The organism is Streptomyces sp. NPDC050732, assembly GCF_040654255.1.
Taxonomy (GTDB): Bacteria; Actinomycetota; Actinomycetes; order Streptomycetales; family Streptomycetaceae; genus Streptomyces.
This window is the reverse complement of the sequence record NZ_JBFAHP010000006.1, coordinates 114,053-171,074: the sequence shown is the minus strand read 5'-3', so window position 1 is coordinate 171,074 and position 57,022 is coordinate 114,053. Positions and strand designations below refer to the sequence as shown.

At 72.4% G+C, this 57,022-nt stretch carries 49 protein-coding genes and 2 pseudogenes (1 of these 51 only partly in view); 23 read left to right on the top strand and 28 right to left on the bottom strand.

Annotated elements, in window-relative coordinates:
• The first annotated feature begins 18 nt into the window (after positions 1 to 18).
• Complete coding sequence (locus AB0H82_RS07715; RefSeq protein WP_362989917.1) at positions 19 to 1,680, top strand: FAD-dependent oxidoreductase; 1,662 nt, start codon at positions 19 to 21, stop codon at positions 1,678 to 1,680.
• A 34-nt stretch (positions 1,681 to 1,714) separates the two neighbouring features.
• Here AB0H82_RS07715 and AB0H82_RS07710 read toward each other — a convergent pair whose 3' ends face one another.
• The gene (locus AB0H82_RS07710; RefSeq protein WP_362989915.1) at positions 1,715 to 2,443 is read right to left on the bottom strand and encodes a hypothetical protein; all 729 of its coding nucleotides are present in this window, start codon (positions 2,441 to 2,443) and stop codon (positions 1,715 to 1,717) included.
• Positions 2,444 to 2,761: 318 nt separating this feature from the next.
• On the opposite strand from AB0H82_RS07710, the gene AB0H82_RS07705 reads away from it, so the two are divergent.
• The gene (locus AB0H82_RS07705; protein ID WP_362990062.1) at positions 2,762 to 3,691 is read left to right on the top strand and encodes a DUF5829 family protein; all 930 of its coding nucleotides are present in this window, start codon (positions 2,762 to 2,764) and stop codon (positions 3,689 to 3,691) included.
• Between the two features lie 38 nt (positions 3,692 to 3,729).
• Here the strand turns inward: AB0H82_RS07705 and AB0H82_RS07700 are convergent, their stop codons facing one another.
• From AB0H82_RS07700 to AB0H82_RS07685, 4 genes are all read right to left on the bottom strand, one after another.
• Positions 3,730 to 5,133, bottom strand: a complete 1,404-nt coding sequence (locus tag AB0H82_RS07700) for an aminopeptidase P family protein (protein WP_362989913.1) — start codon at positions 5,131 to 5,133, stop codon at positions 3,730 to 3,732.
• A gap of 144 nt (positions 5,134 to 5,277) precedes the next feature.
• The gene (locus AB0H82_RS07695) at positions 5,278 to 5,958 is read right to left on the bottom strand and encodes a HisA/HisF-related TIM barrel protein (RefSeq protein ID WP_362989911.1); all 681 of its coding nucleotides are present in this window, start codon (positions 5,956 to 5,958) and stop codon (positions 5,278 to 5,280) included.
• Positions 5,959 to 5,998: 40 nt separating this feature from the next.
• Positions 5,999 to 6,973 carry a 4-hydroxythreonine-4-phosphate dehydrogenase PdxA gene (pdxA, locus tag AB0H82_RS07690; protein ID WP_362989909.1) on the bottom strand — a complete coding sequence of 325 codons (975 nt, stop codon included), beginning with the start codon at positions 6,971 to 6,973 and terminating at the stop codon, positions 5,999 to 6,001.
• Entirely contained in the window at positions 6,970 to 8,178 is a 1,209-nt protein-coding gene (locus tag AB0H82_RS07685; RefSeq protein ID WP_362989907.1) for a four-carbon acid sugar kinase family protein, read from the bottom strand. The genes pdxA and AB0H82_RS07685 overlap by 4 nt, the downstream gene beginning before the upstream one ends.
• 109 nt (positions 8,179 to 8,287) lie before the next feature.
• Here AB0H82_RS07685 and AB0H82_RS07680 point away from each other — a divergent pair, with 109 nt between their 5' ends.
• Positions 8,288 to 9,196 (top strand): LysR family transcriptional regulator, encoded by a 909-nt coding sequence (locus AB0H82_RS07680; RefSeq protein ID WP_362989905.1) that lies wholly within the window; start codon positions 8,288 to 8,290, stop codon positions 9,194 to 9,196.
• Here AB0H82_RS07680 and AB0H82_RS07675 read toward each other — a convergent pair.
• The 6 genes from AB0H82_RS07675 to AB0H82_RS07650 all read right to left on the bottom strand — a co-directional run bounded on the left by AB0H82_RS07675 (position 9,184) and on the right by AB0H82_RS07650 (position 13,976).
• A complete protein-coding gene (locus tag AB0H82_RS07675; RefSeq protein ID WP_362989903.1) occupies positions 9,184 to 9,558 on the bottom strand; it encodes a VOC family protein in 375 nt (124 codons plus the stop codon). The genes AB0H82_RS07680 and AB0H82_RS07675 overlap by 13 nt on opposite strands.
• A gap of 75 nt (positions 9,559 to 9,633) precedes the next feature.
• A complete protein-coding gene (locus AB0H82_RS07670) occupies positions 9,634 to 10,152 on the bottom strand; it encodes a hypothetical protein (protein ID WP_362989901.1) in 519 nt (172 codons plus the stop codon).
• A gap of 23 nt (positions 10,153 to 10,175) precedes the next feature.
• Positions 10,176 to 11,393: a hypothetical protein gene (locus tag AB0H82_RS07665; protein WP_362989899.1), complete on the bottom strand. Its 1,218-nt coding sequence runs from the start codon at positions 11,391 to 11,393 to the stop codon at positions 10,176 to 10,178.
• Positions 11,394 to 11,514: 121 nt separating this feature from the next.
• On the bottom strand, positions 11,515 to 11,679 hold the full coding sequence (locus tag AB0H82_RS07660; RefSeq protein ID WP_362989897.1) for a hypothetical protein: 165 nt from the start codon (positions 11,677 to 11,679) through the stop codon (positions 11,515 to 11,517).
• Positions 11,680 to 11,802: 123 nt separating this feature from the next.
• Positions 11,803 to 13,329, bottom strand: coding sequence for a SulP family inorganic anion transporter (locus AB0H82_RS07655; RefSeq protein WP_362989895.1), 1,527 nt, complete (start codon positions 13,327 to 13,329; stop codon positions 11,803 to 11,805).
• 53 nt (positions 13,330 to 13,382) lie between these two features.
• Positions 13,383 to 13,976: a carbonic anhydrase gene (locus AB0H82_RS07650; RefSeq protein WP_362990060.1), complete on the bottom strand. Its 594-nt coding sequence runs from the start codon at positions 13,974 to 13,976 to the stop codon at positions 13,383 to 13,385.
• A gap of 404 nt (positions 13,977 to 14,380) precedes the next feature.
• On the opposite strand from AB0H82_RS07650, the gene AB0H82_RS07645 reads away from it, so the two are divergent.
• On the top strand, positions 14,381 to 14,965 hold the full coding sequence (locus AB0H82_RS07645; RefSeq protein WP_362989893.1) for an AAA family ATPase: 585 nt from the start codon (positions 14,381 to 14,383) through the stop codon (positions 14,963 to 14,965).
• Here AB0H82_RS07645 and AB0H82_RS07640 read toward each other — a convergent pair.
• From AB0H82_RS07640 to AB0H82_RS07625, 4 genes are all read right to left on the bottom strand, one after another.
• Entirely contained in the window at positions 14,952 to 15,353 is a 402-nt protein-coding gene (locus AB0H82_RS07640; RefSeq protein ID WP_362989891.1) for a hypothetical protein, read from the bottom strand. The genes AB0H82_RS07645 and AB0H82_RS07640 overlap by 14 nt on opposite strands.
• A gap of 118 nt (positions 15,354 to 15,471) precedes the next feature.
• Positions 15,472 to 16,488 carry a YdcF family protein gene (locus AB0H82_RS07635; protein ID WP_362989890.1) on the bottom strand — a complete coding sequence of 339 codons (1,017 nt, stop codon included), beginning with the start codon at positions 16,486 to 16,488 and terminating at the stop codon, positions 15,472 to 15,474.
• 8 nt (positions 16,489 to 16,496) lie between these two features.
• A complete protein-coding gene (locus AB0H82_RS07630; RefSeq protein WP_362989888.1) occupies positions 16,497 to 17,069 on the bottom strand; it encodes a dihydrofolate reductase family protein in 573 nt (190 codons plus the stop codon).
• Positions 17,070 to 17,169: 100 nt separating this feature from the next.
• Positions 17,170 to 17,316: a hypothetical protein gene (locus AB0H82_RS07625; protein WP_362989886.1), complete on the bottom strand. Its 147-nt coding sequence runs from the start codon at positions 17,314 to 17,316 to the stop codon at positions 17,170 to 17,172.
• Positions 17,317 to 17,468: 152 nt separating this feature from the next.
• On the opposite strand from AB0H82_RS07625, the gene AB0H82_RS07620 reads away from it, so the two are divergent.
• From AB0H82_RS07620 to AB0H82_RS07570, 11 genes are all read left to right on the top strand, one after another.
• Positions 17,469 to 18,035, top strand: coding sequence for a DoxX family protein (locus AB0H82_RS07620; protein WP_362989885.1), 567 nt, complete (start codon positions 17,469 to 17,471; stop codon positions 18,033 to 18,035).
• A gap of 48 nt (positions 18,036 to 18,083) precedes the next feature.
• Positions 18,084 to 18,356, top strand: coding sequence for a hypothetical protein (locus AB0H82_RS07615; protein WP_362989883.1), 273 nt, complete (start codon positions 18,084 to 18,086; stop codon positions 18,354 to 18,356).
• Between the two features lie 55 nt (positions 18,357 to 18,411).
• Positions 18,412 to 19,806, top strand: coding sequence for a mycothione reductase (locus tag AB0H82_RS07610; RefSeq protein ID WP_362989881.1), 1,395 nt, complete (start codon positions 18,412 to 18,414; stop codon positions 19,804 to 19,806).
• A gap of 158 nt (positions 19,807 to 19,964) precedes the next feature.
• Positions 19,965 to 20,204 (top strand): phosphopantetheine-binding protein, encoded by a 240-nt coding sequence (locus tag AB0H82_RS07605; RefSeq protein ID WP_362989879.1) that lies wholly within the window; start codon positions 19,965 to 19,967, stop codon positions 20,202 to 20,204.
• Positions 20,201 to 21,052, top strand: coding sequence for a siderophore-interacting protein (locus AB0H82_RS07600; protein WP_362989877.1), 852 nt, complete (start codon positions 20,201 to 20,203; stop codon positions 21,050 to 21,052). Before AB0H82_RS07605 ends, AB0H82_RS07600 begins: the two co-directional genes overlap by 4 nt.
• A gap of 106 nt (positions 21,053 to 21,158) precedes the next feature.
• Positions 21,159 to 22,154 carry an ABC transporter substrate-binding protein gene (locus tag AB0H82_RS07595; RefSeq protein WP_362989875.1) on the top strand — a complete coding sequence of 332 codons (996 nt, stop codon included), beginning with the start codon at positions 21,159 to 21,161 and terminating at the stop codon, positions 22,152 to 22,154.
• Positions 22,151 to 23,173, top strand: coding sequence for an iron chelate uptake ABC transporter family permease subunit (locus AB0H82_RS07590; RefSeq protein ID WP_362989873.1), 1,023 nt, complete (start codon positions 22,151 to 22,153; stop codon positions 23,171 to 23,173). Before AB0H82_RS07595 ends, AB0H82_RS07590 begins: the two co-directional genes overlap by 4 nt.
• 62 nt (positions 23,174 to 23,235) lie before the next feature.
• Positions 23,236 to 24,165, top strand: coding sequence for an iron chelate uptake ABC transporter family permease subunit (locus AB0H82_RS07585; protein WP_362990058.1), 930 nt, complete (start codon positions 23,236 to 23,238; stop codon positions 24,163 to 24,165).
• The gene (locus AB0H82_RS07580) at positions 24,162 to 24,947 is read left to right on the top strand and encodes an ABC transporter ATP-binding protein (protein WP_362989871.1); all 786 of its coding nucleotides are present in this window, start codon (positions 24,162 to 24,164) and stop codon (positions 24,945 to 24,947) included. Before AB0H82_RS07585 ends, AB0H82_RS07580 begins: the two co-directional genes overlap by 4 nt.
• Position 24,948: 1 nt before the next feature.
• Positions 24,949 to 34,935, top strand: coding sequence for an amino acid adenylation domain-containing protein (locus AB0H82_RS07575; RefSeq protein ID WP_362989869.1), 9,987 nt, complete (start codon positions 24,949 to 24,951; stop codon positions 34,933 to 34,935).
• Positions 34,932 to 36,338 carry an MDR family MFS transporter gene (locus tag AB0H82_RS07570; protein ID WP_362989867.1) on the top strand — a complete coding sequence of 469 codons (1,407 nt, stop codon included), beginning with the start codon at positions 34,932 to 34,934 and terminating at the stop codon, positions 36,336 to 36,338. The genes AB0H82_RS07575 and AB0H82_RS07570 overlap by 4 nt, the downstream gene beginning before the upstream one ends.
• On the opposite strand, the gene AB0H82_RS07565 is transcribed toward AB0H82_RS07570, so the two are convergent.
• The 3 genes from AB0H82_RS07565 to AB0H82_RS07555 are packed head-to-tail and all read right to left on the bottom strand — an operon-like array spanning position 36,328 to position 39,690.
• A complete protein-coding gene (locus AB0H82_RS07565; protein WP_362989865.1) occupies positions 36,328 to 37,911 on the bottom strand; it encodes an FMN-binding glutamate synthase family protein in 1,584 nt (527 codons plus the stop codon). The genes AB0H82_RS07570 and AB0H82_RS07565 overlap by 11 nt on opposite strands.
• A 10-nt stretch (positions 37,912 to 37,921) precedes the next feature.
• Positions 37,922 to 38,509 carry an isochorismatase family cysteine hydrolase gene (locus AB0H82_RS07560; protein WP_362989863.1) on the bottom strand — a complete coding sequence of 196 codons (588 nt, stop codon included), beginning with the start codon at positions 38,507 to 38,509 and terminating at the stop codon, positions 37,922 to 37,924.
• Positions 38,506 to 39,690: an alcohol dehydrogenase catalytic domain-containing protein gene (locus AB0H82_RS07555; RefSeq protein WP_362989861.1), complete on the bottom strand. Its 1,185-nt coding sequence runs from the start codon at positions 39,688 to 39,690 to the stop codon at positions 38,506 to 38,508. Before AB0H82_RS07555 ends, AB0H82_RS07560 begins: the two co-directional genes overlap by 4 nt.
• Positions 39,691 to 39,941: 251 nt before the next feature.
• On the opposite strand from AB0H82_RS07555, the gene AB0H82_RS07550 reads away from it, so the two are divergent.
• The gene (locus tag AB0H82_RS07550) at positions 39,942 to 41,315 is read left to right on the top strand and encodes an FAD-dependent monooxygenase (protein ID WP_362989859.1); all 1,374 of its coding nucleotides are present in this window, start codon (positions 39,942 to 39,944) and stop codon (positions 41,313 to 41,315) included.
• Positions 41,316 to 41,413: 98 nt separating this feature from the next.
• On the opposite strand, the gene AB0H82_RS07545 is transcribed toward AB0H82_RS07550, so the two are convergent.
• Entirely contained in the window at positions 41,414 to 42,043 is a 630-nt protein-coding gene (locus AB0H82_RS07545) for an alpha-ketoglutarate-dependent dioxygenase AlkB (RefSeq protein ID WP_362989857.1), read from the bottom strand.
• 135 nt (positions 42,044 to 42,178) lie between these two features.
• Positions 42,179 to 42,439, bottom strand: coding sequence for a GlsB/YeaQ/YmgE family stress response membrane protein (locus AB0H82_RS07540; protein ID WP_362989855.1), 261 nt, complete (start codon positions 42,437 to 42,439; stop codon positions 42,179 to 42,181).
• Between the two features lie 191 nt (positions 42,440 to 42,630).
• Here AB0H82_RS07540 and AB0H82_RS07535 point away from each other — a divergent pair, with 191 nt between their 5' ends.
• The 4 genes and pseudogenes from AB0H82_RS07535 to AB0H82_RS07520 form a co-directional block, all read left to right on the top strand.
• Positions 42,631 to 44,676 (top strand): SpoIIE family protein phosphatase, encoded by a 2,046-nt coding sequence (locus AB0H82_RS07535; RefSeq protein WP_362989853.1) that lies wholly within the window; start codon positions 42,631 to 42,633, stop codon positions 44,674 to 44,676.
• 64 nt (positions 44,677 to 44,740) lie between these two features.
• Entirely contained in the window at positions 44,741 to 45,097 is a 357-nt protein-coding gene (locus AB0H82_RS07530) for a hypothetical protein (RefSeq protein ID WP_362989851.1), read from the top strand.
• A 185-nt stretch (positions 45,098 to 45,282) separates the two neighbouring features.
• Positions 45,283 to 45,882, top strand: coding sequence for an NAD(P)H-dependent oxidoreductase (locus tag AB0H82_RS07525; protein WP_362989849.1), 600 nt, complete (start codon positions 45,283 to 45,285; stop codon positions 45,880 to 45,882).
• Between the two features lie 88 nt (positions 45,883 to 45,970).
• Positions 45,971 to 46,379 (top strand): annotated as a pseudogene (locus AB0H82_RS07520) (hypothetical protein); the annotation flags it as partial.
• A gap of 129 nt (positions 46,380 to 46,508) precedes the next feature.
• Here the strand turns inward: AB0H82_RS07520 and AB0H82_RS07515 are convergent.
• Positions 46,509 to 46,856: a hypothetical protein gene (locus AB0H82_RS07515; protein ID WP_362990056.1), complete on the bottom strand. Its 348-nt coding sequence runs from the start codon at positions 46,854 to 46,856 to the stop codon at positions 46,509 to 46,511.
• A gap of 567 nt (positions 46,857 to 47,423) precedes the next feature.
• Here AB0H82_RS07515 and AB0H82_RS07510 point away from each other — a divergent pair.
• The gene (locus tag AB0H82_RS07510; protein WP_362989847.1) at positions 47,424 to 47,864 is read left to right on the top strand and encodes an OsmC family protein; all 441 of its coding nucleotides are present in this window, start codon (positions 47,424 to 47,426) and stop codon (positions 47,862 to 47,864) included.
• Positions 47,865 to 47,889: 25 nt separating this feature from the next.
• On the opposite strand, the gene AB0H82_RS07505 is transcribed toward AB0H82_RS07510, so the two are convergent.
• The 4 genes from AB0H82_RS07505 to AB0H82_RS07490 all read right to left on the bottom strand — a co-directional run bounded on the left by AB0H82_RS07505 (position 47,890) and on the right by AB0H82_RS07490 (position 53,176).
• Positions 47,890 to 50,919, bottom strand: a complete 3,030-nt coding sequence (locus AB0H82_RS07505) for a family 16 glycoside hydrolase (protein WP_362989845.1) — start codon at positions 50,917 to 50,919, stop codon at positions 47,890 to 47,892.
• Between the two features lie 97 nt (positions 50,920 to 51,016).
• The gene (locus AB0H82_RS07500) at positions 51,017 to 52,159 is read right to left on the bottom strand and encodes a PQQ-dependent sugar dehydrogenase (protein ID WP_362989843.1); all 1,143 of its coding nucleotides are present in this window, start codon (positions 52,157 to 52,159) and stop codon (positions 51,017 to 51,019) included.
• 161 nt (positions 52,160 to 52,320) lie between these two features.
• Entirely contained in the window at positions 52,321 to 52,545 is a 225-nt protein-coding gene (locus AB0H82_RS07495) for a DUF5133 domain-containing protein (protein WP_362989841.1), read from the bottom strand.
• 118 nt (positions 52,546 to 52,663) lie between these two features.
• The gene (locus AB0H82_RS07490) at positions 52,664 to 53,176 is read right to left on the bottom strand and encodes a DUF1360 domain-containing protein (protein ID WP_362989839.1); all 513 of its coding nucleotides are present in this window, start codon (positions 53,174 to 53,176) and stop codon (positions 52,664 to 52,666) included.
• A 310-nt stretch (positions 53,177 to 53,486) separates the two neighbouring features.
• On the opposite strand from AB0H82_RS07490, the gene AB0H82_RS07485 reads away from it, so the two are divergent.
• Positions 53,487 to 55,145 (top strand): catalase, encoded by a 1,659-nt coding sequence (locus AB0H82_RS07485; RefSeq protein WP_362989837.1) that lies wholly within the window; start codon positions 53,487 to 53,489, stop codon positions 55,143 to 55,145.
• Positions 55,146 to 55,482: 337 nt separating this feature from the next.
• Here the strand turns inward: AB0H82_RS07485 and AB0H82_RS07480 are convergent, their stop codons facing one another.
• The gene (locus AB0H82_RS07480; RefSeq protein WP_362990078.1) at positions 55,483 to 55,638 is read right to left on the bottom strand and encodes a hypothetical protein; all 156 of its coding nucleotides are present in this window, start codon (positions 55,636 to 55,638) and stop codon (positions 55,483 to 55,485) included.
• Here AB0H82_RS07480 and AB0H82_RS07475 point away from each other — a divergent pair.
• A pseudogene (locus AB0H82_RS07475) lies at positions 55,562 to 55,864 on the top strand (MMPL family transporter); the annotation flags it as partial. The gene AB0H82_RS07480 and the pseudogene AB0H82_RS07475 sit on opposite strands and share 77 nt — an antisense overlap.
• Positions 55,865 to 55,888: 24 nt before the next feature.
• Here the strand turns inward: AB0H82_RS07475 and AB0H82_RS07470 are convergent.
• Positions 55,889 to 56,653 (bottom strand): restriction endonuclease, encoded by a 765-nt coding sequence (locus AB0H82_RS07470; protein ID WP_362989835.1) that lies wholly within the window; start codon positions 56,651 to 56,653, stop codon positions 55,889 to 55,891.
• Between the two features lie 64 nt (positions 56,654 to 56,717).
• Positions 56,718 to 57,022: the 3' end of a SpoIIE family protein phosphatase gene (locus tag AB0H82_RS07465; protein WP_362989833.1), read on the bottom strand. It continues 2,077 nt past the right edge of the window; only the last 305 of its 2,382 coding nucleotides appear in the window; its start codon lies off the right edge, out of view; its stop codon occupies positions 56,718 to 56,720.

Sequence of the window (57,022 nt, the reverse complement as noted above, 5' to 3'; positions counted from 1 at the left end):
CCGAGCGAGCCGACGAACATGACCTACGCGATCACCCAGACCTGCTGCAGCGACGCCACGTGCGTCGCCGTCTGCCCGGTCAACTGCATCCACCCCACGCCGGAGGAGCGCGCGTTCGGCAGCACCGAGATGCTGCACATCGACCCGAAGACGTGCATAGCGTGCGGCGCCTGCGCCGACGCGTGCCCCGTCGACGCGATCTTCCCGGTGGACAGCCTGCCCGCCGCACAGCAGGAGTACGCAGCGATCAACGCGGCCTACTACGAGGACGACGCGGCGGACCGGAGACCCGAACCCGCTCCCGGGGGCCCGAACTTCCACACCTGGGGCGAGCCGTCCTTCCCGCGCGTCCTGCCCGCGGACTTCGCACCGCTGAAGGTCGCCGTCGTCGGCACGGGACCCGCCGGGATGTACGCCGTGCAGGACCTGCTGCTCCACACCGGCGCCGAGGTCACCCTGATCGACCGGCTGCCGGTGGCCGGCGGCCTCGTGCGCTACGGCGTGGCGCCGGACCACCCCGCGACCAAGAAGGTCGGCGACACCTTCGCGCGCTTCCACGCACACCCGAGGGTGCGCCTGCACCTGGGCCTCGACGTGGGCACCGACGTCACTGCGGAGGAGCTCGCCGCCCACCACGACGCGGTGATCTACGCCGTGGGCGCATCGGCCGACCGGCGCCTGGCGATCCCTGGCGAGGAGCTGCCCGGCAGCGTCTCCGCGAGGGCGTTCGTCGCCTGGTACAACGCCCATCCGGACGCCGCGCCGGACGGCGTCGACCTGTCGGCGGAGCGCGTGATCGTCGTCGGCAACGGCAACGTGGCCCTGGACGTGGCGCGGATCCTGCTCGCCGACCCCGACACCCTCGCCCGCACCGACATCGCCGACCACGCGCTGCGGGCCCTGCGCGACAGCAAGGTGCGCGAAGTGGTCCTGCTCGCCCGGCGCGGCCCCGAGGACGCCGCGTACACCAGGTCCGAATTGCTCGCCCTCAAGCACCTGCCGGGCGTGGACCTGGTCGTCGACGACCACGACCCCCGCATCGCACCCGCCGTCGACACCGCGGGCGAGAAGGACAAGGCGGCGGTCCTGCGAGACGTCACGCGCGCGCGGCCGGACTGGGAGCGGCCCCCCGCACCCGGCCGCAGGATCGTGCTGCGCTTCCACTGCGCACCCGTCGAAGTGCTCGGCACCGACCGGGTCGACGCCGTGCGCGTCGCCGCCGGAGCGGGGGAGCGCACGATACCGGCGGGCCTGCTGCTGCGCGCGATCGGCTACCGCGGCGTGCCCGTCGCCGGGCTGCCCTTCGACGAGACCGACGGCACGGTGCCCCACGAGGGCGGCCGGGTCGCGGGACGGCCGGGCACCTACGTTGTGGGCTGGATCAAACGCGGCCCCACCGGCGGCATCGGCGCCAACCGCACCTGCGCCGCAGAGACGGTCTCCACGCTCCTGGCCGACGCGGTCGCCGGCACCCTGCCCGCCCCGCGGCACACCCCCAAGGCCTTCCACCGGCTGGCCCGCCGCCGCAACCGTCAGGTGGTCGACGCGCGCGGTCTGGCCGCCATCGAACGGGCCGAGGTCACGCGCGGCCGCGGCGCGGGACGCCCGCGGGTCAAGCTGGCCACGGTCGCCGAACTCGTCGCCACCGCACGGTCGTCCCGCGCGGGCCTCCTGCGCTGACCGGTGCGCAGGCGGGGGTTCAAAGGACAGGCTCTCAGTCCACCGCTGACGTCCCGTCGACCGAGTACGCCTCCAGGCCCGCGGTCGCGAGGATGTCCGCGACGCACTCCGCCGAGCCGCCCACGTACGTGCTCACCAGGCCGACGTCCCCGCCCACGCACCACGCCCGGTCCTCGGGCCACCACAGGTCGGGCAGGTCCGGTACGCCCTCGTGGGTGCCGGGGGCGGGGGAGTCGGCGTCGTCGAGGGGACCGGAGAGGAGGATCTCCTCACGTCCCGGCGTCTCGAAGGTGGGCACGTCACCCCATTCGACGTGCCCGTATCCGGCCCACAGCCCGTACCGGCAGCGGTCGGGGGTGCGGGTGTGCCGGGCCAGGACGGCGATCAGGACGCGGGCCACGTCGGCGGGGGTCGGCCCCTCGTGCGGGTGCTCGTCCCAGACGCCCGGGACGGCCGGGGTGTCGTCGTTGCGGTACAGGAGACGGTCCTCGGCACCGATCAGTTCGTGCCAGCGCGTCGCCGCGTCGACCGTCGCGCCGTACGCGGCGGCGGCCCGGTCCCACCGCACCGGCGCCGCGCCGAGCCGCGCCGGATGCAGGATCCGCGCGTACGCCTCGAAGCCGGGGACGCACACCGCGCCGACCGTGCCGAACGCGGCGGTGTCGTGGGTGCGCCGCTCCAGCCAGCGGGCGGGCGCGAGATCGTGCCGCTCGACGCGGAGACGGCCGTAGACGGTCGGGGGCGGAAGCCGGTCGGAGAACATGCCCTCAGTCTCGCTCGTGGTGGGCAGTGGACAGTGGGTGGTGGACCGGGAACGGCGGAAGGCCCCGGTCTCCGTCACCGGAGGCCGGGGCCTTCTCTCGCGAGCGCTGGGCAGGCCTTGCACCTGCATCTCCCCACAGGAAGTGGGGCGCCTTTCCTTGGACCACCAACGCCGGGCCCGGCACCGTCTGTTCGGCGGCGAGCTCATGATCGACTGTACCCCACCGGCCGGGCCGGAGTGAAATCCGGCCGCGACAGCTGTCCCGATCGTCCCGCTCGCCCTACGATCGTCCGCATGCTGCTGCGCCGGAAGTTGCGGATGCTCATGGTCCTCGTCGTGGCGCTCGCCGCCGCGCTCGTCGGGGCGGCCGAGGGGAGCGCGTGGGCGGCGCCGCCCGGCGCGGACAAGCCCTCGCGCGGCCGGCAACTGCTCTTCTACAACCACGCCTACGGCGTCGTGGACCGGGAGACCGCCGACGCCGTCGAGCACTCCGCCTATCTGCGGGAGTTCGCGAACTTCCAGGTCCGCACCACGACCGGCTCCGACGGGCAGACCTGGACCGGCCGCTACCTCCTGGGCCGCGAGACCTACCTCGAACTGTTCGGGGTGGGTGACCTGCCCGGCAAGGACGGCGAGTTCGGCGCGACCGGCATGGCCGTCTCCGTCGAGCGCGCGGGCGACCTGGCGACGGTGCGCGAACGGGTGCGGGAGCAGGGGATCACCCCGGCCGACTTCCTGCAGACGCGTGACTTCGGGGACGGCGTCCCTGTGCCGTGGTTCGACGGGTTCTTCGTCATCGAGGCCAATCAGTACGACTCGTTCGGCACCTGGGCGATGGAGTACCGGCCGGAGTACTTCGCCGACCCGCGCAGCAAGACCGAGCCGCCCGGCCACCCGGGCGACGTCGGCCGCGAGCGCTATCTGAACGACGACTACCGCAAGCACCGCATGCGGGACGTGACGTCCCTGCGTCTCGCGGCCAGCCCGCGTGACATCGCGAGCACGGTGCCGTTGCTGCGGGCCGGCGGGTTCGTCGTCCGTGCGCTGCCCGATGGCGGCGCCGTCGCCGTGCGGGGCGGCACCACGGTCCGCCTCGACGCGACGGGCCGCGAGGAGGCGGGCCTGCGGGAGGTCCGGTTCTCGCTCAACCAGCCCGCGACGGAGCGCCACGAGGAGCGGATCGGCCGGTCGACGCTCACGGTCGGACCGGGCGCCGAAGCCGTGTGGACGTTCGACGGCGCCCGATAGCGGCGCCGGTCGCCCCGAGGAGGTGGTCCTGCTCGTCCTCAGGAGTGGCCGTCGAGCAGGGCGCCCATCCACTCCTCGACCCCGGCGACGGTACGCGGCAGCGCACCCGACAGCAGGCGGGCGCCCTCCGCCGTGATGACGAGGTCGTCCTCGATCCGGACGCCGATGCCGCGCAGCTCGGCGGGGAGCGTCTCGTCGTCGGGCTGGAGGTAGAGGCCGGGTTCCACGGTGAGGACCTGCCCCTCCTCCAGGACGCCGTCCAGGTATGTCCCCGCACGCGCCTGGGCGCAGTCGTGGACGTCGAGGCCGAGCATGTGGCCGCTGCCGCACAGGGTGTAGCGGCGGTGCAGATCGCCCTCCGCGTCCTTGAGCACGCCCCAGTCGGCCAGCCCTTCGGCGACGACCCGCATGGCGGCCCGGTGGAAGTCACGGAAGCGGGCGCCGGGGCGCAGGGCCGCGATGCCCGCTTCCTGGGCGGCGAGCACCAGTTCGTACACCCGGCGCTGGACGGGGGAGAAGCGGCCGGACAGCGGCAGGGTGCGGGTGATGTCGGCGGTGTAGAGGCTGTCCGTCTCCACGCCCGCGTCCAGGAGCAGGAGTTCGTCGCGGTGCAGCCGCCCGTCGTTGCGGATCCAGTGGAGTACGCAGGCGTGGGCGCCGGAGGCCGCGATGGTCTCGTAGCCGGTGCCGTTGCCCTCGGCGCGGGCGCGCAGGCCGAATATCCCCTCGATCCACCGCTCGCCGCGCGGGTGCGCGAGAGCACGCGGCAGGGCGCGCACCACGTCCTCGAATCCGGCGGTGGTGTGGTCGACGGCCAGCTGCAGCTGCTCGACCTCCCAGGCGTCCTTGACCAGACGCAACTCGGAGAGGGCGGCGGCGAGTTCGGGGTCGGAGGCGGCGTTGCGCCCGGTCGGTGAGCCGAGGGTGTCCAGGTGGGCGCAGTGGATGCCGGTGAGCCGTTCCGCCTCAGCGAGGTCGGGACGGCGGCCGACCCAGAACTCGCCGTAGCGCCGGTCCCGGTAGAACTCCTCGTCCCCGTCGACGCGCGGGGAGCGCGGCCGCAGATGGAGGACCGCCTCGTGTCCGTGCGGCCCCGCCGGCTCCATGACCAGCACACCGCCCGCCTGGTCCTCCCCGGTCAGCCCGGTCAGCCAGGCGTACGCGCTGTGCGGGCGGAAGCGGTGGTCGCAGTCGTTCGACCGGACGGTGAGCTCGCCGGCGGGGATGATCAGCCGTTCGCCGGGGAAGCGGGCGGAGAGCCGGGCCCGGCGCGCCGGGGTGACGGCGTGCGCGGCGACCCGGGTGGAGTCGGGCAGGGCGGAAGGGGCCCAGGAGGCCGCCATGAAGCGGGACAGCTCGGCGGAGACGGCCAGGTCGTGGCTGCCGGTGTTGAGCGTCGAGGCGGGGTGGGTGCCGGTCGGGTGGGTGCCGGGTTCGGTCACGGGGACTCCCTGGAGGCAGCGCGAACGGGGGCCGCGGAGGCCGGTTAGTAAAATGTCACATTACTATGAGCGGCGAGTGTGACGAAGGGTCTTCGTGGCACCAAACCCGGTGCGGCGCGGGGGAGTTGGGCGGCGCGCGTCGGCTCAGGAGAGGCCCGGCTCCCATACCACGTCGAGCACCGCCCCGAGTTGTGCCGCGAGGCTGCCCGCGCGGGGCAGTAGGGAGCCGTCGAAGGCGGCCGAACCGATCGTGAACGCGTCGGCCCCCGCCGCGGCGAGCTCCCGGACCTGGCCGGTGCCGGTGATGGAACCGGCGACGACCAGCCGCCCCGAGGTCGCGGCGCGGGCGGCACGGACCAGGTCCAGGGGATCGGCTTCGGTGGCGCGGTACGCGAGCAGGTCGACGCCCGCGCAGCCCGCTGCCTCGGCCCTTCGGCAGTCCTCGGCGATGCGGGCCGGGGTCCCGGCGAGACGGGTGGGGTGGCCGAAGGGCTCACCGGCGAAGGGCAGGTAGGCGGTGGGCGTGCCGCGCAGGAGGCCGAGGGTCTCCTCGGCCCAGGTGCCGCCCATGAGCACGTCGACGCCCAGATCGACGGCGGTCCGCGCCGAGGCGAGGGCCTGGTCCCGGTCGGTGCTGACGACCTCCAGGTATGTGGTCGCCCCGAACTCGCGGAGCGCTGTGTGCAGTTGGGTGAGCGTGTCGCGGTCGACGCCGACGTCCTTGAACCCGACGTGGGTGATGCCGAGGTTCCTGACGGTGTCGACGACGTCGAGGCAGTCGGTGATGGTGCGGTCGTCACGGGTGAGCATGAAGATGAAGTCCACGGTTCTCCTGCGGTCTCGGGGTGGGGTGGGGGACCGGGAATCAGTGCGCGGAGAGCCGGTCGGCGTGGTCCAGCGCGGTGAGCAGGCTGGTGTGGTCGGCCAAGCCGCGCCCCGCGATGTCGAAGGCCGTGCCGTGGTCCACGCTGGTGCGGACGAACGGCAGGCCGAGCGTGATGTTCACGCCGTGTTCGAGCCCGAGGTATTTGACGGGGATGAGGCCCTGGTCGTGGTACTGCGCGACCACGGCGTCGAACTCCCCGGCGCGGGCCCGCATGAAGACGGTGTCGGCGGGCCACGGACCGCTGGCCCGGATGCCCTCGCCGCGCGCGGCCCGGACCGCCGGGGCGATGATGTCCGTGTCCTCGCGGCCGAACAGCCCGTTCTCGCCCGCGTGCGGATTGAGGCCCGCCACAGCGATGCGCGGAGCGGCCGCACCGCTCCGCTCCAGCGCGCGGTGGGTGAGCCGGATGACGGCGAGTTCGCGCTCGGTGTCGAGCGCGTCGATCGCGGTGCGCAGGGGCTCGTGAACGGTCACCAGGACCACCCGCAGCTCCTGGTTGGCCATCATCATCGCGTAGTCGGTGGTGCCGGACAGGTCGGCGAGGATCTCGGTGTGCCCGGGATGCGGCACCCCGCCCAGGCGCAGCGCCTCCTTGTTGATCGGAGCGGTCACCAGGGCGCGTACGTCCCCGTCCATGGCGAGTCGTGCTCCACGGCGTACGTACTGGAAGGACGCGACGCCCGCGCGGGCGTCGAGCGCGCCCCACGGCAGGTCGTCGGGCAGGTCGCTCCCGGCGAGCACGTCCACCGTGCCGGGCGCGTACTCGGCCCGCGCGACCGAGGCGACCGGGCGGACCGCGAGCCCGGTGCCGGCGAACCGGTCGGCCCGGGTGAGGACGCCCGGGTCGCCGATGACGACGACGGGCACGGTGCGCCGGGGGTCGGCGCACGCCTTCAGGGTGATCTCGGGGCCGATGCCGCAGGGGTCACCCATGCTGAGGGCGAGCGGGATCATGCGGGGGTCTCCTCGGTCGTGGGGTTCCGGACGAGGTGGCACAGGCGCACGAGCAGGTCGTCGTCGCCGAAGCCACCCGCCTTGATGAGCACGGGCAGCGGCGGTCCGCCGAGCGGGGTGCCGCGGGCGACGCCGGGTTCGGGCTCGTCGGTCAGGTCGAGCCCGGTGACGCCGAGAGCTTCGAGCACGGTCGCGGCGGTCTCGCCGCCGGTGACGATGAGGCCGTCCACCAGGCCCTGTCCTGTCAGGGTGCGGACGACCGCGGCGAGCGAGCGGGCCAGTGCCCGAGCGGCCACCGGGGTGTGCCGCACGTCGGGCGTCCGCAGGGTGAGGACGGGCGCCGTCAGGCCGCGCAGGGCCTCCGCCGCGGTGGGCGCGGCACCGTCCACGGTGACGCCCCGCACCTCGTCCCGGCCGTGCAGCACCGCCAACTGCCGTCGCGTCGCGGGGCTTACGCTGCCGACGGCGACGAGCGGGCGCCGTGCCGCAGAGGGCGGTGCGGCGCCCGCGCCGCCGGTGGCCGCGCACCGCCGGGCCAGCGCGGCCGCGAGGCCCGGCGAGCCGACCCACAGCACGTCGTCGAGGCGCGGCACCGCCGCCACGAACCGGTCCAGGTCACCGTCCTGCCGGGCGGAACAGACGATCAGCCGCCCGGCACCGATCAGCTCCGGCAGCCGGGCCGCCTCGTCCGCCCCGAGCGCAGCCGCCTCGGGTAGGAGAGCCGTCAGGTCCGCGCGCCGCACCGGGTGCACCGGGTCGCGGGCGTACGCACTCTCATGGACCGGCACGCCCCGCACATACTGCACACCGTCCACCGTCACCCTGCCCTCCGAGGGAAAGGCGGGCGCGACCACCACGGCCCGGCGCCCCGATCCCTCCCACGCGGCCCTGACCTCCGCCCCGACATGCCCGCGCAGGGTGGAATCCACGGTCTTGAGGACGAGGTCGGAACCGGCGCACAGGCGTGCCGCCCGCCGGGTGCGCGCGGCAGCGGCCTTCTCGTCGAGGAGACGGCTCCCTAGATCGATCGCGGTCACCCCGGGTCCCGGGACGGGCGCCGGGGGAGCGGAGAAGAGAATCCGCGCGGGGTGGCCGACGCGGCGGAAGGGCGCCGCACAGTCCCCGGCACTGGTGAGGTCGTCCGCCAGGACGGTGACGCGCGGTCCGGGACCGGGTTCGGGTCCGGGTCCGTCGAGCAGTGTCATGCCACGCCCCTCCGTCGGTCGGCTCGCTGTGACGGAATCAATGGTCGTGCAGGCGGAAAGGCCAGGACAAACGATTCCTTGTCACGCGAGCTGTGACTAAAGTTCACGCATGCGCTGGCCGGCCCTCCCGCCCCCGAACACCCTGCTGCCCTTCGAGGCCACCGTCCGGCACGCGAGCATGACCGCGGCCGCACAGGAACTGCACGTGACGCACGGCGCGGTGAGCCGGCAGATCCAGAACCTGGAGCGGGCCCTCGGCGTCCCCCTCTTCGAACGCGGGACGCGCGCCCTGCGCCCGACCCCGCAGGCACGCCAACTGGCCGCTGTCGTCAGGGACGCACTCGACCAGATCGACGCCACCGCCCGGCAGATCTCACGGCGCGCCCCGGCCGGGCCCCTCACCCTCTCGTGCGAGCCGACGCTCCTGATGCGCTGGCTCATCCCGCGCCTGCCCGATCTGACGGCGGGCGCGCCGGACGTCACCGTCCATCTGTCCGCCGGTGGCGGCCCGGTCTTCTTCGAACGGGACGGCATCGACCTCGCGATCCGCCGCGACGACTTCCCGTTCCCCGACGACGTGCGCCGCACCCGGCTGTTCGGCGAGCGGATCGGGCCGGTGTGCCGGCCCGACCTTGCGGCGCGGCTCGCCGACGGCACCGGGCTGACGGACACCGTGCTCCTGCACGCCGCCACGAGACCAAGAGCCTGGGATGACTGGCGGCGCCTCACCGGCAGGACGGCTGACCCGGCCGCTCCGGCCGCGCAGCAGACCCTGGAGCACTTCTATCTGACCGTCCAGGCCGCCGTGGCCGGCATCGGCGTCGCCGTCGCGCCGTACGCCGTCGTCCGCGACGACCTGGAGCGGGGGCAACTCGCCGCCCCCTTCGGCTTCGTGGCCGACGGGACCGGCTACCACCTGCTCGGCCGCCGGCCGCCCGAGCAGGACCGGCGCGTACACCTGCTGACGTCGTGGCTGCGCGCCCGGGCGGCCGAACTGGAACCCGGTCAGTCGAGATAGTTCGTACGCCCTTCGTCGTCGAGCTCGAAGGGGCCGTCCGGGATGACGCAGAACTCATTGCCCTCGGGGTCGGCCATCACCAGGAAGCCGCCGTCGGCGTACTCCTCCAGCCTGCGCCCGCCGAGCGCCTCGACCCGCCGCTGTTCGGCGGCCGGGTCGGGCGAGGCGAGGTCGAAGTGCAGCCGGTTCTTGCCCGGCTTCGGGCCGTCGGCGCGCTGGATCCCCACACCCAGGCCGTTCTCTCTGCGCAGCCATACGTACGGTCCCGTGCGGCCCACGACCGGCCTGTCCAGCAGCTCGGACCAGAACGCGGCGAGCCGCTCGGGGTCGGTGGCGTCGATGATGAGGGCGTTGATCTGCACCAGGTGATCCTCTCGAAGCGCGGAGCGTGGTTGTCGGTCGTTCACCACACACTCGCAGATCACGCCTGCCACGCCCTAGCTCTCCGACCCCTCCGCCAACGACGCGATGTCCGCGAGGGAGAGCCGCAGCTCGTCGTGGAGGAAGCGCACGACCGTCCAGTGCGGCAGGGCGTCCTCGTCGTACGGGCCGAACGCGGCGGTGTAGAGGGGGATCCACCGCAGCGCCTCCTCGGCGGCCGTCTCACGGCCCGGCGCCTGCTGGTAGGCGTCGTAGGACACGCTCCGGTGGTGGATGAAGTGGCCGCCGGGCAGGCGCTGTTCGCACAGCTCCCGGTACTCGCGGGTCTGCAGGATGAGGTAGTGCCAGATCTCGTCGATGTCCTGCTCGACGGGGAGGAAGAGGCCGCCGAGCCGGTCGGGGTGGCGGGAGACCAGGTAGAGGTAGCGGAGGCATTCGCGGACCTGGTGCCTGATGTACGAGGCGGCCGGGGCGTCGGGCTTCGCCGCGAAGTGCCGGACCACCTCGTCGTGCAGGGCGGTGCCGAGCAGCTCCTCGGCGGTGGGCGCGGGCGCGTTCGGCGCGGGTGCGTGCATGGGGGATTCCTGTCGGTTCGGCGCTAGGGCTTGGTCAGCCAGGCGTACTTGCCGGAACGCCCGATCGGTACGTGGGTGACGTGCTCCACGCGGCAGGCGCGGCCCGTCAACTCGCTCACGGACGAGCCGAGTTCGGCTTCCTCGGCGGGGGAGAGCGGCTTCTCGTCGAAGGTCGTGCACCGCAGCAGGCACCGGTCCTCGCCCGTCAGGTGCAGCTGGTGCAGGAAGACCCGGGGAGAGGCGGCCGCGACCCGCGCGTCGAGGTCGGCCTGCGCGACGGGGCCGCCGGGCGTGGGCAGCAGTTCCTTCTCGCGGCCGCAGAAGGAGATGATCCGCTCCGGGTCCGTGCTGCCGTCCTGGGTGCGGACGCAGTCGCCGGACCGGTAGCGGACCAGCGGCATGTACGGATTGCGGATGCTGGTGACGATGAGGCTGTGGATCTCGCTGCTCGGCTCCACCGGGATCAGCTCCACGCTCATGTCGTGCAGATAGGGGCGGTAGCGGCCGTCCTCGGCGCTGTAGAAGAGGTAGCCCAGTTCCGTGCTGCCGAAGAGGTCGACGATCGGGCAGTCGAAGTGGGCGCGCAGATACGCGCGGACGTTCAGCGGCGTGTACTCGTAGGCGTGGACGATGCCGGCCGGCCGCGGGAACCGGTCCCACAGGTCCCACTCGTCGACCTTCTGGACCAGATGCGCGAGGTGGTAGCCGGAGCAGTCCAGGAGGTACGCACCCCGTGGATGCGCGGCGCTCACCTCGCGGATCTCGGCGAGCATGCGCTCGACCTCGGCACGGTCCCAACCCGCCGGGTCCATGCGGCGGTTGAGGTACAGCGTCCGGTCGTCGAGCCAGCGTTCGCCCGGGGTGGCCCCCGGCTTGCGGGCGTTGACGCGCGCCACGTGCTCGGTGGCGAGGACGGTGGTCAGCGAGATGCGCCGGGCGCCCTCGTGCCAGAGGGGGCCGAGGTCGGGGTGTTCGCTCCACAGCCGGTAGTAGGAGCGGAGCAGGAAGTACGGCGGCCGGATGAGCTGCATGCGGGCGTGGTTGGTGCCGGTGGACAGCACGAACTCCGCGTCGCCGGCCTCCAGGGCCCGTTCCAGCCGGGGAGTCATCCAGTTGGCGGGGAAGTCCCGGGCGATCTCCGGCTTCTCCAGGATCGGGAAGTCGCCGCGCTCGACGGACGCGCGGTAGAGGGGGATGTCCCGGACCTGGTCCAGGACGTCGGCGCTCGGCAGGCGATTCAAGGGGGCTCCGGTACGGGGCAGGGGGCGGGCGGCGGCGGCCGGCCCGGGCGACGGGGGAGTGAGGGGCGGGGCGGTGGCCGCGGCCGGTGTGCCGTCGCCACCGCCCCGCCGGGTCACTGCGTCAGGAGATACAGCCGGTCTTGCCGGTGGCGCTGATGCAGCCGCTCTTCGGTGTCGCGCTGATGCAGCCCTCCTTCGCACCGGGCGTGGCGCCCTGGGCGGAGTTGGCGGCGACCCACTTCTGCCACACGGACTCCTCCGTCATGCGCTTGATGAGCTGTTCCACGGTGAAACCTCCATGGTTGACCGGCACGCTGTGCCGAGGGGTGGGACACCGGGTGGCGGGCATACCGCGCTCGCCACCCGGAGCAGGGGAAAAAGGTGAGCGGAAGGGGGAGCGAGGGGGGCGTCAGGCCCCGGCCCCGGCCACCGGACGCGTCTTCATCCGGACGGCTTCCGTACCGCTGTCGTTGTGCCGCAGCGCCCAGTTCTCCAGCGTCGTGCGGCAGGCGTGGTCCAGGTGCTTGACGTCTGTCAGGTCCAGCTCGATGGGCCGGTCCTGCGGCATGGCCTCCAGCGTCTCCAGGATGCGGGGGAGCCGCAGGAACGTGGCGTTCCCGGTGAGGGTCACCACCATCCTGCCGTCGGTCAGCTCCCGTACGTCCAGGTGAATGTGGGAGGTCTCCCAGGCGGACTTGACCACGGCGAGGATCAGGCCGAGCACCACGCCCTCGAACATGTTGGTCACCACGATGGCGATCGCCGTGACGGAGAGGACGACGGCCTCGCCGCGGTGGGCGCGGGCGAGCGGGACGATCTCCTTGAACGGGATCAGCTTGCAGCCCGCGTGCACGAGGACACCGGCGAGCGCGGCGAGGGGGATGATGCCGAGCGCGGCCGGCAGGAGCACCGCGAACAGCAGGAGCCACACGCCGTGCAGGATCCGGGAGAGCGGAGTGCGGGCGCCCGCCTGGACGTTGGCGGAGCTGCGGACGATGACCGCGGTCATCGGCAGGGCGCCGAGCACCCCGCACACCGTGTTGCCGACGCCCTGGGCGACGAGTTCCTTGTCGTACTGCGTGCGGGGCCCGTCGTGCATGCGGTCCACGGCCGCCGCGCTGAACAGCGACTCGGCGGACGCGATCAGCGTGAACGCGAGGACGGTGCCGAGCACGGCGACGGTGCCCAGGTCCGCCAGGTCGCCGAGGCCGGGCGGCTGGATGGCGTCGACCATGCCGCGCACCGACACGTTGGCCACGTCGAGGCCGAATCCGGCGGTGACGGCGGTGGCGAGGGCGACGGCGGCCAGCGGGGCGGGCACCACGCGTGCGGCGGCGGGCAGCTTCGGCCAGAGGACGAGGACGGCGATGGTGCCGATGCCGAGGGCGGCGGCGGTCAGCGCCGTCGTGTCCTGCACGGTGTCGGCGAGCAGCCCGGGCACTCCGGTGATCTTGTCGATGCCGGAGCGCGGCTGCTCCGCACCCGCCATGGTGTACAGCTGGCCGAAGATCAGCACGAGGCCGATGCCCGCCAGCATGCCCTGGACGACGGAGACGGATATCGCGCGGAACCAGCGGCCGCAGCGGAGCAGGCCGAGGGCGATCTGGAGCGCTCCGGTGAGGAGCACGATGGCGCCCAGCATGCTGAGCCCGAACTCGCGAACGGCTTCGAAGACCAGCACGGTGAGGCCGGCGGCGGGCCCGCTCACCTGCAGGGCGCTGCCCGGCAGGCAGCCGACGACGATTCCGCCGACGATGCCGGTGACGAGCCCGAGTTCGGCCGGCACCCCGGAGGCGACCGCCACGCCGACGCACAGCGGCAGAGCGACCAGGAAGACGACGAGTGAGGCGAGTATGTCCCGTCGCAGCACGCCCGGTTCGCGCAGGGCGCTGAAGGGCGAGCGGAGGGGGGAGGAAGAAGAGGGAAGCGAGGACATGAGGGTGGGGGTCCTGTCGTGTGGGTGGGCCGGTCAGGGGAGAGCGGCGGCACTCACAGGGGACTGAACGACGGCCGGCCGGTGTCCGACGGCCGGTGGGCGGTGACGGTGCCCGTGTGGACTTCGTAGTACCAGGCGTGCAGCGTGAGTGACCCTTCGGCGACGCGCTCCTGTACGCAGGGGTACGCCCGCAACCTCTCCACCTGGGCGAGCACGTGTGTCTGCACGGCTTCCGCCACGTCGGCCGAGGTCGGCGTGAGGGAGCGCAGAGCGTCGTCGGGGGCGACGGAGTGCTCCAGCCAGTCGCGCACCGCGGGCACGGCCGACAGGTCCTCGCGCCGGACCAGCGCTCCCACCGCGCCGCAGTGGGAGTGTCCGCAGACGACGATGTCGCGGACGCCGAGGACGCACACCGCGTACTCGATGGTGGCCGCCTCGCTCATGGGGCCGCTGTCGGGGTGTGTGCCGCGGGCGGGGTAGGGCGGGACGATGTTGCCCGCCGTGCGGAGTTCGAAGAGTTCGCCTGGGCGTGCTCCGGTGATCAGGGACGGGACGACGCGTGAGTCGGAGCACGTGACGAACAGCGCTTCCGGTGACTGCCCGGCGCCGAGGGCCTGGAAGGCCGCTGCGTTCCGGGGGTCGGCCACGTGCGTCGTGGCGAACGAACGGGCGTTGGCTATCAGTGACTTCAAGGTGGCCTGCCTCCTGCGTCGCTTCGGCGGTGCCGGGACGCGGTGTGGTCGGGTCGATGGTGACGGTGGGGCGGCACGGCCCGCCGTGACGGCGGGTGCCGGGCGCCCCGGATCAGCCTGTACGGCTGTCGTGTCCTCCACTTTGCCATCGCATTACGGTGAGATGACAGAGCAAAATCCTGCCAAAGGTTGAGTAATAAGTGCCCCTCAACTGGGAATTGATCCAGCAATCAACCGTTGGGTAGAGATCCCGGTGGGGGTTGTGTGTGTTATGTGAAGGGGTTCCGTTCGCCCGGCGTTGCAGTCGCACCGCCTCGACGGACCGCTGTGGGGCAACGCGAAGGGGAGTTGGACAGGGCATGCCGGAAACCTCGTTCCAGGGCCAGGTCGTCGACATCGAACCGGCCCCGCACGTGTTCCTCGTCGTCGGCATTCCCGGATCCGGGAAGAGTTCGGTCTCGGACGGCCTGGCCCGGCGGTTCGCCCTCGGCGCGCACATCGAGGGGGACCACCTCCAGGACCTGATCGTCTCGGGGAGCCGCCTGCCCAAGCCGGAGGAGGACCTGGAGGCCGACCGTCAACTGCTCCTGCGCGCCCGCAACGCGGCGGTCCTGGCGCGCAGCTTCCACGCGGGCGGTGTCGTGCCCGTCATCGACGACGTCGTCGTCCGGCGCGCGCACCTGGAGTTCTACCGGGAACACCTCAAGGGGCTGCCGCTGCGGCTGATCGTGCTCGCGCCCTCGGTGGACGTCGTGTCCCGGCGGCTCACCGCGCGGGACAAGGTCCTCGCGGACGACTGGTCCTTCCTGGACCGGGCGATGCGGAGCGAACTCGCGGGCGAGGGCGAGTGGTTCGACAGCTCCGAGATGTCTCTGGACGAGACGATCGACGCCGTCCTCACCGCCCCGCCCTCGGCGCGTACGGCCCGCGTCAGCGGACGGTGACCTGCACGACGTTGGAGACGGCGCCCCCGCCGACGATGCGGATCTTGTTGAGGCCCTTGATGCCGAGCTTGACCCGCAGGTTGTAGGCACCGGCCTTGTTGGTGTTCATCCGGATCGGCAGCGACACCCAGCGCTTCTTCTGCAGCTGCTGCAGCGTCACCTGCGTCCCGGCCCGCATCCCGGTGCTCGAACCGTAGACCCGGAACTGCTCCCACGCCTTGATCGATCTGACCGTGGCCTTCGCCGTCAGGGTCGCCTTCTTGGGTGCCGCGTGCCGGCCGTGGACGGGAGCTGACGGGTCGTCGACGGCCAGGGCCGCGGTCACCGGGGCGGCGCAGAGCAGCAGGCCGGCGGAGAGGGCGACGGTACGGGACAGGGCGGGACGCATGAGCACTCCAGGGGGTGGGTTCGGTGTACGACCCGCCCACCGTAGGGAGAAAAAGGGCTTTTCTACTGAAATGACATGCGGAGAAGCGGACAGGGGTGCGGCCGCTCACACGCTCAGCTCAGCGTGCGGCCCAGGCCAGTACGCCGCAGAGGACGAACAGCAGGCACATGGCGAGGTTGGTGCGCTTGTAGGCGACGAGGACGGCGGCGAACTCCCGGATCGTGGCGTTGGGCCAGAAGTACGCCGCCGTGGTCGAGCCGACGACCTGGCCCCTGACGCCGAGCCGCCGAGCGGTGAGCGCGGCCCGGAACGCGTGGTAGTTGTTCGTCACGACGACGCACCGGTAGTCCGGATCGGACTTCTCCATGATCGCCTTGCTGAACCGCAGGTTCTCCTCCGTCGTCGTCGACCGGTCCTCGCGTTCGATGAGGTCGGCGGGGAAGCCGCGCTCCGTCAGGAAGTCGGCCATCGCGTGGGACTCCGGCACGTCCTCGTCCGGCCCCTGCCCTCCGGACGTGATGAGCACGGGCGCGCCGCCCCGCTTGCTGAGCAGCGCGTGGACCTCCTGCGCCCGCACGAGCCGGCTCGCCAGCAGCGGCGGCACCGTGGACCCGCCGATGAGGCCGGAGCCCAGCACGACCACGAAGCCGGCCTTGCGGCGGATGCGCAGCCGGCCGTAGAGGAACGCGTACACGACGAAACTCAGGAACAGGAACGAGATGTAGCAGGCGATGCCGAGTGCCGCCACGCCCACTCCGATCATCACCGGCGTCCGCAGGACGGCGGCCGTGACCACCAGGGCCACGACGGCGACGATGCACAGAGCGCCCATCAGGGAGAGCAGGTTGGTGGGGCTCCTGCCCTCCCTGCGCACCATCCGCAGGCCGTTGAGGAAGAGCAGGCACACGAGCACGAGGATGCCCAGGCCGCCCAGGGCGAGCAGCGAGGCGGCGACGACCCGCCCCGACGTGGAGCCGGACGAGACCAGTTCGTACATCCAGGCCGCGAGCCCGCAGAGCGCGGCGAGCCCCAGCAGCACGGCGTTGCCGAACCGGCGGCGCTCCCACGCCATGCGCCAGCAGAAGACGAGGAAGAGCAGCGCCGCGGGGGCGTAGAGCAACGTTCGCACGGTCATGGTCGCGCTCAGCGGATCACGTCGAAGACGTTCTTCTGCAGGCCGTTGGCGTACGCCTCGTGCTCGACGAGCTTCAACTTCTGGGTGTCCTTGTCCGTGTCGCTGAACAGGCGCTTGCCCGCGCCGAGCAGGAGCGGGAAGACGAGCAGGTGGTACCGGTCGATCAGGCCGGCGTCCGAGAGGCTCCGGTTGAGGGCGGCGCTGCCGTGGACGATGATCGGGCCGCCCTCCGTCTCCTTCAGCGCGGCGACCTCGTCGAGCGAGCGCAGGATCGTGGTCTCGCCCCAGTTCGCCACCAGGTCGTCCTCGCCGAGCGTGGTGGAGACGACGTACTTGGGCATCGACTTGTAGTCGGCGAAGTCCGCCATGTCCGGCCAGACCGGGCTGAACGCCTCGTAGCTGACGCGGCCCAGCAGGATCGCGGAGGCCTCCTGCTGCTCCCGGCCCTTGATCTCGAACGCCTCGGGGACGAACTCGATGTCCTTGAACGTCCACCCGGAGTTCCGGTAACCGGGCTCGCCGCCGGGGGCCTCCACGACGCCGTCGAGCGAGACGAAGGCGGTGCTGATCAGCGTGCGCATCTGAGTTCTCCTGAAGGTCTGGGTCGTCGATTATCACTGAAGACCGCGGGACGCGGAGAAACTCATCGATCTTCGCCCGCCTCTTCGGGCGCGCGCCGGATCAGCGGCGTCCGCGCAGCCGGGAGAGGAGCGAACGGGCCTGGGCGCGCTTGCGCGGGTCGGCGGCGGCCCGGCGCACGGAACTGACGGTGCGTCGGCCCTGCGGGGTGCGGCTGTACGCCCTGATGCGTGCGAGCAGTCCGGCCATGAGGTCCTCCTGGGCTCTCACCGCCGCGGCGGTGGGTGTGGTCGGGTTGTCGTGGGGTTCCTGTTACCCCGTACCGGGATCCCTGTTCCCCGTACCCCGAGCGGATCCTCGAAACCGTGTCTGAGCGAGTGCATTGCGGGCAGCCGGAAGACATGGCTGTTCTCAGGAAATGCGCACGCCCGATGCTCGCCTCCGTCTTCGTCACGGGCGGGCTGCACACTCTCAGGGACCCCCAGCGCGTGGCCCCCGCCGCCGAGCCCGTCACGGCTCCGCTGAGCTCCCGCATCCCCTGGCTCACGGAGGACCCGGAGCGGCTGGTCCGCATCAACGGCGCCGTGCAGCTGGGCGCCGGCCTGATGCTGGCCACCGGGCGCCTGCCGCGCGTCGCCGCCCTCGCGCTGGCGGGCACCCTCGTGCCGACCACCCTGGCCGGGCACGCCTGGTGGAAGGAGAAGGACCCCGAGCAACGGGCCGCCCAGCGCACGCAGTTCACCAAGAACGTCTCGCTGCTCGGCGGGCTGCTGCTCGCGGCGGCCGACACCCACGGCAAGCCGTCGGTCGCGTACCGCACCCGCACCGCGGCGGTCAGCGGCCGGCGGGCGGCCCGCCGCACCCGGCGGGACGCCGCGCACACCCTGAGCGGTGTGGCGGGGAACGCGGCGGGGGCCGTCCGCTCGGCCTCCGCGAGCGCCCAGCAGGCCGTGACACGTCATTTGTGAGCACCCGGCGGCTGGTTCGCCGCTCAACTCCGGGGCACCCGGGGGCTTATGACGATACGTGACGAACAGAGCGGCGAGCCCGGCATGGGGGAGATGGAGCGCGGTACCGCGCAGCGGCTGGAGGCGCGGCACAGGATGTGGACGCTGGCGTGGAGCGCCCTGTGCGTGCTGTTCGCCGTGTGGTCGCTGGCCTGGGGTGTCGGCGCGGCGACGGGCGCGTCCAATGCGTGGGCGTACAGCTTCGCCGGACTGGTGCTGCTGGCGTGCGCGCTGTGGGCGCGCCGTTCGGCCGTCCGCAACAGCCCGCCGCGGCATCTGTGACGGACGGCGGCCGCCGCCCAGGTGTGTAACGGGCATACACGGATACGCTCCACATATGAGACATCATGATCTTCTCGTCCTCGGGGCGGGCACCGGCAACGCGCTGATCGACGACCGCTTCTCGCACCTGGACGTGGCCCTCGTCGCGGAGGGCCCCTTCGGCGGCACCTGCCTCAATGCGGGCTGCATCCCCAGCAAGATGCTCGCCGTGACGGCGGAGGTGGCCGACACCGTCCGCGAGGCCGATCGGCACAACGTGCGGGCGAAACCGGACGGTGTCTCCTGGGCGGGTGTCCAGGAGCGCGTCTTCGGCCGGCTCGACGCCGCGGCGCGCGAGGGGGAGGAGGGCCGCCGCGCGTCGGACTTCGTGACCGTGTACCGCGGGCACGCCCGGTTCACCGGCGAGCGCGAGCTCCTGGTGGAGACGGCGGACGGGACCGAACGGGTCGGCGCGGACCGGATCGTCGTCGTCGCGGGCGGCCGCCCCGCGGTCCCGCCGGTGGTCGCGGAGTCCGGTCTGCCCTACGAGACATCCGACACCGTGATGCGGCTCGACGAGGTTCCCGAGCGCATGGTGGTGCTCGGCGGCGGCTACATCGCCGCCGAACTGGCGCACGTCTTCCACGCCGCGGGCACCGCGGTCACCGTCGTGGAGAAGCAGGACAGGCTGCTCTCCGAGCAGGACGAGTCGATCGCGTCGGCCTTCACCGACATCGTGCGCGACAGCTACGACCTGCGTCTCGGCCGGGAACTGGCGCGGGTGGAGGGGAGCCCCGGGCAACTGCGGCTGACGCTCGACGACGGCTCGGTCCTCGAAGCGGACACGTTGCTCGTCGCGGCGGGCCGCAAGCCGAACAGCGACCTGCTCGACCTGGACCGGGCCGGCATCGCCTCCGACGACAAGGGCCTGATCGAGGTCGACGCGCAGCTGCGCACCAGCGCCGCCGGGGTCTGGGCGCTCGGCGACATCGCCGCCGGGCCGCCCCTGAAGCACGTGGCCAACCGCGAGGGCGAGGTGGTGGCCCACAATCTGCTGCACCCCGACGAGCCGCGCACGATGTCGTACGACGTCGTGCCCGCCGCCGTGTTCGCGCGCCCCGAGGTCGCCCAGGTGGGGCTCACCGAGCGGGAGGCCCGGGAGCAGGGCCGGGACTACGTGGTCGGTTCCTGCCGGTACGAGGACGTGGCGTACGGCTGGTCGCTGGAGGACCGGCAGGGCTTCTGCAAGGTTCTTGCCGACCCCGGTTCGGGCCGCCTGCTCGGCGCGCACGTGCTCGGCCCGCAGGCCGCCACGCTCATCCAGCCGCTCGTCCTCGCCATGACCTTCGGTCTTCCGGCCCGGGACGTCGCCGCCCGTCCGCTGTGGATCCACCCGGCCCTCACCGAGGTCGTCGAGAACGCGCTTCTCGACCTGGCACCGGACAACCAGCGGCGGTCACCCGCCATGTGACGTCGAGTCAAGTCGAAGCGCGACCACGGGAGGCCCACTGGCGGGCCTCCCGTTTCACGCCACGACCAAGATTAAGTTAGGTTAGCCTTGCCTCAGTATCGCAGGGGTCGACGGGCCTGCCGTGCTGTCGGCGCCCGTTTCCGAAGGAGAGCCATTCGATGAGTCAGACCCTGTCGCCCGAGCGCGTCCGCGCCGACATCGCGGAGCTGCTCGACTGCGAACCCGCCGAGATCGCTCCCGGGGAGGACCTCTTCGACCTCGGTCTCGACTCGGTGCGGATCATGACGCTGGTCCAGCGCTGGCGTGCGGCGGGGGCGACGGAGCTGGAGTTCCCCGACCTCGCCGAACAGCCCGAACTCGGCCACTGGACGGAGCTCCTGACGGGGCGTGCGGCATGAGCCGGGTCGACCACCGGCACCGGCACCTGGACCGGATCGCCGAGGTCCGCGCGGGCCTGCACGCCGAGAAGGTGGGCTATCCGATCGGCATCCGGGAGGTCGAGGTCGTCCGCACCGCGACGGTCGGCTCCGGTCTGCTGAGGCTGACCCTGGGCGGGCCCGGGACCGAGGGATTCGAGGCGCACGCACCGGACGAGCACGTGAAGCTCGTCTTCCCGGAGCCGGACGGCTCGCTGCGGCTGCCCGAGCGGAACGGGGCGATGCTGCGCTGGCCGCGGCCCGCCCCCACCTCGCGGGAGTACACCGTGCGCCGCTACGACCCCGTCACGGGCGAGCTCGACATCGACATCGTCCCGCATGCGGGCGGGCTCGCGTCGGACTGGGCGCACCGGGTCGAGCCGGGTGCCGTCGTGCATGTCGCGGGCCCGCCCGGCGGCCTGATCGTCCCGCATACGTATGACCGCTATCTGCTCGCGGGCGACATCACGGCGCTGCCCGCGATCGCGCGCTGGCTGGAGGAGCTGCCCCGGACCGCGCGGGGCTGGGCGTTCGTCGAAGTCGCCGACGCGGGCGAGGAGATCGAACTGTCCGCGCCCGAGGGCGTCGAGGTGCACTGGCTGCATCGGGGCGGCGCCCCGGCGGGCACGGGTGGCGCGCTGGAGCGGGCCGTGACCGCCGTGACCGTGCCCGAGGGGGAGCGGGTGTACGTGTGGGTCGCCGGTGAGGCCGGGCAGATCAAGCCCCTGCGCCGCTGGGTCCGCGACGTGCTCGGACTGGACAAGGCCGACCACGACATCACCGGCTACTGGAAGCGCGGCGTCGCCGACTTCGACGAGGACGACCACTGATCCACCGCCTCACGCAAGGCGGGCGGCACATCGCCGCCCGTCGGCTTGCCTTACCTGTCTGTTCATCAACTAAGGTTAGCCTTACCTAAGCAACAAGGAGCGAAACATGTCCATACGCAGATCGTCGGCCCTGGTCGGCGCCGTGGCGCTGGCCCTGGTGGTCACCGGATGCGGCTCGTCGGACGGCGGATCGGACGACTCGGGCAAGGGCGGGACCCGGGTGTTCGCCGCCGACAACGGCAAGATCACCATCCCGGCCGACCCGAAGCGTGTGGTGGCCACCGGCTACGCCGTACCGGCCATGATCGAAGGCGGCGCCCCGCTCGTCGGCATCTCGTCGTGGAAGCGCGGCGAGCCGATGATGAGCAAGCAGGACCTCGCGACGTACAAGAAGACGCCCAAGGTGGCGGGCGAGCTGGCGACCGAGACCAACTACGAGGCCATCGCCGAGGCCGAGCCCGACCTGATCGTCATCGGCGTCCCCGCCCCGGTCCTCGGCGACATCGACGTCAAGCGGCTGGAGGGCATCGCCCCGGTCGTGGCGATCGGCCCGACCGTGCCGTCCGCCTGGCGCAAGCTGACGCACAAGCAGTCCGACGCGGCGGGCGCGCTCAAGAAGTTCGACGCCGCGAAGGAGAAGTACGAGGCCGAGGCCGGCCGGCTGGCCAAGAAGTACAAGGACGTGCTCCCGCAGCTCAAGCTCGGTCACGTCGGCGCGTACGGCGAGACCGCGAAGGGCACCTTCCAGCGGGAGTTCGGCGGTTCGTGGGGCACCAACATCGCCGAGGACGTCGGCGCCAAGTACTACGGCAAGGTCAAGAAGCCGGGACCCGGCTCGAAGGCGGTCAGCGAATACCCGTCCATCGAGGAGCTCCCCGCCGCACTCGGCAAGGCCGACGCCATCACCTACTCCGTCAACGCCGACGGCAGTGTCCCCAAGCCGGTGAAGTACGTCATGGACTCGAAGCTGTGGAAGAACCTGCCCGCCGTCAAGGCCGGCAAGACCTTCCCGATCCGCTACACCGAGGCCGCGACCTACGGGCAGGCCATGAAGACCCTGGACGCGATCGACACGTCGTTCGCGCCGCTCCTGAAGCGGTGACCGTCGCGGGCCGCGCCTCCGAGGCGGCCGTAACCAGACGGGCCGTCCCGCAGACCGGCCTGCTCGTCGGCGGCCTCGTGCTGCTGGCCGCCGTCGCCGTGCTCAGCATCGGCGTCGGAGCCCGCCACGTCGCGCCCGGCGAGGTCGTGAAGGCACTCTTCGACTACCGGGGCACCGACGACCACGTGGTCGTGCGCGACGTCCGGGCACCGCGGGCACTGCTCGCCGTCGCGGTGGGCGCCGCCCTCGCGGTGGCGGGCGCGCTCATCCAGACGCTGGCCCGCAACCCGCTGGCCGAACCCGGCATCCTCGGGGTCACCGCGGGCGCCGGGTTCTCCATCACCGTCGGCTCCGCACTCGGCCTGACGGCCGGGCAGGCCGGGGAACTGGGCTTCGCGGTCCTCGGCTCCGTCGGCGCGGCACTCCTCGTCGCCGCCGTCGGACGGCACTCACCACTGCGTCTTGTGCTCGCCGGGGTGGCCCTGACCGCCGTGCTGAGCGGTGTCGCGCTGGGCCTGCGGCTGATGCTCCCCGACACCTTCGACGCGTACCGGTTCTGGTCGGTCGGCTCCCTCGCGGCACGCGAACAGGCGCCGCTCGCCCTGCCGTTGACCGTCATCGGGGCCGCCCTGCTCGGCGCGCTGCTGCTGAGCCGGGCGCTCAACGCCCTGTCGCTCGGCGAGACCGTCGCCCACACCCTGGGCGCGAACGTCGGCCGGGTGCGGGCCGCCGCACTCGTGCTGATCACCGTGCTCAGCGGCGCGGCGACGGCCGTCGCGGGACCGATCCTGTTCGTCGGCCTGATCGTGCCGCACCTGGTGCGCAGACCCGCCGGAGGCTCGGTGCCCTGGCTCGTCCTCCACTCGATGGTGCTCGGTCCGATCCTGCTCCTGGTCGCCGACATCGGCTCGCGGGTACTGCTGCCCACCGGCGAGGTGCCGGTGGCCGTCGTGACCGCGTTCCTCGGCGGACCCATGCTCATCTGGGCCGTCCGCCGCTACGGGGCGGGGGCACTGTGAGCACACTCGTACTGAAAACCGAACGCCGCACGGTGCTGCTCGTCGCCGCGCTGGGCGCCCTGATGCTCGGCCTGGGCCTGCTCGGGCTGTGCTACGGCGCGTCATGGTCCACCCCCGGCGAGGTGTTCGCCTCGCTGACCGGCACCGACCGCTCCGTGGTGATCTCCGACTGGCGGCTGCCGCGCGTCCTCGCCGGACTGGTCTTCGGCGCCGCGCTCGGCGTGGCCGGGGCGATCTTCCAGAACCTCACGCGCAACCCGCTCGGCAGCCCGGACGTGATCGGCCTCGACGCCGGCGCCTACACCGGCGCCCTGGTCGCCCTCACCGCCCTGTCCGGCACCTCCGCCCAACTGGCCACCGGCTCCGTGCTCGGCGGTCTGCTCGTCGCGGCCGTGATCTACCTGCTCTCGTTCGACCGGGGCTTCTCCGGGCTGCGCCTCGTGGTGATCGGCATCGCGGTCAACGCGATGGTCACCGCGATCAACTCGTGGATCGTGCTCCGCGCCGACCTGGAGGTGGCGATCGCCGCCGTCGGCTGGAGCGCGGGCTCACTCGCAGGCGTCGGCTGGGAGGATCTCGGCATCCCCTTCGCGGTGATCGCCGTGCTCCTCGCCCTCATGGCATCGCGGGCCCATGCCATGCACCAGGCGGCGCTCGGCGACGCCATCGCGGTCACCACCGGCGTCGGACTCAACCGGCTGCGCCTGCTCATGGTGCTCGTCGGCGTCGGCTGCACGGCCACCGTCACCGCGGTGGCGGGCCCCATCGCGTTCATCGCCCTCGCCGCCCCGCAGATCGGGCGCAGGCTCGCGGGCGCCGCCGGAGTGCCGCTGCTCCCGGCCGCGCTGACCGGAGCGGTACTGCTCCAAGGCGCCGACCTGATCGCCCAGATGCTCCTCGCGCCGGTCGCCCTGCCGGTCGGCGTGGTGAGCACCGCGATCGGCGGCTGCTACCTGATCTGGCTGCTGACCAAGGAGGTGGGGCGCGCGTGACCGCACGCCTGACCGCGCGGGACATCACCCTGCGCTACGGAGACCGGGTGGTCTCCACACGGCTGAGCCTGGACGTCCCCGACGGCGCGTTCACCGCCATCGTGGGCCCCAACGCCTGTGGAAAATCCACCCTGTTGCGCGCTCTCGTCCGCCTGCTGCGCCCCGCCGACGGACACGTGCAGTTCGACGGCCGTGACGTCGGCGGCTACCCGGCCAAGGCGCTGGCCAGGCAACTCGGCTTCCTGCCGCAGGACCCGCTGGCCCCCGACGACATCAAGGTCCGCCACCTGGTCGGCCGCGGCCGGTTCGCCCACCAGTCGCTGCTGGCGCTCAGGTCGCCCGACGACGAGGCGGCCGTCACCGGGGCGATGGCCGCCGCCGGCGTCGCGGACCTGGCCGACCGGCCGGTGCAGGAGCTGTCCGGCGGACAGCGCCAGCGCGTGTGGATGGCCATGGTCCTCGCCCAGCGGACGCCCTACCTGCTGCTCGACGAACCGACGTCGTTCCTCGACATCACGCACCAGTACCAACTGCTCGGCCTGCTCGCCAGGCTGCGCGACGAGGGCCGCACGGTGATCGCCGTCCTCCACGACATCAACCAGGCGTGCCGCTTCGCCGACCACCTGGTCGCCATGAAGGACGGCCGGGTGGTCGCCGAGGGCGACCCCGGGGACATCGTGGACGCCGCGCTGATCAAGGACGTCTTCGACCTGCCGAGCGTCATCGTCCCCGACCCGGTGACCGATACGCCGATGGTCGTCCCCACACTGCAAGGAGAGTAAGTTGAGCACCGCAAGCGTCTCCTCGGACGGCCTGCTCCCCCTGACCGGCGCCCAGACGGGCATCTGGAACGCGCAGCGCCTCGAACCGGACTCGCCGTACTACGTGGTCGGCGACGTCGTGGAGATATCCGGCGCCGAGCCGGTCGACGTCGACGCGCTGACCGAGGCGGTCCGCGCGACCACCGAGGAAGCCGAGACCCTGCGGTTGCGGGTGTACGACACCCCCGAGGGGCCGCGCCAGACGATCAGTCAGGAACCCGTCGCACCGCCCGCGTTCGTCGACGTCAGTGGCGAGGCCGACCCCGTGGCCGCCGCCCACGCGCTCGTCGACGCCGAGCGGGCCCGGGTGGGCGAGGCCTGCCGCGGCATGGTGGACCGGCCGCTGTACGCGCGCACCGTCATCAAACTCTCCGACCGCGAGGTCTGGTACACCCAGCTCGGCCACCACCTCATCTTCGACGGCTACACCGCCGCGATGCTCGCCCGCCGCACCGCCGCCCGCTACACCGCCCTGGTGCGCGGCACCGAACCACGCAAGTCGGCCTTCGGCGGGTTCGCCGACCTCGTCGCCGCCGACCGCGCCTACCGGGACAGCGACCGCTTCACCGAGGACCGGGCGTACTGGGTCGACCGCTTCACCCCGCTGCCCGACCTGGGCGACACCGACGCGGCGGCCGGTGCGCCCGACCGCACCCTGACCGCCCGCGCCGCCCTCTCGCCCGAGGAGACCGCCCGGCTCCGCGCGTTCGCCGACACCGAGGGCGTCACCTGGGGCGAGGCACTGATCGCCTGCTACGCCGCCTTCCTGCACCGCGTGCTCGGCCGCACCGACGTGGTGTTCGCGCTGCCCCTGATGTGCCGGACCGGCTCCGTCGAACTGCGCACCCCCGCCATGGCGGTCAACGTGCTGCCGCTGCGGGTGACCGTGCGGCCCGGTGACGGGTTCGGCGAGCTGAGCCGCCGGGTCGCCGCCGCGATGAAGGAGATGCGCGACCACCAGCGCTACCGGGGCGAGGACCTGCCGCGGGACCTCGGCGTACCCGGCGCGGGCGCGCTGCTCCACGGACGCGGCATCAACCTCAAGGCGTTCGACCTGGCGCTCGACTTCGCCGGGGCGAGCGGTGTCATGCGCAACGTGGCGGGCGGCCCGCCGGAGGACATGGGCCTGAGCGTCCTGCCCGCCAGGGACGGCGGACTGCTGCTCGGCTTCGAGGTCGACGCGAGGACCAACGACCAGGCCTCCGTGGACCGTTCACTCGCCGGACTGCGGGCCCTGCTCACCGGACTGATCGACGGGCGGACCGTCGGCCGGACCCCCCTGGCGGGCGACGCCGACCGGATCCTCGCGGACTGGTGCCCGCCCGCACTGCCCGGCACCCCTGTCGACGTACCGACCGCGTTCGACGCGATGGCCGCCGCCGACCCCGCGCATACCGCCCTGGTGTGCGGCGACGACCGGCTGTCCGCGCGGGACCTCGCCGACCGCGTGCACCGGCTCGCCCGCGCGCTGCGGGCCCGCGGCATCGGCACCGACGACGTCGTGGCGCTGGCGCTGCCGCGCTCCGCCGACTCGGTGACCGCCCTCCTCGCCGTCCTCGACGCGGGCGCCGCCTTCCTGCCCCTGGACACCGCGTACCCGCCCGAGCGGCTGCGCGGACTCATCGACGACACCCGCCCCGCACTGGTCCTCACCGCCGCCGACACGGTCGACGGGCTGCCCTGGAAGACCCTCGTCGACGAGGCCGCCGCACTGCCCGGCACCCCCCTGACATCCGGTGAACTGGCCGCGCCCCGGCACCCCGACCACCTCGCCTACGTGATCCACACCTCCGGCTCGACCGGCCGCCCCAAGGGCGTGCTCGGCCGCGTCGGCGGCCTGGCCGCGCTCCTGCACCACCAGCGGTCGACGGTCATCGCCGAGGCCGAGGGCGCCGCGAAGCGCGGACTGCGCGTCGCGCACACCTATTCGTTCGCCTTCGACTCCGCGTTCGACCACCTGATGTGGCTGCTCTGCGGCCACGAACTGCACGTCTACGACGCCGAGACCGCCCGCGACGCCGACGCGCTGCTCGACGCGTACGCCCGCGACGGCATCGACATCGTCGACACCACACCGTCGATGGCCGCGCCGCTGATCGACGGCGGCCTCCTCGACCGGCGGCCGACACTGCTCGTCCTCGGCGGCGAGGCCACCCCGCCCGCGCTCTGGCGGCGGGTCGCCGACTCCGGCATCACCGCACGCAACATGTACGGGCCGACCGAGGCCACCGTGGACGCCACCACCGCCCGGATCGACGCCGGCGAACCCACGATCGGCCATCCGCTCGCCGGCACCCGCGTCTACGTGCTCGACAGCGCGCTCCAGCCCGTGCCGCACGGCAGGACGGGCGAGCTCTACCTGGCCGGCCCGCACCTGGCCCGCGGCTACCTCGGCAGGCCGGGGGCGACCGCCGACCGGTTCGTCGCCGACCCCTTCGGCCCGCGCGGCGCACGCATGTACCGCACCGGCGACCTGGCCCGGTGGGTGCCGGGCCGGGGCCTTGACTACCTCGGCCGCGGCGACGGCCAGGTCAAGATCCGCGGCCACCGGGTGGAGACCGGCGAGGTCGAGGCCGCGCTCGGCGCCGTGCCGGGCGTCACCGCGGCGGCCGCCACCGTCCGCTCGTCCCGGCTGATCGGCTACGTCGTGTCCACCACGGTCACCGGTGACGAGGTGCGGGCCCGGCTGGCCGCCACCCTGCCCGAGCACATGGTGCCCGCCGCGGTGGTCGTCCTCGACGAACTGCCCGTCACGACCAACGGAAAGCTCGACCGCGCCGCCCTGCCCGCACCCGTCTCCGCCGGCGGCGGCCGCGCACCGCGCACCGAGCGGGAACGCCTGCTCTGCGCGGTACTCGCCGAGGTGTTCGAGGTCGACCGGGTCGGCGTGGACGACGACTTCTTCTCCCTCGGCGGTGACAGCATCACCGCGATCACCATCAGCAGCCGACTGCGGGCCAGAGGCCTCGAACTGCGGCCCCGGGACCTCCTCGCGCGCCGCACCTTCGCCGCCCTCGCCGCATCCGCGGGCCTTGCGGAGGACGTGGCCGCGCCGGTGGACGACCCGACAGGGCCCGTGCCCGCGCCGCCCATCGTGCGCGAACTCCTCGACCCGCACCCGGACGTCGACGTCGTCGCCTCCTACGCACAGTGGACCGCCCTGCACGTCGACGGACTCACCCACGCCGACCTGACCGCGGGCGTACAGGCGGTGCTCGACCACCACGACGCGCTGCGGCTGCGAGTGGGCGACGGCCTCGACGTGCTGCCGCGCGGCGCCGTACGGGCCGTCGTCGACGAGGTCCACGGCGAGGACGTGACCGCCCTGGCCGAGCGCCTCGCCGGACAACTCGACCCGCGCTCGGGCGACCTGGTGCGGGCGGCCCTGCTCCGTACCGACGACACCTCCCCGGGTGGCGACACCTCCGACCGGCTTGTCGTCGTCGTACACCACCTCGCCATGGACGGCGTGTCCTGGCGCATCCTGCTGCCCGACCTCCACACCGCCTGCACGGGCGGCACCCTCGAACCGGCCGGGGCGTCGTGGCGCCGGCACGCCGCGCTCCTCGCCGAGCAGGGCGCGTCCGGCGCACGACGCGGCGAACTCGACCACTGGCGGGCCGCGCTCGCCGCCGCCTCCCGGCTCGGCGCCCGGCCCCTCGACCCCGCCCGGGACACCGTGGCGACCGCCCACCGTTCCGTCACCGTGGCCTCGCCCGAGGTCACCGAGGCGGTCCTGACGACGCTGCCCGCCGCGTACCGCGCAGGGGTCGACGAGGTGCTGCTCGCCGCGCTCGTGCTCGCCCTGCGCGAGTGGGGCCTGTCGGGCGACGCGGTCACCGTGTCGATGGAGGGCCACGGCCGTGAACACCTCGACCTGGCCCGTACGGTCGGCTGGTTCACCAGCGAGTACCCGGTCCGCGTCCCCCTCGCCGACGGTGTGGGAGAGGTGCTGCGTGCGGCGAAGGAGGCCAGGCGCGGCGTCCCCGACAACGGGATCGGCTACGGCGTCCTGCGCCACCTCGACCCCGAGACCGGCCCCGAGCTCGCGGCCACACCACCGCCGGACGTCCTCCTCAACTACCTGGGCCGGTTCGCCTCGCTGCCCGGCACCGGCTGGCGGCTGCCCGCACACGACGCCTTCTCGGTGACCGAGCCCGGCGCCAAGGCCCTTGAGCAGGTCCTCGCCCTCAACTGCTTCGTCCACGAGGAGGGCGCGCCGCGGCTCGCCGTCGAGTGGACGGCCGCGACCGAGGTGCTCGGCGCCGACGCCGTGCTGGCGCTGCGGAACGCCTGGGCCGCCGCGCTCGACGCGCTCGCCGAGCACGCGCGCCACACCGAGGGCGGCCTCACCCCCTCGGACCTGCCGCTCGTCGACCTCGACCAGCAGGCCATCGACGCCCTCGAACGCACCGGCCGCATCACCGACGTACTGCCCGCCACCCCGCTGCAGGTCGGACTCTCCTTCCACACTCTGGTACGCGACGACCAGGACGCCGACGTCTACGTCGTGCAGGCCGTGACGACCCTGGTCGGCGAGGTGCGGCCCGACCGGATGGCCGAGGCCGCCCGCGAACTGCTGCGCCGCCACCCGGCGTTGCGCGTGTATCTCGGTACCGCCGGGGACGACGTGGTGCAGGTGATCCCCGCCGACGTGACCCTGGACTGGCGGGAGGACGACCGGTTCCCCGAGGCCGCCAGGGAAGACCTGGAGCGCCCGTTCGACCCGGCCAGGCCGCCGCTGATCCGCTTCCTGCTGTCCCGCGTCGGCCCCGCCGAGCACAAGCTCGTCATCACCAACCACCACGCGCTGCTCGACGGCTGGTCGATGCCGCTCGTCGGCCGCACCCTGCTCGCCCTCTACGCCGAGCTGGGCGGCGGCCCCGCCGTCCCCGCCGCCCCGCCGCTCCCGGAGTACTTCCGGTGGCTCGCGGACCGTGACCACGAGGCGTCGCTCGCCGCGTGGCGCGACGCGCTCGCCGGCGTCGACGACGCCACCCGGCTCGCACCCGCGACCACCGGGACCGGCGTCGAACGGCCCGGCCGCGAAACCGTTGCGCTTGGCCGCGAGTTCAGCGACCGGCTGCGCGCCTTCGCCCGCGAACAGGGCGTCACCCTCACCACGGTCCTCCAGACCGCGTGGGGCCTGCTCCTCGGCAAACTCACCGGCCGCCGCGACGCCGTCTTCGGCTGCCCCGTCTCCGGGCGGCCCGCCGAGGTCGACGGCGTGGAGTCGATGATCGGCCAGCTCGGCACCACGATCCCGGTCCGCGTCCGGCACACCCAGGACCAGACCGTGGGCGACCTCATGGCCCGCGTGCACGCAGAGAGCGTCGCCCTCGCCGAGCACCACCACGTCGGCCTGCCGGAGATCCAGCGGGCGGTCGGTGCCGGTGAACTCTTCGACACGATGCTGGTGATGGAGAACTTCCCGCTGTCCAGCCGGAAGCGCACCCCGCTCGCGCCCGGGCTCGACCTGGCCGGCGTGGACATCACCGACGCCACGCACTACGCGCTCACCGTCATCGTGATCCCCGACGACGAGATCACCGTCGGCCTCGGCTACCAGCCGCGCGCCTTCGACGCGAACACCGTGCGCGACTACGGCCGCTGGCTGCACAACATCCTCCGCGAGATCGTCGACGACCCGGCACGCCCCGTGCTCCGGCTGCCCGCCCTCGACCCCGACGAGCGCGAGCGCATCCTGCGCACCGGTACCGAGATCGTCCCCGTGAGGGAACGCGGCCCCTGGCTCGACGAGTTCGCCGCCTGGGTCCGGCGCAAGCCGGAAGCCGAGGCTCTGGTCTGCCGCGAACGCAGCCTCAGCTACGCGGAGTTGGACCGGCAGGCCAACCGGCTCGCGCACGCGCTGATCGCGCGCGGCGTCCGGCCCCAGGACCCGGTCGCGGTGCTGCTCGGCCGCGACATCGAGATGACCGTCGCACTCTTCGGCGTGGTCAAGGCGGGCGCGGTGTACGTGCCGATGGACGCGAGCTACCCGCGCGAGCGGCTCGCGTTCATGTTCGACGACATCGCCCCGGCCGCCGTCGTGTCCACCGGCGCCGACCTCCCCGTCGACCGCGACATCCCGGTCCTGCGCCTCGACGACCCCGCGACCCTCGCCTCCGCACCGGACACCGACCCGGCCGACGCCCGCGCCGGGCTCACCGAGGACGCGCTCGCGTACGTCATCTACACCTCCGGCACCACCGGGCGGCCCAAGGGCGTCGGCGTGACCCACCGGGGCGTGCCCGACCTGATCGCGCTCCAGGAGGAGGTCGTCGGCGTCACCGAGCACGACCGGTACCTGCACTTCGCCTCGACCAGCTTCGACGTCGCGTTCTGGCAGACCATGGTGCCGCTCCTGTCCGGCGGCGCCTCCGTGATCGCCCCCGAGGAGGTGCGCGTCCCCGGCGACGAACTCCTCGACTACATCGTCGAACACCGGGTGACGGGCGTGAACCTGCTCCCGTCGTTCCTGGCCGCGATGCCCGACGACCGCACCGTCGACCCCGACGTGTTCTTCGTCGTCGGCGCCGAGCGCCTCGACCCCGAACTGGCGCGGCGCTGGGGGCGAGGCCGCCGGGCGCTCTTCAACGCCTACGGCCCCACCGAGGTCACCATCAACTCCGTGACCTGGCACTACGACCCGGACGACGCCGGACCACTGCCCATCGGCCGCCCCGACCCCAACGTCCGCGCCTACGTCCTCGACAGCGGGCTCCAGCCGGCCGGCGTCGGCGTGACCGGCGAGCTGTACCTCGCCGGGCCGAGCCTGGCCCGCGGCTACCTCGGCCGCCCCGGACTGACGTCCGAGCGGTTCGTCGCCGACCCGTTCGGACCGCCCGGCGAGCGGATGTACCGCACCGGCGACCTGGTGCGGTGGCGTCCCGACGGGCAGCTCGTCTTCCTCGGCCGCGTCGACCACCAGGTCAAGGTGCGCGGCTTCCGCGTCGAGCTGGGCGAGATCGAGTCCACGCTGACCAGCCACCCCGACGTCCGCGCCTGCGCCGTGATCGTCCGCGAAGGACGCCTCGTCGGCTACGTCATCCCGACCGACGGCGCCGACCTGGACACCGCCCGCGTACGCGAGTTCCTGACGGGGGAGCTGCCCGACCACATGGTGCCGACGGCGCTCGTCCCCATCGACCGGCTGCCGCTCGGCCCCAGCGGCAAGCTCGACCCCACCGCGCTGCCCGCCCCCGAGACCGCCGCCGCGGCCCGGCGCGCACCCGCCACCGAGGCCGAAGCCGTGCTGCTCGGCGTCTTCCGGGACGTCCTCGGCACCGACGCCATCGGCCCCGACGACGACTTCTTCGCCATCGGCGGCGACAGCATCGTGTCGCTGCAAGTGGTCTCCCGCGCCCGCCGCCAGGGGCTCGGCCTGACCGCACGGGACGTCTTCGAGGGCGCCACGGTCGCCGGCATCGCGGCACGGGCCCGCGCCCTCGACGGCGGCACGGCGCCCGCGACCGGTGACGCGCCGCTCACCCCGGTCATGCGGGACCTGCTGCGCCGCGCGGGCACCGCGGCCGACGGGTTCTGCCAGTGGGTGGAGATCTGCGTCCCGCCCGGCGGCGACGAGACCACCTGGCAGGCCGTCCTCGACGCGCTCCTGACCCGGCACGACGCGCTGCGGGCCCGCCTGACCGACGACGCCCTGCACATTCCGCCGGTCGGCGCGGTGACGGGGGCCGACATCCTCACCGTCGTCCGCGCCACCGACGACGACCTGCGCACCCTGATCGACGCCTGCGTCGGCGGTGTCCGGGACGCGATGGACCCGCGTACCGGCCCGCTGCTGCGCGCCCTGTGGGTGGACGCCGGACCCGAGCGGCCCGGCAGGCTCGTCCTCGTGGCCCACCATCTGGTCGCCGACGGCGTCTCCTGGCGCATCCTCGTCGACGACATCGAACACGCCTACGCGGGCGGCCAGTTGACGCGCCACGGCCAGTCCTTCCTCGGCTGGGCGCAGTCGCTGCGCGCCGCCGACCGGCGGTCCGAACTGCCCCACTGGCGGCGGATGACCGGCACCCCGGCGCTCACCCGTCCGCTCGACCCCGCCCGTGACACCGTGGCCACCGCGCGGCACCACGAGATCCGGCTCGACACCGCGTCGACCCGCGCCCTGATCACGACCCTGCCCGCCGCCTACCGCAGCACCCCTGACGCCGTGCTCCTCACCGCGCTCGCGAAGGCGGTACGGGCCTGGCGCGGCACGCGGGAAGTTTTGGTCGCCCTGGAGAGCCACGGCCGCCCGCAGCACGTCGACCTGTCCCAGACCGTCGGCTGGTTCACCGCCGTCCACCCCGTGCGCCTCGACGCCGACGACGACGTGAAGGCGGTCAGGGAACGGCTGCGCGCCCAGGGCGACGGCCTCGGACACGGCATCCTCACCTCGGCGGGCCTCCTCGACCCCGTGGCACCGGAGGTCGCCTGGAACTACCTCGGCCAGTTCCCCGGCGCCCCGGCCGACGAGACGCCGTGGCAGGCGCCGCCGGACGCCGACCCGCTCGGCTCGGGCGGCACCGACGCGCTGCCCCTGCCGCACAGCCTCATGGTCAACGCCCTGGTGCGCGACGACGCGCTCGGCGTCCGGATCACCTGGCCGGCCGCGCTGTTCACCGCCGCCGAAGTGGCGGACCTCGCCGAGTGCCTGCGGAGCGCGCTCCAGGAGCTCGCCGCCGCACCGGAGATCAGGGCACTCGACCACGGCCGGCCGATCGCCGCGATCCAGCCCCTCACCCCGCTCCAGGAAGTGATGCTGCGGCACTCGCGCACCGAACGCCCCGACCCGTACACCGTGCAGTCGGCGTTCTCCCTCGCGGGACCGCTCGACACCGACGCCCTGCGCGCCGCCGGCGGCGATCTGCTGGCCCGGCATCCGAACCTGGGCGCCGTGTTCCCCGCCGACCTGGCGGTGCTCCCCGAGTCGCCCGTGCCGGACTTCCGCGTGGTCGACGGGCCCGCCGACGACGTCCTCGCGGCCGACCTGGCCGAACCGTTCGACCTCGCACGCGGCCCGCTGCTCCGCCTGACCGTGATCCGGGACGGCGCGGACCTCGCCCACCTGGTCATGACCAGCCACCACGTGCTCTCCGACGGCTGGTCGGCCCCGCGCATCCTCACCGAACTGTTCGACCTCTACACCGCACGCGTCCGCGGTGTCGCCGCGGACCTGCCCGCCCCCGTGCCCTTCGGCGACTACCTGCAATGGCGCGCCGACCACGAGCCCGACCTCGACACCTGGGCCACCGAACTGGCCGGACTGCCCGAGGGCGACTACGTGAGGGGCGGCGAGCCGGGACCGGCCTGGCAGGAGCCCACGCTCATCACCTTCGACGCGGCACTCGTGACCGAGCTGACCCACCTCGCCGCGCGGCGCGGCCTGACCCGCAACACCCTGGTGCAGGGCGCCTGGTCGGTGCTGCTCGCCCGGCGCTCCGGCCGCACGGACGTCTGCTTCGGTGCCATGGTCGCCTGCCGGCCTCCGGAGCTGGCGGGCGTCGAGGAGATCGTCGGTCTCCTCGCCAACACCGTGCCGGTACGCGCACGGCTCACCGGCACACTCGCCGACACGCTCGCCGACCTGCAGGCCCGCCAGCGCGCCTTGGTCGAGCACCACCACGTCGCCCTCTCCGACCTGGAACGGCTGACCGGGCGGCGCAGGCTCTTCGACAGCCTGGTGGTGTTCGAGAACTATCCGGTCGACCCGGACCGCCTCCGCGAACCCGCCCCCGGCCTCACGCTCGTCGGCACCCGCTTCCGCGAGTCCACGCACCACCCGGTGACCCTCACGGTCATGCCGGACGGCGACGGCTGGACCGGCGTGCTCGCCCACCGGGCGGGCGTGGCCGTCGACGGGCTCGCCGACGAACTCCTCGACGTGCTCCGCACCCTGGACAAGCACCTCGACCACGACGTCCACGACCTCCTGGAGCGCCGATGACCAAGGACGTCGCACCACCCGCCGAGCGGGAGCGGGTGGACGGGCAGCTGCTGCGCATCGCGTTCATCCTGGTGCTCGGCACCTTCATGGCCACGCTGGACGCCACCATCGTCAGCGTCGGCATCGACCGGCTGACCGACGAGTTCGACGCCTCCGTCGCCGACATCCAGTGGGTCAGCACCGCCTACCTGCTCGCCGTCGTCGCCGCCGTGCCCGCATCGGGCTGGCTCGCCGACCGGTTCGGCGGCCGGCGGACGTGGCTCGCCGCCGTGGGCGTCTTCCTGGCCGGCTCGGTGCTGTGCGCGCTGGCCTGGTCCGCGACCAGCCTCATCGTGTTCCGGGTGGTCCAGGGGCTCGGCGGCGGACTCCTGCCCGCGACCGGCCAGGCGCTGCTCGCCCGTATCGCGGGACGCGACCGCACCGGTCGTGTCATCAGCGTCGTCGCGGTCGTCCCGCTCCTGTCGCCCGTGTTCGGCCCCCTCGTCGGCGGCTCCCTGCTCGGCGTCGCGTCCTGGCAGTGGCTGTTCCTGGTCAACCTGCCGATCGGCGCGGCCGCCGCCCTCCTCGCACGCCGCTACGTCCCCGACGTACCGCCGTCGACCCGGCGGACGGCGTTCGACCTGCGGGGGGCCGCGCTGCTCTCACCCGGCCTCGCCGTGCTGGTGTACGGGCTGACCGAGGTCGCCCACGGCCGCGACCTGCCGGCCGTGCTTGGTGTGACGGCGGGCGTCGCGATGCTGGTGGGCTTCGCGGTGCACGGGCTGCGCACGCGTGGCACCCCACTGGTCGACCCGCGGCTGTTCACCCGGCCGCCCTTCGGGGCCGCCGCGCTCGCGCTGCTCGTCCTCGGCGCCTCGGTGTTCGGCACGACGTTCCTGCTGCCGCTGTACTTCCAGACCGGCCGAGGCCTCACGGCGTGGGAGGCCGGGCTGCTGCTCGCCCCGCAGGGACTCGGGGCGGCGGCCGGGTCCGTCCTCGTCAACCGCACCATCGACAAGGTCGCGCCGCGGACCCTGGTGGTCACCGGCATCGCGCTGATCCTCGCGGGCACGGTCCCGTTCACCCAGCTCGGCCACGAGCCCCCGGACGCGCTGGTCATCGCCGCGCTCGCGGTCCGCGGCACCGGCATGGCGATGATCGGCGCGCCCGTGATGAACATCGTCTACAGCCGCATCGAGCCCGAACACCTGCCCCGCGCGTCCGGCGCGCTCAACCTCCTGAACACGGTGGGAGGTTCGGTCGGCACGGCCGTCCTCGCGGTGGTCCTGCAGAACCGGCTGGCCGCCCGGGGCCCGCACATCGCCTCGGCGTTCGCCGACACCTTCTGGTGGGTGCTCGGCTTCTGCCTGCTCGCCGCCGCGGGGGCCACGAGGCTGCCCGGCACCCGGACGGTCAGGAGGTGAAGCTGTCCGGGTCCGCCGCGCGCCAGTCGGCGGCCCAGCCCTCCGGCGGCGCCGCGAGCAGTTCGCCGGGGGAGAGCCAGTCGTACAGCTCGGCGTAGGACCGGAACCTGCCGCGGTCCTCGCGGCGCCGCAGGTGGTGCGGTCCCAGCTCCGCCGGGTCGCGGACGCCCATCGCGGCCATGATCTGCAGCGCGCTGTGGACCGTGGCCCGCTGGTACCGCGTGACGCGGGCGGCCTTGTCCACGACGTCGAGGGCGCGGGCCCGGTGCGGGTCCGTGGTGGTGACGCCGGTCGGGCAGTGGTTGGTGTGGCAGCGCTGGGCCTGGATGCACCCGACGGCGAACATCATCGCGCGGGCCGCGTTGGTGTAGTCGGCGCCCATGGCGAGGCGCTTGACGATGTCGGTGCCGGTCGCCACCTTGCCGCTGGCGCCGACCCGTATCCGGTCCCGCAGGCCGGTGCCGACGAGGGCGTTGTGCACCGTGATGAGCCCGTCGGTGAGCGGCATGCCCAGGTGGTCGGCGAACTCCAGCGGCGCCGCGCCCGTGCCGCCCTCGGCGCCGTCCACCACGATGAAGTCGGGGGTGATCCCCTCCGCGTCCATGGCCTTGCACACGGCGAGGAACTGGGTGCGGGAGCCGGGGCACAGCTTGAAGCCGACCGGTTTGCCGTGGGTCAGTTCCCGCATCCGGGCGAGGAACCGGACGAGTTCGCGCGGGGTCGAGAACACGCGGTGGTACGGCGGCGAGATGACGGTCTCGCCTTGCGGCACGCCGCGTACCGAGGCGATCTCGGCGTTGACCTTGCCGCCGGGCAGGACGCCTCCGATCCCCGGCTTCGCGCCCTGCGACAGCTTGAGCGACACGCATCGCACGGCGGGGTGGGCGGCCTTCTCGGCGAACTGCCGCGCGTCGAAGCCCCCGTCGCGGGTGCGGCAGCCGAAGTAGCCGGTCCCGATCTCCCAGATCAGGTCGCCGCCGGGCCGCAGGTGGTGGCCGGACAGGCCGCCCTCGCCGGTGTCGTGCGCGAACCCGCCCCGCGCCGCACCGGTGTTCAGGGCCACGATGGCGTTGGCGGACAGCGAACCGAAGCTCATCGCCGAGACGTTGAGGAGCGCCATGTCGTACGGCTCGGCGCAGTCGGGGCCGCCGATCCGGACCCGGGGCGGCTCGTCGCGGACGTCCACCGGCGCCATGGACGGCACGAGGAACTCGTAGCCGCGATCGTCCATGTCGCGCTCGCTGCCGAAGGGTTCCTCGGCGGCGACGCCCTTGGCCCGTTCGTAGACGATGCTGCGGGTGTCGCGGTCGTAGGGCCTGCCGTCGTAGTTGCGCTCCACGAAGTACTGCTGCAACTCCGGGCGCATCGCCTCCATGAGGAACCGCAGATGCCCGAGCACGGGGTAGTTCCGCAGTACGGAGTGCCGTCGCTGCACGAGGTCGTACACACCGGTCAGCGCGGCGGCCAGCAGCGGAGCGGCGGCGAACCACCACCACGGGGACACCAGGAGGGCGAGCAGCACACCGCCCACCGCGCAGGCCGTCAGGAGGCCCACCGTCACGAAACGCGTCATGATCCTTTGCTTACTCGGGCCGTTCGGTTGCTTGCGTGGGCCGTTCGGTGAACGCGACCTCGATGCCGTGGGCGAGGCGGGCACCCAGGTTGATCCGCATCATCTCCAGGGCGGCCTCGGCGAGGTGCGGGTGGATGTGGGCGACCGCGTCGACCACCACCGTCACGTCGAAGTGCCGGATGTGGGCGTCCAGCGCGGAGTACAGCACGCACTGCTCGGTCACCTGGCCGCACAGCGTCACGTCCTGGACGCCCAGCTCCCACAGGAGATAGGCGAGCGGGGTCTCGTAGAAGATCGAATGGCGGGCCTTCACGACGAACAGCGAGTCGTCGTCGGGCCGGATCGGCTCGACCAGGTCCGCGTGCGGCCCCGCCATGGCGGCGTCGATCAGCTCTCCCTGGTGGGAGCGCCACTGGCCGAAGTTGTCGTTGACGTAGATCACCGGAACGCCGCTCGCGCGGGCCGCCTTCAGCAGCTCCGCGAGCACCGGCACGACCTCGCGCGCCGAGGGCAGCAGCTGCTCCGCGTCCCGGTGGTCGTACGTGTTGATCATGTCGATCACGACCAGGGCGCTCCGGGCACCGTGCCGCTCGGTCATGGCTTCAGGAGTGTCTTGACCATGCCGTCCTCCTTGGCCTGGAAGGTCGCGTAGGCCGCCGGGGCGTCCTGGAGCGGCAGGTGGTGCGTGGCGAAGGTGTCGACGCCCAGCGGGTCGTCGTCGGTGAGGTGCGGGCGGATGTCCTCGACCCAGCGCCATACGTTGGCCTGGCCCATGCGCACCTGGATCTGCTTGTCGAACATGGTCAGCAACGGCATCGGGCTGGCCGCGCCGCCGTAGACACCGCTGATCGACAGGGTGCCGCCGCGCCGGACCGCGTCGATGCCCGCGAGCAGCGCGCCCATGCGGTCGACACCGGCCTTCTCCATCAGGGGCCGGGCCAGCTTGTCGGGCAGCAGTCCGGTCGCCCACTGGGCGGCCTTCGCCACCGGCGCCCCGTGTGCTTCGAGGCCGACCGCGTCGATCACGGCATCGGTGCCGCGCCCCTGAGTGAGCTCGCGGACGGCGTCCCCCAGGTCCTTCTCGTGGTGCCGCAGGTCGATGACGGTGACGCCGTTGCGCCGGGCGCGTTCGAGCCGCGTGTCCACGAGGTCGACGCCGATCACCAGCTCAGCCCCGCGCAGCCGCGCGATGCGTGTGGCCATGTCGCCGATGGGGCCGAGGCCGAGCACCGTGACGCTGCCACCGGGCGGGATGTCGGCGTACTCGACGGCCTGCCAGGCGGTGGGCAGCACGTCGGACAGGTAGACGAACCGGTCGTCCGGCGGGCCCTCCGGCACCTTGATCGGCAAGGTGTTACCGAAGGGGACACGGAGCAGCTCGGCCTGCCCGCCGGGAACCTGCCCGTAGAGCTTGGTGTAGCCGAAGAGGGAGCCTCCGCTGCCCATGGAGGTGACCTGGGTCGTCTCGCACTGCGACTGCAGTCCCTGCCGGCACATCCAGCAGGTGTTGCAGGAGACGTTGAACGGAATCACCACGCGGTCGCCTACGGCCAACTCGGTGACGTCGGGACCCTTCTCCGCCACGACACCCATGGCCTCGTGGCCCAGGATGTCGCCGGCGTCGAGGAACGGCCCGAGGACCTCGTAGAGGTGCAGGTCCGAGCCGCAGATCCCGGTCGACGTCACCTGGACGATCACGTCGTCCGGCTTCTCGATACGCGGGTCGGGCACCTCGTCGACGCGCACGTCGCGTTTGCCTTGCCATGTGAGAGCACGCATGGGGAGACGTACCTTCCTTGCCGGCTTGCGTCTGGCCTGGTGTGGGCTCCTCCCAGGCTGCCCACACAGTGCGCCGGTCCGCCACATGGGCGACGGCGGCCCGTGACGTGTACCCGAGATCGTCGGCGTAAGACCCGCAGCGCCGGATCCCCGCCGGGCGCGTGCTTCGGTGCGCTCCCCCGGTGGTCTTGAGAACCGTGCCGCCACCCGGTGGAGTGTCGTGGATCTGAGCCGAGAGGAATGGGACGGCCATGACCACGAAGCAGCACAGCCCGTCGCCCGAGACCCGCTGGAAGCGGGCTGTCGTCGTCGGCGGGGGGTATGCCGGACTGGTGACCGCGCGGGTCCTGGCCGATCACTTCGCCGAGGTGCTGGTCCTGGAGCGGGACCCGGTGCGGTCGGACACGGGAGTCCACCCCCACATCCCGCAGGGCCATCACGCGCACGCACTGCTGGCCCGCGGCGGCGAAGCCCTGGAGGGGCTCTTCCCCGGGCTCCGGGCGGAGCTCGCCGAATTGGGCGCGCCCGTCTTCGACTACGGCGAACGGATCAACTTCCTGCTGCCGACGGGCTACGCGCCGGCCACCAGGGTCGGCATCCCCGTCCAGACCTTCACACGCGACGAGCTCGAACGGCGCCTGCGGCAGCGGGTGGCGGCCCTGCCGGCCGTGCGCGTCCTCCCCGCGACCCGCTGCGAGACGGTGACCGCGAGCGCCCCCGGCCGCCTCGACCGGGTCCGCTACCGCACCGAGGGCGGCGACGAGGCCACCGACGTCACCGCCGACCTGGTCGTCGACACCTCGGGCCGCACCACCTCCGTCGACCGCTGGCTCACCGAAGCGGGCCTGCCCGTCTCCCCCAAAACGGTCGTCAAAGCGAAGATCACCTACACCTCCGCGCTCTACGAACGCCCGCCACAGGACCCGCAGGACTACGACGTCGCCTACCAGATGGCCTTCGCACCCGACGTCCCACGCGGCGGCGTCGTGCTCGCCGTGGAACACCACCGCTGGATGTGCTCACTGCTCGGCGCCGACGAGCACGTGCCGCCCACCGACGACGAGGGCTACCTCGACTTCGCCCACACCCTCGACAACCCCCGCCTCGCCGAACAGATCAAGCGCGGCACCCGGCAGGGACCGGTGCACCGCTACACCAACCCCGGCAACGAGTGGCGCCTGCACCACAAGAACGCCCGCTGGCCCGAACGCCTGATCGCGGTCGGCGACGCGCTCTGCCTGTTCAACCCCGTCTACGGCCAAGGGCTCACGGTCGCCGCGCTCGAAGCGGAGCTGCTCGGCCGGCTGCTGCGCCGCCAAAGGGCCCGGGCGGCCGGACTCGACGGACTCAGCCGCGCCTACCAGCGCGCGGCGGCCCGCGTCATCCAGGTCCCCTGGACCATGGCCACCAGCTCGGACCTCATGTGGGCCCCCGGCGGACAGCCGCTGCCCGCGCGCTTCGCCCACTGGTACAACCAGCAGGTGTTCGCGCTCGCCGTGCACGAGCCGGACGTGTGGGCGCGCTTCGTGCGGGTCCTGAACATGACGGCCCCGCCCTCGCTCCTGTTCCGGCCCGCCGTGCTCGCCAAGGTGGTGCGCCGCCTGCTCACCCGCCGCACGAGCTGAGACGCCCACGACCGGCCGCCCGCTTCCTCTGTGAACGGCGGCCCCGTCGTGGTGGCGGCCCTGCGATCGACGTGGTGACCGGCTCGGGATGCGGTGCGTCAGCGCACGCCGTGCGGCCGGAACTGGATGCTGATGCGGCCGCCGGTCGCGCGGGCCGACTTGGGGACGGCGTGCTCCCAGGTGCGCTGGCAGGAGCCGCCCATCACGATCAGGTCGCCGTGTCCGAGCGGGTGCCGGACGGTCGCGCCGCCGCGGCGCGGGCGGAGCAGCAGATCCCGGGGCGCTCCCACGGAGAGGATGGCGACCATCGTGTTCTCGCGGGCGCCGCGGCCGATGCGGTCGCCGTGCCAGGCCACGCTGTCGCGCCCGTCGCGGTAGTGGCAGAGGCCGGCTGTCGTGAACGGTTCGCCGAGCTCGGCGGCGTAGTGCGCGGAGAGGGCCTGCCGGGCTTCGTCGAGTACGGGGTGGGGGAGCGGTTCCCCTGCGCCGTAGAAGGCGAGGAGGCGCGGTACGTCCACGACCCGCTCGTACATCTGCCGGCGTTCGGCCTTCCACGGGACGTCCGCGGCCAGCCGTTCGAACAGGGCGTCGGCGCCGCCGAGCCAGCCCGGCAGCAGGTCGAGCCACGCCCCGTCGCCGAGGACCGTCCTGCGGATGCCGTCCAGGGATCCGAGGCGCACGTCGTCGCCCTGGTCGAAGAGCGATCCCTGGAGCTGGTGCGTTGCCATGCGTCCACTGTAACGCGTGAATCGAACACGTGAACTAATGGGTGGGCTGCTCGGCGCTCCGGCACGCCACCCCCGAAAAAAGCGCGGGAGCGCGCACCCGGCGAGGGTGCGCGCTCCCGAGAACCGCGGCCGCGGTCACCGCTTGCCCGTGACCAGCCGGTAGGCGAACAGGACGATCACGGAGCCGACGACGGCGGCGATCCACGTCGACAAGTGGAAGAACCCGTTGATCGAGTGGACGCCGAAGATCACCTTGCCCAGCCAGCCGCCCAGCAGACCGCCCACGATGCCGATCAGCATGGTCACCAGGCAGCCTCCCGGGTCCTTGCCCGGAGTGAGGGCCTTGGCGATGGCCCCGGCGATGAGACCGATCAGGATCCAGGCGATGATGCCCACGAGACGTTCCTTTCCTTTGCACCGGTCGGCGCTGGGTTGCCAGGCCGACATCACACATCGAATGTCCCTTCGAGAGCGGCTCACACAGGACCAAGGTCCTGTTTGACGGAGGACGAAAGGCCGGGCCCGATCCCGGCAGGCGGGCGGCGCGCCCGGCGCATAGGGTGGCCGAGCGGCATACGGAGACAGCCATGACGTCAGCCAAGAAGCCACCCGTCGAGCCGGCCCAGCGCCTGCTCCTGACCGGTGTGGGCAGCTTTGACTGGGACCTGGTGAGCGGCGAGCTCAGCCTCGACGCCGGGTCCCTCGCGGTGCTCGACCTGCGGCCCGACGAATTCAACGGCCTCGTGACCGCACTGCAGGGGCGCATCCCGCCAGAGGAGGCCGTGCGCATCAACTACGCGGTGACCCATGCCGTCACCGCCGGCGAGGACCTGTACGGCGTCTACTTCCGGGCCCGGCACCGGGACGGCTCCATCCACCTCAGCCACGCACGGGGCCGCATCCTGCGCGATGGCGAAGGCCGGGCCGTGCGCGTGCTCGGAGTCCTGCGGACGGCCGGGGACGACGGGTCGGAACTGGCGGCCATCGACCCCAGGGAGGAACGGCGCCAGGGCATCGCCCTCATGGTGCAGGGCACCACGGAGGCGCTCTCGCGGGCCGTCACGGTCGACGACGTGGTCGCCGTGCTGTCCGGCGCCAGCGGCCTCGACCGGTTCGCCGCCGACGGCCTCGTCCTCGGTCTGGTCGAGGGCGAGAACCTGAAGCTGATCGCCCTGGTGGGCCAGACGATGCAGGCACTCGACGAACTCAAGCTGCACAAGTTCGACCAGTCGCTGCCACTGGCCGAGGCCGTCATGACCCGGCAGCCCCGCTTCGTGGGCTCGCTGCCCGATCTCGCCCGGCGCCTCACCCACCTGCGGCCGTACATGGAGCACATGAAACTCGACTCGGCGGCGTTTCTGCCGCTGGTCGCGCAGAACCGCGCCATCGGCGGCCTCGCACTCTTCTACCGCGGCAGGAAGGACTTCACCGACGCCGACCGCAACCTCTGCATCGGCCTGTCCGGGATCGTCGCCCAGTCGCTGCAGCGCGCCATGCTCTTCGACGAGGAACGCGACCTCGCCAAGAGCCTGCAGGCCACCATGTTGCCGCGCGGGATCCCCGCCGTCCCGGACTCCGAGGTCGCCGTCCGCTACCACGCCGCCTGGGGCGGCCGCGAGGTCGGCGGAGACTTCTACGACGTCGTCACCCTGCCCCGCGGCCGGATCGGCCTGGTCGTCGGAGACGTACAGGGACACGACACCCACGCCGCGGCCATCATGGGACAACTGCGCATCGCCCTGCGGGCCTTCGCCGGCGAGGGACACCCGCCCGGCACCGTGCTGTCCCGCGCCTCCCGCTTCCTGGCCGAGCTGGACACCGAGCGGTTCGCCACCTGCACCTACGCCCAGTTCGACCCCGCCACCGGCATCGTGCGCGCCGTACGGGCCGGACATCTGCCGCCCCTCGTGCGACATGTGGACGGCAGGGTGGGCGTGCCGCGTGTCACCGGGGGGCTGCCGCTGGGACTGGCCACCGACTTCGGCATGGAGGACTACCCGGAGGTGCGGCTCGACCTGGTGCCGGGCGAGACCATGGTGCTCTGCACGGACGGACTCGTCGAGGACGCCGGCCTCGACCTCGACACCGGCATCCGGAACCTCGCCGACGAGATGCGCGCCGGCCCCGAGACGGCCGAGGACCTGGCGGACCACCTCTCACACGCCCTGTGGGAGAGATGGGGCACCGGCGACGACGTGGCGCTCCTGGTCCTGCGCCGCCTCCCCGACCCCGGCACACCCCAGGAACCCCGCATCCACCGGTACGTCCACCAGGCCGACCCGGAAGGGCTCACCGACGCACGCGCGGCGCTGCGCGAACACCTCGCCGCGTGGGGGTTCGGCGCCGTCGCCGACGACGTCGAGGTGGCGGCGGGCGAACTCCTCGTCAACGCCCTGGTCCACACCGACGCCGGCGCCATCCTCACGCTGGAGGTCCTCTCCGGCCCGCCGCGCCGCGTCCGCCTCTCGGTGAGCGACCGTTCCAGCGACCGCCCCCGCAGGAGATCCCCGGGCGAGACCGCCACCTCCGGCCGCGGCCTGCTCCTGGTGGAGGCGGTCGCGTCCGGCTGGGGAGTCGAGCCGCGGGGCGAGGGCAAGGCGGTCTGGTGCGACTTCACCGCCCCCGAAGGCTGAGAGCCCTCGGCAGGCCCCGGTCGGCTGCGACCTGATCCGCCGGGCAGGCCCTAGGCTTCGGCGTATGGAGCAGCGCGAGATCATTCAACGAGTCGTCGGCATCCTGACCGAGTCGCTCGAAATGCGCCGGCAGGTACGCGAGAACCCGGACGGGGAGATCGAGAACAGCGGTGCGGTCGGGGCGATGCTTGAGGAAATGCTGCCGCGCATCGAACTCCCCGCCGAGGCCACCCCCATCGAGGTCGCCGCGGTGGTGGGCCGAGAGCTGGGGCCCGTCATCGAACAGATCACGTCCGCCTTCGCCTTCTCCTTCGCACAGCTCGCCGAGGTCCACGACGAGGGACGCACCGACGTGTCCTCCGCGGACGTGCTGAGGTCCATCGCCCTGCACTTCGAGAGCGAGCAGGCGGAGGAGGAGTAGGGAAGCAGAAGGAGCAGGGGGAGCAGGAGGGGTACGCCGGCACCCGGAACCGTCGGCGCGCATCACGGGGGCGGTCCCGGGTACGCGGGGTGGTCTCCGCCCCCGGCGGCCACCTGGCGGCATCGCCGACCCTGTGCGCAGCCTGGTGGCGGACCCTCTGAAGTCACTTCACAGAAGGAAATGCCATGCGCGCCCTTTCGTTGGTCTGCACCCTCAACGCGTCCCCCGAACCCTCCAGCAGCCAGCTGCTCTCCGACCAGGTGCTGCGCGAGCTCGAAAAGCTCGACGTCACCACGGAGACCGTCCGCGTGGCCGACCACAACGTGCTCCCCGGTGTCGCCGTCGACATGGGCGGCGACGACGCCTGGCCCAAGCTGCGGGAGAAGGTCCTGCAGGCCGACATCCTCCTGATCGCCACCCCCATCTGGCTGGGCCACCCCTCCAGCATCTGCCAGCGCGTCCTCGAACGGCTCAACGCCGAGTCGTCGGAGACGGACGAGCAGGGGCGCCCCTTCACTTACGGGAAGGTCGCCGTGGTCGCCGTCGTCGGCAACGAGGACGGGGCGCACAAGGTCAGCGCCGACACGTTCCAGGGGCTCAACGACATCGGCTTCTCCCTGGCCCCCAACGCGGTCACGTACTGGGTCGGCGAAGCGCAGCACGGCACCGACTACCAGGACCTCGAAGCCACCCCCGAGCAGGTCGCCGAGACCACCCGCACACTCGCCGCCAACGCGGTCCACCTCGCCGGGCTGCTCAACGACCACCCCTACCCGGCCGCCTGACGAGCGCACACGGGCGCGTGCCTGTTCGGCAGCCGGATCTGCCCGGCAAGCTCCTGACAGGCCGCGCGGGCCTTCCTGGCGTCGTGACGTGAGCCTTTGGACCTCCCTGGAACCCGCCTCCGCGACCGTCGACCCCGGCGGCAGCACCACGGTGCTGCTGCGGGTGCGCAACACCGGCGACATCGTCGACGTCTACCGCTTCGAACCGGTCGGTACGGATCACACCGACGGAACAGCCCGGCGCCGTCACCGTCCCGGAGGGGAACCTCACCGTCGCACCCTTCACCGAGGTGCGCGCCGAGCTCGTGCCGCCGACGGTGAAGGGGTGGTTCCGGGGGTGGCCGCAGCTGGCGGTGGACAACCTCGGCAACACCGGGGTCACCGCGTCGCTCAGCGGCGGTGGCAGCGGCGACCGGCTGTCGTACGACCTGGAGCCCGGCAACGTCCGGATCGAGCCGGGCCGGGCCGCGTTCGTGAAGGCGACGCTGCGGCCCCGAGACGTGCACCGACCCCGGCGACCGGAAGTACGGCGGCAGCCCGATGGAGCTGAACCTCCCGCTCGAATCGGTCCGCTTCACCGTGTGAGCGGGGCCTCCTCACGACGGGCGTCCTCCCGACGGGCGTCCTCAGATGTAGCCCTCGCGCAGCGCGTACGCCACCACGTGCGCCCGGTTGCGCAGATGCAGCCGGGTGGTGAGGCCGTACATCACGTCGCGGACGGCACCCGTGACGAGCACGGCCCGCGCGCCTTCGCCGCGCACGGTGCGCCGCAGCCGGGCGAGCGCCGCCTCGTCGAGGGTGTCCTCGACGAGCAGGGCGACGGTGGCGGGCCCGGAGTTCTCGCACAGTTCGACCTCCGGGAGCCGGCGCATCTGGCTGAGGACCCCCTCGCGGCTGATCGGGTCGGGTGCGGTGACGGCGACCCGCACCCGGTTCGTCTTCGGTTCGATGACGGCTGTGTCGGTGACGGGCATGGTCGGCGGCTCGGCCGGGGTGCCCCAGTCGCCGTACTTCTGCTCGTGCTCCGGGTTGTACTCGCCCGGGCCACTGGCCGCCGTCGACAGGCGGACGTTCCGCTCCGGGACGCCGTCACCGGCGTAGTTCAGGATCGCGAGGTCCGGATAGGCGTCGTCGCCGTAGTCGGCGACGCGGGCCGTCGACGGGTCGTCCCCAGTGTGTCCGGGATTCGTGATCTTGTCCGGGCGGCCGTCGCCGTCGAGGTACCGGGCCGCGGAGGACCGTCCGTGAGCACGGATCCACCCTGCGCGGCAAGCCGTCCCGGCCGCCACGATTGCCGGGAAGTTGGGGACGCTGGAACGCGAAAACCTGCAGTGACCAGGGGAAACGCAAGCTGCCTGGAATGCGTGGGTGAGACGCTCCGGTGCGCTCATGCGTGAAGATTGCGAATCGGGGGACTTGGCGGGCAGGGCTGGTTCAGCGGCGTTCCCCCGGGGGGCCGCTCCGGCCCAGGTTTCCCTGGTTCGGCCCAGAGCCGGGGAAGCCGCCCCTCACCGGCGGCGCTGTCCGGTTACGGTTCCGTCATGGCCGACTACCGCATCGAGACCGTACGCAACGGCGAACGCGACTGGACCGTCCGCAACGACCGCGGCGCCGAGGTCCGGGTCGCCGCCGCCGACGACCCGGACGCCCAGCCCTCCTTCACCCCGGTCGAGCTTCTCCTCGCCGCGCTCGGCGGGTGCGGTGGTCTCGTCGTGGACCGCACGGCCCGCACCGTCCCCCACGACGGGCTCCGCATCGTCGTGGAGTCGGTGTCGAGGCCCGAGGACGACGGCCGGGTCGGTGTCGTCCGGGTCGCCTACGAACTCGATCTGCCGGAGGGCGACACCCGCGCCGCCGAGGGGCTGGAGCGCGCCATCCGGCTGACGCACGAGAAGTACTGCACGGTCAGCCGCACCGTCGAACACGGAGCGCGCGTCGAGGCCCTGGGCCCCGACGGGACCGCGCTCTTCACGGGCGGCTGACCAGCGGCTGACGGGCCGGGACCGGTCAGGACAGCGGCTCCACCCACACATCGCGGAACCGGACCTTGTTGCCGTGGTCCTGCAGCCGGATCGCGCCGGCCGCCGCCGACTCCGGGTCGCCCCCGCCGGTCGGGCCGTCGACGGCCACGTCGTCGTGGACCTTCTCGCCGTTCCAGACCACCGTGACCCGCGCGTCCGCCGTCTTCTCGCCGTCCGCGTCGAAGCGGGCGGCACGGAACGTGACGTCGTACGTCTGCCAGGTCTCCGGCGGCTTCGAGGCGTTGAGGTCGGCGGCCTTCTTCTGGTAGATCGCCCCCGCCTCGTTGTCCGCGAGCTTCCGCACACCGTAGGAGTCCAGGATCTGCAGCTCGTACCGGTCCTGGAGGTAGACCCCGCTGTTGCCGCGGTCCTGTCCGGTGACGTCGTCCGGCAGCTTCGGCACCCGGAACTCGACGTGCAGCCTGAAGTCCTCGAAGTGCTGTTTCGTGCGCAGGTCGCCGCAGCAGACCTCCATGGACCTCTCGGCGGTGTGCGGCCATTCGGCGCTGCGGCCGTCGGTGTGCTGCCAGGCCGACGCGACGCTGCCGCCGGAGAAGAGGTCGATCCGCGCGCCGGGGCGCCGGATCTCGACCGCGTCGAGGTTGACGTGCCCGGTGTCGCCGGCCCCCACTCCGTAGGTGATGGTGTTGCGGCCCTTGCGCAGTTCGAGGCGTTCCGTCCTGGTGGACCAGCGGTCCCACCGGCCGGTCGACGGCAGGCTCGTCCGCTCGGCGGGGCCGCCGTTGACGCTGACGCCGACCGTCTTGGTGCCGGGGGAGGGGTGCGGTCCGTTGGCGTACCGCAGACCGACGTCGTACGTGCCCTTCTTCGCCACCTCGACGTCGAACGCCGCCTTGGCGCCCTGCTCTCCGAAGCCGTCGACGAAGCCCGCGCCCGTGAAGCCGGCGTGCTCGGTGTCGGTGCCCGCGCTGCCGGACAGCCGGGCCGATTCGGCGTCGTAGGTGGTGACGGGCTCGTCCGGGCCCGGCTTGGCGTTGAGGGTGTACCAGGCCTCGGTGGACCAGAGCTGCTCACCCGACGACGCGGAGAACGGGCGCGGCGAGCGGACGTGGACGACACGGTCGCTCTTGAGCCCCGGGACGGTGAGCCGCACCTTGCGCCGGTCGTCGGAGAGCTTCGCCGACGTGACGGGCAGCACCTCCTCGTCGATCTTCGGGCCGCCGTAGGCAGGCGTCGGCGCGTAGCGCCACTGCTCGACGGCGTACGCGCCCCTGGTCAGCTTGGCCGCGGTCTCCTCGGACAGGGGCTTGGTGTAGGTCAGGTCGAAGCCGTCGCGGGTCGCGCGCATCGTCTTGACGTCGAAGGCGGTCGTGCCGTTCGGCGTCAGCTTCTGCAGGCCGAAGCGGAGCTTGCCCTCCTGGCCCCAGTTTCCGTCGGCGCCGAGCCCGCCGGTGTAGATCGCGCCGTCGGGGCCCTCGCTGATCCGTGTGATGCCGGACTCCAGGCCCTGCGTGTGCCGGAACACCGCGCCCTGGTACTCGCCCTTCACCTTCTCCAGGTCCGCGCGCTGCAGTCCGCCGTACGTGACGTCACCGAAGACCAGCTGCCCGGCGAACGGCCCCTTCTTCAGCCGCATGGGCGTGCTGGGCGAGTTGGCGATCTCGTTCTGCGGGAGCCACAGCACCGGCTTGGTGACGGGCTTGTCGTCGTAGGGCCCGTCGGGGTTCATGTAGTGGTTGAAGAACCGGCCCTGCTTGATGTGCACCAGCTTGGACGCGGGCAGCCAGCCGCCCTGGTTGTCCGTGACGAACAGGTCCCCTCCCGGGCCGCGCCCGATCCCGTTCGGGGTGCGCAGGCCTCCGGCGAGGTAACTGACCTTGCCGGTCCTCTTGTCGACCTTGATGGTCGTGCCGCGGTTCGGGGCGGGCTGCGGGTCGGTGGTCGCGCCGCCGTAGTCGATGGCGACGGAGAGGTTCAGATAGAAGTCGCCCTTGTCGTAGAGCAGGCCGAAGGCGAACTCGTGGAAGTTCTTGCCGTACGGCCACTCGGCGATCTTCCGCTTGTCGTCGGTGACGTCGTCGCCGTTCGTGTCGTTCAACTCGGTCAGCTGGTGCTTCTCCGACACATACAGCTTGCCGTCCACGTGCTTGATGCCCATCGGCTCCCTGAGCCCGTCGGCGACCTTCTTGTACGTGACCTTCTCGGGCCCGGTGTCGCCGGTGACGTGGTCGAGCAGGTACACCTCGCCCTTCGTCTCGTCGCTCCCGCCCCACGTGGAGATCGCGAGCCGGCCGTCGGGCAGCCAGTCCATCGCGGACACCTGCGGCTCGAAGCCCTTCGGGCGCAGGTCGGTCAGCTCGTACCCGGGGTTGACCCCGGTGAGCGGCAGCCCGTCGCCGGGGGTGTCGTACGTCCCCTCGCACTCCTTGCGGCCGGGTGCCGTGACCCGTACGACATCGGTGTCCGTGCTGAGCACCGAGTTCGGCACGACGGTGAACTCGCCCGCGCCCGGCGGCTTCCACTCCAGGGTGACCCGCTGCTCGCCGCCCGCGTCGAAGTGGTCGATGCGCAGCGCCTGGTGTCCGGCGTTGAGCGTGATCCGGCCGTCCTTGGGCTCGGCGCCGTGCAGCCCGTCGTGGTCGATGACCTGCTGGCCGCCGAGGAAGAGCCGTGAGCCGTCGTCGCTGATCAGCCGGAAGTCGTACGCGCCCGCCTCGGGCACGTTCAGATTGCCGATGATCTGCGACACGAAGTTGTCGCTGAACCCGAAGCCGTCCGTCGAGGTCCAGTCGGCGGTGGGTATCAGCTTGTCGACATTGGGGGTCTGTGCGGGCTTGAGGTCGCACAGCTTCTTCAACGGGGTCCGGACGTCGAACACCCGCAGGGTGACGCCGGGTTCCTGCGGCGGCAGGTCCGCGAAGGGCCGCGGCTCGTCGTCCGCGGCCGCGGCGGGCGTCAGGAGTCCACCGCCGAGAAGGGCGGTGAGCAGCAGACCGGTGGATCTTCGGACTCTGCGGCGGGTGCGGCCGGATATCGGTCCGTGGGGTGGCTTCACTCTTCCTCCTGCGTGGTTCCGGCGGATTTCCGGCATGGGCCGACGCACCACGGCCACCCGCCCTGCTGCGTGCGGGGCGCCGTGTGCCGTTACTCCGTCACGCGGGGTCCAGGCGGGCGACGCTGCCGCCGATGTCGAGCACGTACAGCTCGCCCCTGCCGCCCTGCACGAACGAGACGACCTCGCCGCCGTTGACACCGAGGTCGCTGACGCCGGTCACCTTGCCGTGCTCCATCCGCAGCGCGCGCAGGGTGCCGTCGCAGTAGTCGCTGAACACGTACTGGCCCCTCAGGCCCGGGATCGCCCTGCCCCGGTACACGTATCCGCCGGTCACCGAGCAGCCGAGGCCGCCGCGGCCGTACTCGTGAACCGGCGGGACGTGGTTCGCGGGCTCGGTGGCGCCGCGGAAGGGGTGGTTGCCCTCCATCCGGGACCAGCCGTAGTTCTCGCCGCCGTCGCTGTTCGCGGGGGCCCAGTCGATCTCCTCCCAGTCGCTCTGGCCGACGTCGCCGATCAGCAGGTCGCCCGTGCCCGAGTCGAAGGAGAACCGCCACGGGTTGCGCAGCCCGTACGCCCAGATCTCGTCCCTGGCGTTCGGGTCGTCCACGAACGGGTTGTCCGCCGGGATCGCGTACGGCTTGCCGCCGCGCGGGTCGATCCGCAGCAGCTTGCCCAGCAGGGTGTCGAGGTTCTGTCCGTTGCCGTGCGGGTCGCCGCCCGCGCCGCCGTCGCCCAGGGCGATGTAGAGGTAGCCGTCGGGGCCGAACTTGATGTCGCCGCCGTTGTGGTTGGCGTAGGGCTGCGTCTGGGTGAGGACGGTGCGCCGGGTCTCGGGCCGGATCCTGCCGTGCCGCACGGCGAACTCGTCCACGGTGCTGGTGCCTTCGAGGTCCGTGTACGAGATGTAGAAGTGCGCGAACCTGGGGTCGAACGCGACGCCCAGCAGGCCGCGTTCACCGTCGGTGGTGGTCTCGTCGGAGATGTCGAGGACGGGCTTGCCGAGCCCCTGGGGGCCCAGGACCCGTACGGTGCCCGCGCGTTCGGCTATCCAGACCGTGCCGCCCGGTCCTGCGGCACCGGCGGACGGGTTCTTGGCCGTGGCCACCTGTTTGAGCGCGACCTTGGCGGCTGCTTCCCGGCGCGGCGCGGCGGACTCGTCCGCGGACGCCGTGGTGAAGGCGAGGGAAACGACGAGGCAGAGGCTGCCGATGACTGCCGAGCTTCTGGTGCGAACGTTCACCGTGATCCTCCTGGAGGCGGCGAATGGGGGGGAGGTCACCATGGTGTGCTGGCCGGCCACGGATGAGAATACTGGGACGGGCTCCCTTGGCGTAGACCAAGGCGCCATGCATTTTCATCCGCCCCTCCCTCCCCCCTCACGCCCGTTCGCGCGGCGGAGGATCAGGCGGCGAGAAGGGGCTCGCTTCCCGCGCTGACCCGGCGCAGCCGGAAGCGGGCGACGGCGAGGGCGGCGTCGACGCTTCCGGTACCGGTCGACACGCACAGCGAGTAGGCGACGTCGTCCATCCGCCGTCGCGCCGCCGCGCTCCCCGTCTCGGCGTGCAGGGCGCGCAGCTCCTCGTACTGCTCGACCAGGTTCTTCAGGACGAGATGGGCCATGAGCATGGGTCGTTCTCCCTCATATCCGCTGCTTGCAGGGGTGCGCGGCCTCTTGTGTCCCGAGCCTCGACCGGCATTCCTCGGCATTTCGGATATTTCGCTCACGGCTGTCGCTTTACGGCACTCACTCGCCGTTCTTCTGCACCAGGCAGTCGTATCCCAGCTGCATCACGTCGGCGACCGCCAGCGTGGAGAGGCCGCCCGTCACGGTCCGCGTGGCGCGCGGCCACAGCAGGTGGGCGCCGGTGACGGTGGTCGTCAGCCAGACGCTCAGACAGAAGGGGCAGGTGAGGAGCTCGCCGACGGTCGCCCTGAGGTCTCCGCCGCGCGGGCTCTCCTTCACCTCCGCGGGGCCCGTGCACTCCTCGTACCGCGTGAACGGCGCGCGGAGGGGACTGGTGACCGAGCCCTTGCTGAGCAGTCGGCTGAGCCGGAAGGTGGCCGTCGCCGCGAGCAGGATGTCCCAGGGCTCGGGGCGCTCGGGGAGCCTGGCCCTCCGCAGGTGTACGGCCGTGCCCCAGGCCGCCGTGTACGCGCCGAACGCGACCACGGCCCCGAGGTGACCGCCGAGCCGGTGTTCCTCTCCGCCGGAGTACGCTCCGCGCGCACGCCGGAGGACTCCCTTGATCCGCTGCACGGCAGTGCCTTCCTTACGAGAGTCATGAAACACCGCGGCCTCCACTCAAGCGTGTCGGCGGCCTTCGCGCCTCAGGGACGGGGCCGCCCAGGCGACAGGTAACCCGTGGCCGCCGACGGAAACGGAGACCGGCGGCCTCGTTCGCGTGGTCCGACGTCCGGACGGCTGAACCCCGTGCGGCCGGCGCGGCGCCCCGGCCGCATGTGTGTGATCGTGGACGGGGCGGGGTACTGGGGCTCAACCATCCAGCCCGCACGCGCGCAGGCACGCCTGCTCGCGCACGCGGTCACTCGTCAAGGAGCCGATGGTCATGACGGACGTATCCAGCATGGGTTCACCCGCGGACGACCCCCGGCCGGTGCTCACCGACCGGCAGGGTCATCCCATCTACGACAACCAGAACCAGCGCACGGTCGGCGCGCGAGGCCCGGCCACGCTGGAGAACTACCACTTCCTGGAGAAGATCAGCCACTTCGACCGCGAGCGCATCCCGGAGCGCGTCGTCCACGCCCGGGGCGTCACCGCCTTCGGTTACTTCGAGGCGTACGGGAAGTGGGGCGACGAACCGATCAGCCGGTACACCCGCGCCAAACTCTTCCAGGAGCAGGGCAAGCGCACCGATGTCGCGCTGCGCTTCTCCACCGTCATCGGCGGCCGCGACTCCTCCGAGGCCGCCCGTGACCCGCGCGGCTTCGCCGTGAAGTTCTACACCGAGGACGGCAACTGGGACCTGGTGGGCAACAACCTCGGCGTCTTCTTCATCCGGGACGCCGTGAAGTTCCCGGACGTCATCCACGCGCTGAAGCCCGACCCCGTCTCGCACGAACAGAAGCCCTCCCGCATCTTCGACTTCATGTCGCAGACCCCGGAGAGCATGCACATGCTGGTCAACCTCTTCAGCCCCCGGGGCATCCCCGCGGACTACCGGCACATGCAGGGCTTCGGCGTGAACACCTACAAGTGGGTCAACGCCGAGGGCGACACCGTCCTCGTCAAGTACCACTGGATGCCCAAGCAGGGCGTGCGCAGCATGACCGAGGAGGACGCGGCCAACGTGCAGGCCGGCGAGCTCGGCCACGCCACCAAGGACCTGTACGAGGCGATCCGCAGGGGCGACCACCCCGAGTGGGAGCTGCTCGTGCAGGTCATGGAGGACGGCGAGCACCCGGAGCTGGACTTCGACCCGCTGGACGACACCAAGACCTGGCCGGAGCAGGACTTCCCGCCGAAGGCCGTCGGCCGCATGGTGCTCGACCGCACGGTCGACAACTACTTCGCCGAGAACGAGCAGATCGCCTTCGGCACCGGTGTCCTGGTCGACGGCCTCGACTTCTCCGACGACAAGATGCTCGTCGGGCGGACCTTCTCCTACAGCGACACGCAGCGCTACCGCGTCGGCCCGAACTACCTGCAACTGCCGGTGAACCAGGCCAAGAACGCGGAAGTGCGCACCAACCAGCGCGACGGCGCGATGGCGTACGACAACCGCGCGGCGAACGAGAACCCCGAGGTCAACTACGAACCGTCGATCACGGGCGGGCTCCGCGAGGGCCAGTACCCGACGCACGACGAGCAGGGTCCGGAGATCCGGGGCCGGCTCACCCGCAAGCGGATCCCGCTCACCAACGACTACCAGCAGGCCGGCCAGCGCTACCTGCTGATGGAGGACTGGGAGCGGGACGACCTCGTACACAACTTCGTGGACCTGATCTCCCAGTGCGACCGGAAGGTGCAGGAGCGCATGGTCTGGCACTTCCTGCTGGTCGAGAACGACCTCGGGCTGCGTGTCGGCGAAGGCCTCGGCATCGGCCCCGACGACGTCGCCCACCTGGAACCGCTGCCGAGCCAGACGCTGACGGACGAGGACCGCACGCGCCTGGAGCGGCTGGGCAAGAACCCGCCGCGCGACGTCTCCGGCCTGACCATGACCCACTGCGTACCCGACGAGCGCCACGTGGTGACGCGCTGACGGAACGGCACGCTGAACACTCGCCCCGGCAGGCGGACGTGACCTACTGACGTCCTCCGCCGGGGCCGCGCCATGCCGCGCACGTATCCCCACACGCTCAGCAGCAGGGCGGTCGCGGGAGGCGGCAGGGCCGCGCCGCTCATCGACGGCAGCTCCGCCGGGTGTCCCAGGAACGCGGGGGAGAGCGACCGGGTGTCCGGGTTGTCGATGGCCCACCGGCGGTAGCCCTCGGCCGCGACGACGAGGCCCGGCAGGTCGGGGTCGTCGTACGCCTTGGTGATCAGCGCGGTGACGAGGTCGTCCCGGCTCGGGAAGTAAGGGTAGAGCGCCTGCACGGTCATGCCGAGGGCGCGGGCCAGCGCCCGCAGGACAGCGCGTGCGGGCCGTGCTCGACCACGAAGTGTTCGTCATCAGCCGGACGCATCGTCAGCGCGGCGGCCGTCCTGATCGCGGTGAGCTTCTTCGCCTTCGGCACGGCCGAGATCAGCTTCATGCAGCTGTTCGGCCTCGGCAGCGGGCTCGCCATCCTCATCGACGCCATCGCCGTGCGAGGCGTCCTCGTCCCGGCCGCCATGCGCCTGCTCGGCCGCACGGCCGGGTACGCGCCGGGACCGCTGCGCAGGTTCCACGACCGGTTCGGCCTGAGCGAGCACGGCCCCGCGCCCGCGCCGGAACCGACGGCCGTGCACCCGCACGAGAAGGACTCGGCGCGGGTCTGACCCGTGCCACCGGGCCCTGCCCCGTCAGGCGTCGAGGACCACCGACTCCCACGGGCTCGGCCCGGTGCCGTCCCGCCAGGCCCGCAGCTCCGCACCGGTCACGCAGACTATTCCGCACCGCTGCGCGTAGTCGAGGGCGGGAGCGGTGAAGTCGCTCGTCGTCACGAGGGCCGCTATGTCGGCCTCGTGCACGGTGAAACACGTGCCGCCGAAGCGCTGCAGCTCCTCCGAGCCGACCTTGTTGTCCTCCCCGTACCGCTTGCACTGGATGACGACCCGGCGCCCGTCGGGAGCCAGCGCCACGACATCGGCCCCCAAGTCGCAGGCCCCGCCCACGACTTCCACCTCCTGGCACGCGTCACGGGCGCACAGCTCCGCTATGGCCTGCTCGAAGCCGTCGGGGTCGAGCTCGGCGAAGTCGGGCTCGACCGGAGCCTCGATCACGACGGTGGCGGCCTCCTCGGTGGCTCCCACCAGCGGCGGCGCGCTCTCCAGGCTCTCCGAGGCCCGCTCGGCCGCCTCCTCCAGCACCTCGGCCGTACGACGGGCGTACCTCGCCGCGGAGAAGCGGCGCCACCTCGACCGGCCCAGGTAGCAGGCCGTGAGGCCCACGACGGCGAGCGAGCCGATCCACAGCGGGCGGCTCTCGACCATCCGGGCCGCGAAGCGCACCACGACCACCGAGCCGCACAGAATGATCGCGACGAGCACGAAGAACAGGGCGGTCGCGCGCAGATCGAAGCGCCGCTCACGGTCCGCCCGGCGAACCGGGCGCGAGGGTACGGTCATGCCACTCCCCAACAGTGCTCGGCAACGAAGATCACTTGTCTCCGCATGCCCAAGATCGCCACCGCTAAGGGGGAAAGGCCTGTTCGGTCCAGATGGTCTTGCCGGAGCGGGTGTAGCGCGTCCCCCACCGCTGGACGAGCTGCGCGACGATGAACAGGCCGCGCCCGCCCTCGTCCTCCTCGCCGCTGTGGCGCAGATGCGGCGACGTGTGGCCGCGGTCCGCGACCTCGCACAGCAGGGTGCGGTCGCGGATCAGACGTACTTGGATCGGCCCTTCGGCGTACCGGACCGCGTTCGTCACCAGCTCGCTGACGACGAGCTCGGTCGCGAACGACAGCTCCCCGAGGCCCCAGTGGTTCAGCTGCCGGG

Coding starts and splice junctions, on each gene's coding strand:
- AB0H82_RS07635 (WP_362989890.1), bottom strand. CDS start 16,488: ATGACCGTGCGAACGTTGCTCTACGCCCCCGCGGCGCTGCTCTTCCTC.
- AB0H82_RS07705 (WP_362990062.1), top strand. CDS start 2,762: ATGCTCATGGTCCTCGTCGTGGCGCTCGCCGCCGCGCTCGTCGGGGCG.
- AB0H82_RS07680 (WP_362989905.1), top strand. CDS start 8,288: ATGCGCTGGCCGGCCCTCCCGCCCCCGAACACCCTGCTGCCCTTCGAG.
- pdxA (WP_362989909.1), bottom strand. CDS start 6,973: ATGATCCCGCTCGCCCTCAGCATGGGTGACCCCTGCGGCATCGGCCCC.
- AB0H82_RS07670 (WP_362989901.1), bottom strand. CDS start 10,152: ATGCACGCACCCGCGCCGAACGCGCCCGCGCCCACCGCCGAGGAGCTG.
- AB0H82_RS07470 (WP_362989835.1), bottom strand. CDS start 56,653: ATGACCGTACCCTCGCGCCCGGTTCGCCGGGCGGACCGTGAGCGGCGC.
- AB0H82_RS07485 (WP_362989837.1), top strand. CDS start 53,487: ATGACGGACGTATCCAGCATGGGTTCACCCGCGGACGACCCCCGGCCG.
- AB0H82_RS07545 (WP_362989857.1), bottom strand. CDS start 42,043: ATGGCAACGCACCAGCTCCAGGGATCGCTCTTCGACCAGGGCGACGAC.
- AB0H82_RS07625 (WP_362989886.1), bottom strand. CDS start 17,316: ATGGCCGGACTGCTCGCACGCATCAGGGCGTACAGCCGCACCCCGCAG.
- AB0H82_RS07715 (WP_362989917.1), top strand. CDS start 19: ATGACCTACGCGATCACCCAGACCTGCTGCAGCGACGCCACGTGCGTC.
- AB0H82_RS07610 (WP_362989881.1), top strand. CDS start 18,412: ATGAGACATCATGATCTTCTCGTCCTCGGGGCGGGCACCGGCAACGCG.
- AB0H82_RS07585 (WP_362990058.1), top strand. CDS start 23,236: ATGCTCGGCCTGGGCCTGCTCGGGCTGTGCTACGGCGCGTCATGGTCC.
- AB0H82_RS07560 (WP_362989863.1), bottom strand. CDS start 38,509: ATGACCGAGCGGCACGGTGCCCGGAGCGCCCTGGTCGTGATCGACATG.
- AB0H82_RS07630 (WP_362989888.1), bottom strand. CDS start 17,069: ATGCGCACGCTGATCAGCACCGCCTTCGTCTCGCTCGACGGCGTCGTG.
- AB0H82_RS07605 (WP_362989879.1), top strand. CDS start 19,965: ATGAGTCAGACCCTGTCGCCCGAGCGCGTCCGCGCCGACATCGCGGAG.
- AB0H82_RS07510 (WP_362989847.1), top strand. CDS start 47,424: ATGGCCGACTACCGCATCGAGACCGTACGCAACGGCGAACGCGACTGG.
- AB0H82_RS07655 (WP_362989895.1), bottom strand. CDS start 13,329: ATGTCCTCGCTTCCCTCTTCTTCCTCCCCCCTCCGCTCGCCCTTCAGC.
- AB0H82_RS07685 (WP_362989907.1), bottom strand. CDS start 8,178: ATGACACTGCTCGACGGACCCGGACCCGAACCCGGTCCCGGACCGCGC.
- AB0H82_RS07555 (WP_362989861.1), bottom strand. CDS start 39,690: ATGCGTGCTCTCACATGGCAAGGCAAACGCGACGTGCGCGTCGACGAG.
- AB0H82_RS07525 (WP_362989849.1), top strand. CDS start 45,283: ATGCGCGCCCTTTCGTTGGTCTGCACCCTCAACGCGTCCCCCGAACCC.
- AB0H82_RS07645 (WP_362989893.1), top strand. CDS start 14,381: ATGCCGGAAACCTCGTTCCAGGGCCAGGTCGTCGACATCGAACCGGCC.
- AB0H82_RS07615 (WP_362989883.1), top strand. CDS start 18,084: ATGACGATACGTGACGAACAGAGCGGCGAGCCCGGCATGGGGGAGATG.
- AB0H82_RS07570 (WP_362989867.1), top strand. CDS start 34,932: ATGACCAAGGACGTCGCACCACCCGCCGAGCGGGAGCGGGTGGACGGG.
- AB0H82_RS07535 (WP_362989853.1), top strand. CDS start 42,631: ATGACGTCAGCCAAGAAGCCACCCGTCGAGCCGGCCCAGCGCCTGCTC.
- AB0H82_RS07565 (WP_362989865.1), bottom strand. CDS start 37,911: ATGACGCGTTTCGTGACGGTGGGCCTCCTGACGGCCTGCGCGGTGGGC.
- AB0H82_RS07480 (WP_362990078.1), bottom strand. CDS start 55,638: ATGAAGCTGATCTCGGCCGTGCCGAAGGCGAAGAAGCTCACCGCGATC.
- AB0H82_RS07640 (WP_362989891.1), bottom strand. CDS start 15,353: ATGCGTCCCGCCCTGTCCCGTACCGTCGCCCTCTCCGCCGGCCTGCTG.
- AB0H82_RS07515 (WP_362990056.1), bottom strand. CDS start 46,856: ATGCCCGTCACCGACACAGCCGTCATCGAACCGAAGACGAACCGGGTG.
- AB0H82_RS07550 (WP_362989859.1), top strand. CDS start 39,942: ATGACCACGAAGCAGCACAGCCCGTCGCCCGAGACCCGCTGGAAGCGG.
- AB0H82_RS07595 (WP_362989875.1), top strand. CDS start 21,159: ATGTCCATACGCAGATCGTCGGCCCTGGTCGGCGCCGTGGCGCTGGCC.
- AB0H82_RS07620 (WP_362989885.1), top strand. CDS start 17,469: ATGGCTGTTCTCAGGAAATGCGCACGCCCGATGCTCGCCTCCGTCTTC.
- AB0H82_RS07530 (WP_362989851.1), top strand. CDS start 44,741: ATGGAGCAGCGCGAGATCATTCAACGAGTCGTCGGCATCCTGACCGAG.
- AB0H82_RS07600 (WP_362989877.1), top strand. CDS start 20,201: ATGAGCCGGGTCGACCACCGGCACCGGCACCTGGACCGGATCGCCGAG.
- AB0H82_RS07710 (WP_362989915.1), bottom strand. CDS start 2,443: ATGTTCTCCGACCGGCTTCCGCCCCCGACCGTCTACGGCCGTCTCCGC.
- AB0H82_RS07495 (WP_362989841.1), bottom strand. CDS start 52,545: ATGCTCATGGCCCATCTCGTCCTGAAGAACCTGGTCGAGCAGTACGAG.